Raw genomic sequence first — 44,930 nt, 5'->3', positions numbered from 1 at the left:
TGGACTCTTTGACGTCTACTTCTGCCATCACTTCCTAAGAACGTTCGACGTGAGCAAACCTGACTATGGTTCATAATGTGTCCACCATGTCCCCGCACATGTGTCCACCATGTGTCCGGTCCATACAAGGCGTTTGTCAAAAGTGACCCGCCGTAAGGGCGGAACCATAAGCCGCCGTGACCAAAGAAACGGATATGTACACCGAAAAAAGTTAAAGCATCAGAGCGCCGGCGCCACACCCTCGACAATGATGACCTCAGCCAACGCCACCCCCTCCCGATACCCCCTGGCCTCCTGATACAACGCCGAGTGATAACACCCCAGCGCCAGCTCATACGAATCAAACTCGATCACCACACTGCGCTGCGGCGTCGCCCGCCCCTCCAGCGCCTCACTGCGCCCACCGCGAGCGAGAATCCGCGCGCCATAGGCCGCAAACGCCTTGGGCGCACGCTCAGTGTATTGGCGGTATTGATCAGGATCAGTGATGTCCACGTGAGCAATCCAGTACGCCTTCATATTGACCTCTCGGTTTGTTTTGTATCATGGTATACCATAATACTATTATTCCAGACACTGAGATTCCAGCATGGCCTTCAACAACATCGAAGACATCATCGAAGATTATCGCCTCGGCAAAATGGTCCTGCTGGTCGACGACGAGGACCGCGAAAACGAAGGCGACCTGCTGCTGGCCGCCGACTGCTGCACACCCGAGGCGATCAGCTTCATGGCCCGTGAGGCGCGCGGGCTGATCTGCCTGACCCTGACCGACGAGCACTGCAAACGCCTGGGACTGGAACAAATGGTGCCGAGCAACGGCAGTGTGTTCAGCACCGCGTTCACCGTGTCTATCGAAGCCGCGGTCGGCGTCACCACCGGCATCTCCGCCGCGGACCGCGCCTGCACCGTGGCCGCCGCCGTCGCCGCCAACGCCGGGCCGGCCGACATCGTGCAACCGGGACACATCTTCCCGTTGCGCGCCCGTGAAGGTGGCGTGCTGACCCGCGCCGGCCACACCGAAGCCGGTTGCGACCTGGCACGCCTGGCCGGGCACACCCCTGCCTCGGTGATCGTCGAGGTGATGAACGACGACGGCACCATGGCCCGTCGTCCGGACCTCGAAGTGTTTGCGCGCAAGCACGGGATCAAGATCGGCACCATCGCCGACCTGATTCACTATCGCCTGAGCACCGAGCACACCGTGGTACGAATCGGTGAACGTGAATTGCCGACCGTGCACGGCACCTTTCGTCTGATCACCTTTGAGGACCGCATCGAAGGCGGTGTCCACATGGCCATGGTCATGGGTGATTTGCGCCGCGAGGAACCGACCCTGGTGCGTGTGCATGCCATCGATCCATTGCGTGACCTGGTGGGCGCCGAATACAGCGGGCCGAGCAACTGGACCCTGTGGGCCGCCTTGCAGCGCGTGGCCGAGGAAGGTCACGGCGTGGTGGTGGTATTGGCCAATCACGAGTCTTCGCAGGCCTTGCTGGAGCGGGTACCGCAACTGACCCAGGCGCCACGGCAGTTCAACCGTTCGCAATCGAAGATCTATTCGGAGGTGGGCACCGGCGCGCAGATCCTGCAGAACCTCGGCGTGGGCAAGCTGCGCCACCTCGGGCCGCCGTTGAAATATGCGGGGTTGACCGGGTATGACCTGGAGGTGGTGGAGAGTATTCCGTTTACTGCTTGACCCATTTTATCCATTTACGAAGTTGGTTTTTGTGGCGAGGGAGCTTGCTCCCGCTGGGTCGCGAAGCGGCCCCTCTTTTGAGTGAAGACAATGGGACTGCTGCGCAGTCCAGCGGGAGCAAGCTCCCTCGCCACAGGTATTCACTGAACGATAAAACTCGCATTCGGCTGATAGCCGGTACGGCAAAATGCTTGCACAAAGTTTGGAATACCATAATATGATATTCCATAGACCGAGCAGTCGAAAACGACTCGCCGGACCTACTGCTCCCCACTCGGCGGGCACTTGAAGCCCCGCTCATAAACACAACAATGAGGGCGTGAAAATGGTGTTGAACAAAGGTGCAACCGCGGTAATTTTTGCGGGACTGCTGAGCCTGACCAGCCAGGCGCTGCTGGCGGCTGAAAGCGTCAACTTCGTCAGTTGGGGCGGCAGCACCCAGGATGCGCAAAAGCAGGCCTGGGCCGATCCGTTCAGCAAGGCCAGTGGCATCACCGTGGTCCAGGATGGCCCGACCGACTACGGCAAGCTCAAGGCCATGGTCGAAAGCGGCAACGTGCAGTGGGACGTGGTCGACGTCGAAGCCGACTTCGCCTTGCGCGCCGCCTCCGAAGGCCTGCTCGAACCCCTCGATTTCAATGTGATCCAGCGCGACAAGATCGACCCGCGCTTCGTTTCCGATCACGGCGTCGGCTCGTTCTTCTTCTCCTTCGTCCTCGGTTACAACGAAGGCAAGCTCGGCGCCAACAAGCCGCAGGACTGGTCGGCGCTGTTCGACACCAAGACCTACCCCGGCAAACGCGCCCTGTACAAATGGCCAAGCCCCGGCGTGCTCGAACTGGCGCTGCTGGCCGACGGCGTCCCCGCCGACAAGCTCTACCCGCTGGACCTGGATCGCGCCTTCAAGAAACTCGACACCATCAAGAAAGACATCGTCTGGTGGGGCGGCGGCGCGCAGTCGCAACAGCTGCTGGCTTCCGGTGAAGCGAGCATGGGCCAGTTCTGGAACGGTCGCATTCACGCCCTGCAGGAAGACGGCGCCCCGGTGGGCGTAAGCTGGAAGCAGAACCTGGTCATGGCCGACATCCTCGTCATTCCCAAGGGTTCGAAAAACAAGGACGCGGCGATGAAGTTCCTGGCCAACGCCAGCAGTGCCAAAGGCCAGGCCGACTTCTCCAACCTGACCGCCTACGCCCCGGTCAACGTCGACAGCGTCGCGCGCCTGGACTCAGTACTGGCGCCCAACCTGCCGACCGCTTACGCAAAGGATCAGATCACTCTTGATTTCGCGTACTGGGCCAAGAACGGTCCGGCCATCGCGACACGGTGGAACGAATGGCTGGTCAAATGAAAATGACGGCAACTGCTTCTCGTCCATCCACTGCCACCGGGAGCGCCACGGGCGCTGCCGGTTCGGCCCCGGCCAAGGCAGCTGTGGTGATGCAATCTCCTTCCCTGGCACAGCGCTGGCGCGGTGCGGGCAACCTGTTGCCGGCGCTGTTGTTCCTCGGCCTGTTCTTTCTCGCGCCGCTGATCGGCCTGTTGCTGCGTGGTGTGCTTGAACCGGAACCGGGGCTGGGCAACTACCAGCAGCTGTTTGCCAACTCGGCTTATGCACGGGTCCTGCTCAACACCTTCTCGGTGGCCGGTCTGGTGACGCTGTTCAGCCTGTTGCTGGGCTTTCCGCTGGCCTGGGCGATTACCCTGGTGCCCCGTGGCTGGGGGCGCTGGATCCTCAACATCGTGCTGCTGTCGATGTGGACCAGCCTGCTCGCCCGCACCTACTCCTGGCTGGTGCTGTTGCAGGCATCCGGGGTGATCAACAAGGCGCTGATGGCCATGGGCATCATCGATCAACCCCTGGAGATGGTGCACAACCTCACCGGCGTAGTGATCGGCATGAGCTACATCATGATCCCGTTCATCGTGCTGCCGTTGCAGGCGACCATGCAGGCCATCGACCCGATGATCCTGCAGGCCGGTTCCATCTGCGGCGCCAGCCCCTGGACCAACTTCTTCCGGGTGTTCCTGCCGCTGTGCCGGCCGGGGCTGTTCTCCGGCGGCCTGATGGTGTTCGTGATGTCCCTCGGGTACTACGTGACCCCGGCGCTGCTCGGCGGCGCGCAGAACATGATGTTGCCCGAGTTCATCATTCAGCAGGTGCAGTCGTTCCTCAACTGGGGCCTGGCCAGTGCCGGCGCCGCGTTGCTGATCGTGATCACCCTGGTGTTGTTCTACTTCTACCTGAAGCTTCAACCGGAATCCCCGGTTGGAGCCAGCAACGCGAGGTAAGCCGTCATGCTCCTGACTCCCAATGCCATGAGCCGGCGCATGCGCTTCGGCCTCTATGCCACCACCGGCTTGATCGGCCTGTTCCTGCTGCTGCCGATCGTGTTCATCGTACTGTTGTCGTTCGGTTCGTCGCAATGGCTGGTGTTCCCGCCACCGGGCTGGACGCTGAAGTGGTACGGCCAGTTCTTCTCCAACGCCGACTGGATGAACGCGGCAATGGCCAGCCTCAAGGTCGCGGTACTGACGACGTTCTTCGCCGTGGCGCTGGGCTTGCCGACCGCATTCGCCCTGGTGCGTGGCCGCTTCCCCGGCCGGGAAATGCTCTACGGCCTGTTCACCCTGCCGATGATCGTGCCCCTGGTGATCATTGCCGTGGCGGTGTACGCGCTGTTCCTCAAGCTGGGCTACACCGGGACGATGTTTGCCTTCGTGGTCAGCCACGTGATCGTCGCGTTGCCGTTCACCATCATCTCGATCATCAACTCGCTGAAGCTGTTCGATCAGTCGATTGAAGACGCGGCGGTGATCTGCGGCGCCTCGCGCCTGCAAGCGGTGTTCAAGGTGACGTTCCCGGCGATCCGTCCGGGCATGGTCGCCGGCGCCCTCTTCGCCTTCCTCGTCTCCTGGGACGAAGTGGTGCTGAGCGTGATGATGGCAAGCCCGACCCTGCAAACCCTTCCCGTGAAAATGTGGACCACCCTGCGCCAGGACCTGACGCCTGTGATCGCCGTCGCTTCGACGCTGCTGATCGGCCTCTCGGTATTGGTCATGGTGATCGCCGCCGCTTTGCGTCGGCGCAACGAAATCAGCGCTTGAGCGCCAGGAGTACGACATGAGTGCAGTGATCAAAGATTCCGCGCAGCAAAATGACAAACCCCTGGTCAGCCTGCGTAACCTGAACAAGCACTACGGCGACTTTGCCGCCGTGGACAACATCTCGCTGGACATCAAGGACGGCGAATTCCTCACCTTCCTCGGCTCCAGTGGCTCGGGCAAAAGCACCACCCTGTCGATGCTCGCCGGCTTCGAGACGCCGAGCAGCGGCGAGATCCTGGTCAATGGCCAGTCACTGGTCAACGTGCCGCCGCACAAACGCGACATCGGCATGGTGTTCCAGCGCTACTCGCTGTTCCCGCACCTCTCGGTGCGCGACAACATCGCCTTCCCGCTGGCCATTCGCAAACTGGCCGCTGCCGAACGTGACAAGCGCGTCGACGCGATGCTCAAACTGGTGCAGCTCGAACAGTTTGCCCATCGCCGCCCTTCGCAACTGTCCGGTGGTCAGCAACAGCGTGTCGCCATCGCCCGCGCCCTGGTCTACGAACCACGCATCCTGTTGATGGACGAACCGCTGGGGGCGCTGGACAAAAAACTGCGCGAAGACTTGCAGGACGAACTGCGTCAGCTGCACCGGCGCCTGGGCATCACCATCGTCTACGTGACCCACGATCAGGAAGAAGCCATGCGCCTGTCCCAGCGCATCGCGATTTTCAGCCACGGCAAGATCGTCGGCCTGGGCAGCGGCTATGACCTGTACCAGAACCCACCGAATGCCTTCGTCGCCTCGTTCCTCGGCAACTCGAACTTCCTCAAGCTCAAGGCCCAGGGCAACGCGGTGGCCAGTTTCGAAGGCCAGCCACTGTCGATTCGTCTGACCGCCGGCCTGCACACCGATCAGGACGTGCTGTTGATGGTGCGCCCGGAAAAAGCCCTGGCCCTGAGCAACCAGCAGGCCAGCGACGAACCGCTCGCCGCAGGCTGGAACGAAGTCTCGGCCAAGGTCGTGGAAGTGCTGTTTCTCGGCGAGAGCCAGACCTGCAGCGTGATCACCGCAGGCGGCACCTCGATGACGGTCAAGGCGCTGTCCGCCGCGGGCATGCCGCTCAAGGCCGGCGATCCAGTGCGCGTGCGCTGGGCCACGGCGGATGCCTGCGTCTACACCGAATGGGCCGAAAGCGACCTGAACAAAGCGGCCGGCGCGCATTGATCCCATGGCCCACCACGGTGGGCCACTGCTAAAGTGTCACCCTCGGGCCACCACAACGTCGGGTTGTGGTGGCCTTTTTTCTGTCGCCTGTAAGATAAATTGGACAACGGATTCCTATAATCCCGGTTTAATGCTAAATAGTGCTCAGTATTTTTAACACCCGACCCTGTCGTGCCACACAGCGCAACGAGAATAACGATATGAAAGTCCATTTCGAGAAAAGTGAAGTGTTTGGGACCCTCCACCTGCAATCGGCGGTGGCAGCATGATCGAAGTTACCGAAGTTTCCATTGCCGAGCTGCGCGCCGCCCTCGAATCCGGCCAGACCACCTCGGTTGAACTGGTTCAGGCTTACTTCGCCCGCATCGACGCCTATGACGGCCCGCAAACGCCGACCGCCCTCAACGCGGTGGTGGTGCGCAATCCCGAGGCACTGGCCGAAGCGCAGGCCAGTGACGCCCGCCGCGCCAAGGGCGAGACGCTGGGCCCGCTCGATGGCATTCCCTACACCGCCAAGGACAGCTACCTGGTCAAGGGCCTGACCGCGGCTTCCGGCAGCCCGGCCTTCAAGGACCTGGTGGCCTATCGTGACGCCTTCACCGTCGAGCGTCTGCGCGCCGGCGGCGCCATCTGCCTGGGCAAGACCAACATGCCACCGATGGCCAACGGCGGCATGCAGCGCGGCGTCTACGGTCGCGCCGAAAGCCCGTACAACGCCGACTACCTCACCGCGCCTTTCGCCTCCGGCTCCTCGAACGGTGCCGGCACTGCGACGGCCGCCAGCTTCTCCGCGTTCGGTCTGGCCGAAGAAACCTGGTCGAGCGGTCGTGGCCCGGCATCGAACAACGGCCTGTGCGCCTACACGCCGTCGCGCGGGGTGATCTCGGTGCGTGGCAACTGGCCGTTGACGCCGACCATGGACGTGGTGGTGCCGTTCGCCCGGACCATGGCCGACCTGTTCGAAGTGCTCGACGTGGTGGTCGCCGATGACCCGGACACCCGTGGCGATCTGTGGCGCTTGCAGCCCTGGGTGCCGATCCCGAAATCCTCCGAAGTGCGTCCTGAATCCTATGCTGCGCTGGCGGCCAACAGCGACGCGCTCAAGGGCAAGAAATTCGGCGTGCCACGCATGTACATCAATGCCGACCCTGAAGCCGGCACATCCGAAGCACCGGGCATCGGTGGCCCGACCGGCCAGCGCATCCACACCCGCCCTTCGGTGATCGGTCTGTGGGAGCAGGCGCGCAAGGCCCTCGAAGCCGCCGGCGCCGAAGTGCACGAAGTGGATTTCCCGCTGGTGTCCAACTGCGAAGGCGATCGCCCTGGCGCGCCGACCGTGTTCAATCGCGGCATCGTCTCCAAGGAGTTCCTCCACCACGAACTGTGGGACCTGACCGCCTGGGCCTTCGATGACTTCCTGCAAGCCAACGGCGACCCGAAACTCAACCGTCTGGTGGATGTCGACGGCCCGCAGATCTTCCCTCACGACCCGGGCACCCTGCCCAACCGTGAAGGCGACCTGGCCGCCGGCATGGACGAATACGTACGCATGGCCGAACGCGGCATCACCCCGTGGGACCAGATCAGCACGGTGCCGGATGGTCTGCGCGGCCTGGAGAAGACCCGCAAGATCGACCTCGAAGACTGGATGGATCGCCTCGGGCTCGATGCCGTGCTGTTCCCGACCGTGGCCGATGTCGGCCCGGCGAACGCCGACGTTGACCCGCAGTCGGCCGACATCGCCTGGAGCAACGGTGTATGGGTCGCCAACGGCAACCTCGCTATCCGTCACCTCGGCGTGCCGACGGTCACCGTGCCAATGGGTGTAATGCCGGACATCGGCATGCCGGTGGGCCTGACCTTTGCCGGTCGCGCCTACGATGACTCGGCGCTGCTGCACCTGGCGTCGGCGTTCGAAGCGACCGGCTCCAAGCGCATGATCCCGCCGCGTACTCCGCCACTGGTGAACACCAAGGCGTAAGCAGGCCCCGGACTGGCGTGATTCATCGCGCCAGTCCACTGCCTCACCCTCCGCCGGTTTTCCCCCAACTGGCTCCCAATGACACACCGCTCATGCCATAAGTCCCGCCAGCGCCAGCAGCCACGCAGTGGCGATCTATACTCAAGCACCTCGGTTTTTCCGTTTCAGCCAACCAGTCGACACCCGTGCGCACTGATCGCGCGCCCGTGCCTAACGCTAACCTGACCCGTCCCGAGTCCATGAGTCGTATCGCCAGCAATCGATCGGCGGCTGCACTCACTCACTGCATGGCTGACGGGGCGTGGAGAAGATCATGAAATCCAGACTTTTATCAGGCGCCGTCATTGCACTGGCCGCGACCGTGTTGATTCCCGCTGCCTGGGCTGGCAATCCGCAGGCCGTGGCTTCCGATGGGGCGGATCATGTGGGGGCTAATGGCATGGCTTCCGATGGTGCTGATCACGTCGGCGCTAATGGCATGGCATCGGATGGCGCCGATCACGTTGGTGCCACGGGCATGGCGTCAGATGGTGCTGATCACGTTGGTGCAACGGGCATGGCGTCCGACGGCGCTGATCATGTCGGTGCTAACGGCATGGCCTCCGATGGCGCTGATCACGTCGGTGCCAAGGACCTCGCTTCCGATGGCGCCGATCATGTCGGTGCTAACGGCATGGCCTCCGATGGCGCTGATCACGTCGGTGCCAAGGGCCTCGCTTCCGATGGCGCCGATCATGTCGGTGCTAACGGCATGGCCTCCGATGGCGCTGATCATGTCGGTGCCAAGGGCCTCGCTTCCGATGGCGCCGATCATGTCGGTGCTAACGGCATGGCCTCCGATGGCGCTGATCATGTCGGTGCTAACGGCATGGCCTCCGATGGCACTGATCACGTCGGTGCCAAGGGCCTCGCTTCCGATGGTGCCGATCACGTCAATGCCGCCCGGCTGGCATCTGACGGTTCGGACCATCTCAATGCCAACCGCCTGGCTTCGCGGGTGGGCGTAGGTTCGGACCGCGTCGCTTCCGAGCTCATGACCAGCAGCTACTCCGACCAGTTCAACACCCCGGTCGCTCGTTAGTCATACACCCACAAAAAAGTGGCGGCCGTTGAGGCCGCCGCTGGATCAAGGATCAACCTGAGCCATCAACTCGGGAATCGACTCCGGCCGTTTCGCGTAACGCTGCGCCAGCACCGCACAGACCATCAGCTGAATCTGATGGAACAGCATCAACGGCAGGATCAACACGCCGATGGTGCTGCCGGCAAACAGCACCTGGGCCATGGGCACGCCGGTCGCCAGGCTTTTCTTCGAGCCGCAAAACAGAATGGTGATGCGATCTTCCTGATTGAAACCAAACGCCTTGCCCAGCACGGTCGACGCCACCAGCACCAGCCCCAGCAACACACAGCAGGCCACCACCAGGCCGGCCAGTTCCCACACAGGGATCTGGTGCCAGAGCCCCTCATTGACCGCTTCGCTGAATGCCCCGTAAACCACCAGCAGGATCGAGCCCTGGTCGACGAACTTCAGCCAACTCTTGTTGCGCCCTACCCACTCGCCGATCCAGCGCCGGGCGATCTGTCCGGCAATGAACGGCAGCAGCAACTGCACGCTGATCTTGAGGATCGCATCGACCGTCGAGCTGCCTTCGCCATGCACGTTGAGCAGCAGGGTCACCAGCAACGGCGTGAGGAAAATCCCGAACAGGCTGGACGCCGCCGCGCTGCAAATGGCCGCCGGAATGTTGCCCCGGGCCAGCGAGGTGAAGGCGATCGCCGACTGCACGGTGGCGGGCAGCGCACACAGGTAGAGCATGCCCATGTACAGGTCTTTGCCGATCAACGGCGACAATACCGGTTTGAGCGCAAGGCCGAGCAGCGGGAACAGCAGGAACGTCAGGCTGAACACCAGCAGGTGCAGGCGCCAGTGGCCGGCGCCGGCAATGATCGACTCACGGGAAAGCTTGGCGCCATGCAGGAAAAACAGCAGGGCAATGGCGATGTTGGTCAGCCAGCTGAAACCGACCGCGACCTGACCGCTGGCCGGCAACAGGCTGGCCAGGGTGACGACGCCGATCAGGGTCAGGGTGAAGTTGTCAGGCAAGAAACGAGGGCGAGTCATGGGTGGGTTCATCCGGGGGTTGCCAGTACGTGAAAGCGACTCTAACGTGACTGGCAATTACCGACTAACGCCGATGAGCCAGCAGATGCCGCCTAAAGGACATGACAAAAGCGTTCGACGCAGCATTCCCGGGCTATCCAGCCTGCCGCGTCCGTTGTACGGTCGCACCGAATCGCTGCCCAATCGCGCCCTGACCCGCCGCCACAGTCACCCGTGGGTGCAGTTGTCCTACGCGATTCAAGGTGTGCTGGAAATACAGACCGGCGTCGGCCGCTTCGTCGCCCCTCCGGAACGCGCGGTGTGGATTCCCGCAGGCATGCCCCATCGCGTGTTCAGCTCGCCACGCACCGAGATGCGCAGCCTGTACATCGACTGCAGCGTGTCGCAATGGGCGCCATCCGGTTGCCATGTGCTGGGTGTCAGCGACCTGCTGCGTGAGTTGATACGAGCCTTCAGTCAGTTTCCGGTGGAATACGATCAGAGCGGTCCGCACGGCCGGCTGGCCCAGGTGATTCTCGATCAGTTGGCCGAGGCGCCGCAGATTGACTTGATGCTACCGCTGCCCCAGGACAGCCGCTTGCGCCAGATCGCACAAAGCCTCGAATCACACCCTGAGCAACAGACCACGCTCAGTCATTGGAGCGACAAGTTCGGCGTCACCGAAAAAACCCTCAGCCGCCTGTTCCTGCGCGATACCGGCCTGAGCTTCCGCGCCTGGCGCCAGCGCTTGCGCCTGCTGGGTGCCCTGACCCCGCTGGAACAGGGCGAGCGCGTGACCGATGTGGCGCTGGCCTGCGGCTACGACTCGACGTCGGCGTTCATTGCCGCGTTTCGCCAGCAGTTCGGCGAAACACCGGGGGAGTTCTTCCGCTAGGCGCTACGCAACAAACCGTAGGAGCGAGCATGCTCCGGGCGGCGTTTCGACGAAGGCGTGGTGTCAGTCAATGTATGTGTCGACTGATCCACTGCCATCGCGAGCAAGCTCGCTCCCACAGGGATTTTGCGTTACTGATCAGACTTGATGCTGGTCCACACCCGCGTGCGCACCCGCTCAAGCTTCTGCGGCAACGGCTGCACGACGTACAAGGTTGCCAACGCCTGGCTGGTCGGTGTCAGGTCGGCGTTGCCGGTGATCTCTTTGTTGATCAGCGGCAGCGAATCCTTGTTGGCATTCGGATAGCCGAGGAAGTCGCTGATCGGCGCGATCACTTTCGGGTCCAGCAGGTTGTTGAGGAATTCGTGGGCCTCAGCGACGTTCTTCGCGCTTTTCGGAATGGCAAAGGTGTCGAACCAGATCGGCGCGCCTTCCTTCGGCAGGCGCCAGTCGACCACCACGCCGTTGCCCGCCTCCTTCGCCCGGTTGCCGAACTGATAGAAGCTGCCGGAGTAACCGATGGCGACGCAGATATCGCCGTTGGCGATGTCGGTCATGTACTTGGCCGAGTTGAAGTAGGTGACGTAAGGGCGAACCTTCATCAACAACGCCTTGGCTTTTTCGTAGTCATCCGGGTTCTGGCTGTTCGGGTCGAGGCCCAGGTACTGCAAGGCAATCGGCAGGATTTCCGAAGGCGAATCGAGCATCGCCACGCCGCAGGACTTGAGCTTCTCCATGTTCTCCGGCTTGAACACCAGGTCCCAACTGTTGACCGGTGCGTTGTCGCCCAGCGCCGCCTTGACCTTGGCCGGGTTGAAGCCGATCAGCACGGTGCCGTACATGTAGGGCACGCCGTACTGGTTACCGGGGTCGTTCTTGTCCAGCAGCTTGAGCAGCGCCGGGTCCTGGTGCGACCAGTTCGGCAATTTGGATTTGTCGAGTTTCTGGAACACGCCAGCCTTGATCTGGGTCTCGATGAACTGGTTCGACGGCACCACCAGGTCGTAACCCGAGTTGCCGGTCAGCAGCTTGGCTTCCAGGGACTCGTTGGTGTCGAAAGTGTCCCAGGTGACCTTGATGCCGGTGTCCTTGGCAAAGTCCTTGGGCACGGACGGCAGGATGTAGTCCGCCCAGTTATACACCCGCAGTTCGCGCTGTTCGGCGTGCACGGCACAGGCCAGCAGCGACAACCCGCAAACAGTAGCGCCGAGTATGCGTTTCATTGAGTCCATGGATCGTTTCCCCAAGTGTGGCGTGAGTTCGATGGTTTTTATGTTCTGTACACGGCAGCAGCTTTGAAAATAGCCAAGGGCAAAGTCGTGGAGTTTCTCGTTATGGTTTTGAGGATCGTTGCAGTAACAGCAATCGGAGCCTGATTCTTGCCGACCCGGTGCGCAGCGCACAGCGTGAGGTTGGCCAAAAGGGGATCGTAATGGCCATTATCGGTGTCCGGAAGAATCGCCCGCACCGCCCTCATCGCCGTGGCTAGTCCAATCAGCCGATGCCCTCGCGACTGGACTGCTGCTTATTGCGCCATGCATTCCAATAACAAGATCGCGAGGTTTCGATGCGTGCTCCACTCCTGCTTGCCCTGCCCCTGCTCGGTCTGCTCAGTGCCTGTTCCGAACCCCATGACCCGACGCCGCTGGCCAGTGCCGGCAATGCCACGCCCTTGATCGGCAGTGCCACGATCGCGCAACCGCTGGCGGGCTTGGTCCCCGCCAACCCGTACATGGCCGCCAACGGCAGCAGCTACATGCACGGCGACGGCTACAGTTCCGATACCCATCCCGGCCCAGGTCCGCTGGGCCGCGACATGCAGGTCAACAGCCGCGACGGCAGCCGCAAACCGGGCGGTATGTGCCCGATTCACACCTTCGATCAACAGGGTCGCCTGGTGGTGCTGTGCGCCAACCTGATGCAATTCGAACTGCAACTGCTCGAACCACGCACCCTCAAGTTGCTGGCGCGCTATCCCCTGCCGCCGCGTCCGTCGACCTTCCATGCGCTGATCACCCTGGATCCGGACAAGATCATGGCCGACACCTCTGGCGCCTACTTCTATGTCGACGAGCAGAACCGCGTGGTGATTGCCGATGCCGAGCAGCACATCCAGCGCGTCGTGCATCGTCAGGACGCGTCGGGGGAATGGGTATTTGAAAAGGTCGACGACTGGGACCTGAGCAAAGAGGTCCCGCACGATTGCGTACGCCCTACGTCCTGGTTTCCCAAGGGTGAGTGCGACCCCGTGACCGGGGTCATGCCCGACCACCAGGGCTTGATCTGGTGGATCACCCGCCGTGGCCGGATCGGCACGCTGAACCCGCAAACCGGCAAGGTTCAGGGCGTGCAATTGATCAACGAAGAGATTCAGAACGGCCTGTCGGTCGCCGCCGACGGCGTGTACCTGGTGTCCGATCACGCCATGTACCGGTTTTCCGCCGATGCCCAGGGCAAACCCGTGCAAGGCTGGCGCGAGGTCTATGACCGTGGCACCGCACGCAAGGTCGGGGCGATCAACCAGGGCAGCGGCACCACGCCAACCCTGCTCGGCGAGCGTTATGTGACCATCACCGACAACAGCGACGGGCGCATCAACCTGCTGGTCTATCGTCGTGAGCAGGACTTCAGCGGTCAGCGCCTGATCTGCAAACTGCCGGTGTTCGACAACAACGCCTCGGCCACCGACAACTCGGCCATCGGCTGGGGCCGTTCGATCATCCTCGAGAACAACGCCGGCTACACCAGTGCCTTCGCACAGAAAGACTGGCAAGCGGTGCACGGCGGCATCAGTCGCATCGATATTCGCGCCGACGAATCGGGCTGCGATCGAGTCTGGGAATCGCCGGAACGTTCGCCGTCGGTAGTGCCCAAACTCTCGGTGGGCAATGGCCTGCTGTATTTCTACACCTTCGAGCCGCAGCCCAATGGCGAGAATGCCTGGTACCTGATGGCCCTGGACTTCGACAGCGGCAAGACCCGCTTCAAGGCGTTGAGCGGCGTCGGCCAGGCGTTCGACAACAACTGGTCGCCGATTACATTGGCCCCCGACGGCACCGCTTACGTCGGTACGTTTGGCGGGCTGGTGGCGCTATGGGACAACGCCGTGAACGTCACTGATCAGCCAGCGCAACTGAGCAAGCAATAGCGGCAGTGCGTGCGCGAATAAGCCTGATGACCTAACGTTAACCCGGTGGGGAATGCCCTTTGGCTCAGCAGCCAAGGGGCACCGCGTCTGCAGGTTTTTCTGGGAGTCACGGGCGATGAGCGATGCACTGGAGCTATACGGCGCGAACACCGGTAACAGCCTGCGGGCGGCCATTGCCCTGGAGGAAGCTGCCATTGCCTATACGGCCCGCCGTCTCGACCTGCGGGCACGCGAGCACGATGATCCGGTTTATCTGGCGCTGAACCCGACCGGCAAAGTACCGACCCTGGTCGATCATGCCTATGACCCGGCGCAGGTCATCAACCAGTCCAATGCAATCATCCAGTACGCCGACGCCAGGGCTCCCGGGCGACTGTCACCGGCAACACCGGGTCCTGAGCGCATGCAAGTGTTCGACCGCTATTTCTTTTTCGTGACTGACGTCATCGCCCCCAGCCACGCAGCGTTTTTCCTGCGTCAGTCGGGACTGGACAAGGCCGCCGATGCCATGGATGAGCGGGTGATCAATCACATGCTGTTCGCCGAAAGCTTCCTGACCGAAACCTTCATGGCCGGCGCGCAGTTCTCCATGGCGGACATCTCCGCCTTCACCATCATCACCGCGTTTCGCGATCGACTGGACTGGAAGCAACTGCCGCGGCTGTCACGCTGGTATCACAGCGTGGAAGCCAGACCGGCCGTGCAACGCGGCTTGAACGCGTTTCGCGAAACCTGAGCCGTGCACCAAGCAAAAATGCCCGGCGCAGTGCCGGGCATTTCCCATGAACCAGACGGTTTCCTTCTTAGTCGGTATAACCCAGTCGCGTTGCCCGGTTTTCCTGCGCCTGGTTCCGCGTGGCCAGGCAGTAGTACAACGGACAGGTCACCACCAGGCCAACCAGCCAGGACAGATCGGCACCTTCGACCAGGTTGGCATAAGGGCCGACGTAGAGCGACGTATTGGCAAACGGCAGTTGCACGATGATGCCGATGAAGTAGGCGATGATCGCGTGCAGGTTGAAGCGGCCATAGATGCCACCGTCGGCGCGGAAGATCGAGGCGATGTCATAGCGGCGCTGCTTGATCAGGTAGAAGTCGATCAGGTTGATCGACGCCCATGGCACCAGTACCAGCAACAGCGCCAGAATCAGACCGATGAACTGCGAAATGAAGTTCGCCGAGGCACCCAGCGCAACCACGCAGCAACCCGCCAGGACGATGCTCGACAACAACACACGCACCTTGATGCTCGGCGTCCACTGGCTGGCGAAGGTCTGGATCGAGGTGATGATCGACAGCACCGCGCCGTATAGATTCAGGGCGTTGTGGCTGATGATGTTGAGCAGGAACAGCACCATCAGGATCGGCCCCAGCCAACCGGTGGACTGCTTGACTGCCGCCATCGCCTCGGTGCCTTCCGGGGTCGCCAGTACCGCCACGGCGCCGAAGCTGAACGAGAGGATGGTGCCCAGCGTTGCACCCAGGTAGGTGGCGAAGAACGGCCGGGTGATACCGATGTCGGCCGGCAGGTAACGCGAGTAGTCCGAGACATAGGGTGAAAAGCTGATCTGCCAGATGATCCCCAGCGACACCGTCGCCAACCAGCCGGACAGGTTGAAACCGCCACGGGTAAAGAAATCCGCTGGCAGGTCATGGGCGAAGATGTAGAGGAAACCGGCGAGCAGCGCGCTGCCCATTACCCAGGTGCCGATGCGATTAAGGGTGTGAATGAAACGGTAACCGATCACGCCGATGGCGGTGGCACTGAGCGCTCCGATCAGGATGCTCGCCGGCACCGGGACAGAAGGTGCAATGCCGACAATCGACTTGCCCGCCAGGACGATGTTGGAAATGAAGAAGCCGATGTAGATCAGTGCGGCAAAGAACACGATCAGCAGCGCCCCGTAGCGGCCGAACTGTCCGCGACTCTGGACCATCTGCGGAATGCCCATGCACGGCCCCTGGGCCGAAGCGAGGGCAATCACCACGCCGCCGATCATGTGCCCCAGGGCAATCGCCAGCAGACCCCAGAACAGATTGAGGTGGAACACCTGGACCACCATGGCGCCGGTGACAATCGGCAGTGGCGCAATGTTGGTGCTGAACCACAGGGTGAAAAGATCGCGGGCCTTCCCATGGCGCTCTGCGAGAGGAACGTAGTCGACCGTGTGATTCTCGATCAACGGGTCTTGCCGGGACATCTGGGACATGTGCATGAACTCGAGTTGGTCTGTTCTTATCTTTGTATGAAGCCAAACCGGGGGGACTCTATGGCCGCCCCTCAGATGCCGACCATATTATGGTATTCCAAACTTTTAACAAGACTGATCCGGTCTTTGCGCCGCCATCTGAGCCGCTATCCTGCCCGATCAGCAGCGCTCTTTACCAGCTGAAAGCCCCGTAAATATTGCCTTTCCGACGAAAGCCGCACGTTTATCGGATCAGCCAAAAAGACCTTGCAATCGATGTATTACGGTATACCATCAGACCTACAAATTCATAAAAACGCTGTACAGCAGCCGAGGACCGCACAATGATCGATGCCGCCATTTACAAACAAGTCATGGGCTCGTTCCCGTCCGGCGTAACCGTCATCACCACGCTGGATGACGACGGACAAATCGTCGGCCTGACTGCCAGTGCGTTCAGCTCGTTGTCGATGGACCCGGCGCTGGTGCTGTTCTGCCCCAACTACAGCTCCGATTCCTATCCGGTGCTGATCAGGAACAAACGCTTCGCCATTCACGTCCTGTCCGGCGGACAACAGAGCGAAGCCTATGCCTTCGCCCGCAAAGGCAAGGACAAGGCACAGGGCATCGAGTGGACGTTGAGCGAATTGGGCAACCCGATTCTGGCCAATGCCACGGCGGTCATCGAGTGCGAACTGTGGCGAGAATATGAAGGTGGCGACCATGCGATCATGGTCGGCGCGGTGAAAAACCTGATCGTCCCGCAGCACAACCACGGGCCGCTGGTGTACTGCCACGGCAAGATGGGCGCCCTGCCCGTTCTGGCCTGACTCCCCCCAGCCGGGAAATCAAAGTGGGAACGCCGCCTGGAGCAGGCTCGTTCCCACAGGGAATTTCGCAGGTCCGGGAATTACTGCGACATGGCGTCCTTCTTCATCGCATCCTTGCTCATGCCGTCTTTGGACATGGCATCACCTTTTTTCATGGCGTCCTTGGACATCGCGTCACCCTTCTTCATCGCATCCTTGGACATGGCATCGCCTTTTTTCATGCTGTCCTTGGACATCGCATCGCCTTTCTTCATGGCGTCCTTGGACATCGAATCCTTGCTCATGCTGTCGTTGCTCATAGTGTCAGCAGCGAACACAGAGGCAGCACCAACGGCCAGGCACATGGACAGGACAACGGTAGTCAGCTTTTTCATGATGAAACTCCTTGAAGCATGGATTGCGGTTGGGTGAAGGTGTTTGGCGGTTCGTCAGCTGCCACCGAACCAGTTGTAGCCCTGGTCTTCCCAGTAGCCACCGCTGTAGGTGTTGCTGACGAAAATCGCCTGAATGTGTTTGGGGTTCTTGTAGCCGAGCTTGGTGGGCATGCGCAGCTTCATCGGGAAGCCGTATTCACGTGGCAATACCGCGCCGTCGTAGGTCAGCGTCAACAAGGTTTGCGCATGCAGTGCAGTGGCCATGTCGATGCTGGTGTAGTAGTCGTCGGCACATTTGAAACCGACGTATTTGGCATCGGTGTCGGCGCCGATGCGCTTGAGGAAATCGCTGAAGCGCACGCCGCCCCAGCGGCCGATGGCGCTCCAGCCCTCGACGCAGATGTGCCGGGTGATCTGGTCGGTCTGCGCCATGGCGCGCAGTTCTTCCAGGCGCCAGCTGCGTTTGTCGGCGACCAGGCCGCTGACTTCCAGGCGATAGCTCTCCTCATCCACCGTGGGCGCCTCGTCGATACCGTAGAAGGCATTGAACGGAAACGGCCGGGTGATCATCGACTCCGGATAAGTCGGCGCCATGGCGTTGGGGTTGAACAGCCAGCCCTGCACCCGGTCATTGAGGCGCGACATCGAGGACAGCGCGGTGTCGACGCTTTCGTTATCGGTGATGTTGCAACCGGACAGCATCGCCACGCCGCCAAGGGTCAGGCCGCGCAGCAGGAAGGAACGGCGTGAACGGTCTTCGATCTGCGGGGCGAGGATCTTGCGGGCGTCGGTCAGGATCGACGACTCGTCCAGCCCGGGAATCTGAATGCGCTTTTTCATACGTGCTCCTTGCGACCGACGATCATGGCTACCAGGGTTTTCGGGACCAGCGCTACCATCACCAGGTGCACCGCGACAAACGCCACCAGCAAGGCCATGGCGAAGAAGTGCACACGTCGTGCGCCCTCGTAACCGAACATCAACTCACGCAGCAGCGGGAACTGCACCGACTTCCACAACACCAGCCCGGACATCACCAGCACGATGATGTCGAGCATCACGAACAGGTAGGCAACGCGTTGCACCTGGTTGTAATGACTGAGGTCGGCATGCCCCAGCTTCCCCCGCAGCGCAGCCCACAGGTCGTGCAACACACCTTTGGGCGAGACCGGGAAAAACCGCCGTTGCAGACGACCGCTGAACAGGTTGATCAGCAGATAGACGAGGCCGTTGATCGCCAGAAACCACATCGCCGCGAAGTGCCATTGCAAGGCTCCGCCGAGCCAGCCGCCGAGGGTGATCGACTTGGGAAAGCTGAAATCGAAAATCGGCGAGGCGTTGTAGATGCGCCAGCCGCTGGTGACCATTACCAGCACCGCCAGAGCGTTAAGCCAGTGGGTCAGGCGGAGCCAGCGTGGGTGAAGCTGAACCGTCGATTGCGAGGTCACGTTGTCATCTCCTGAGCGGCGGCAAACATCGAATGGGCTGCCCTGTACGTCCGGGCAGCGCGCTGCATAATCGACGGTGGCCAGGCTTTGATCTGTAGGAAACGTCCGATAATGTTTTTGGGTCGCTCGATCACTTGGTGCCGAGTATGGGCGGCGCGAGATCGCCAAATCCTCACGTAAAGTTAAATTAATCGTGATAACTCACATGCAAACCTGTAGGAGCGAGCTTGCTCGCTCCTACAGGTTTAAGGGCCCGTCTGTTCGGCAGATATGGTTAAATGCCGCCCCTTTCCACGCTGCCGAACCGACCCCGATGAACACCGATGCCCTCGCCATTCTTCACGACCATTTGCTGGCAGCGCTGACCACGCCTCCCGCCGAAACCCGCCGCCTGTTCCACGGCCGCGGGCGCTGCTGGCCGGGGCTGGAGCAAGTCACCGTCGACTGGTTGCAGGGCGTGGTACTGGTGGCGCTGTTCAAGGAACCGGAAGCGGCGCAACTGGATGCCTTGAAAGCGCTGCTGATGGACATCACGCAATCCCCACAATGGGCGCAATCCGGTGCCCACACGCTGTTGCTGCAGCATCGCTACCTGCTGCAAAGCACCACCGAATGGCTGTTCGGTGACGTCATCGAAGAAATGACCATCAGCGAAGGCGGCCTGAAGTACCGGGTGGATCTGGGTCGCAAGCAGAACACCGGGCTGTTCCTCGACATGCGCTATGGCCGCGACTGGGTGCGCGCCAATGCCCAGGGCAAGCGCGTGCTGAACCTGTTCGCCTACACCTGTGGCTTCTCGGTGGCGGCCATCGAAGGCGGCGCCACCCATGTGGTCAACCTGGACATGTCGAGCCCGGCCCTGAGCCGTGGTCGCGACAATCATCGGCTCAATGGCCACGACCTGAGCCAGGTGACCTTCCTCGGCCATGACCTGTTCAAGTCCTGGGGCAAGGTGATCGGCAAAGGCCCCTATGACCTGGTGATCATCGACCCGCCGTCGTTCCAGAAAGGCAGCTTCCTGCTGACCAAGGACTACCAGCGCGTGCTGCGCCGCTTGCCGGAACTGCTCACGCCGCAAGGCACCGTTTTGGCCTGTATGAACGACCCGGCGTTCGGTGCCGATTTCCTCATCGACGGGGTGACTCGCGAGGCGCCGAGCCTGCGCTTCGAGCAGCGCCTGGACAACCCGCCGGAGTTTCCGGATGCGGATGTGGAGTGTGGGTTGAAAGCGTTGGTGTTTTCGCTCAATAGCTGAAAGGTCGAGCGTTATCGCGGGTTCAACACCCGTGCAAACAGCTCACCGTGACCGTTGACGTTGAGCTTGTGATAGAGGTTGCGCCGATGCACTTTCACCGTCTCCGGCGAGATGCCCATCTGCTGGGCAATGGCCTTGCTGGAAAAGCCCTGGAGGATCAGGCGCGCGGTTTCGATTTCCCGCACTGACAGACGTGCGTCGAAGCGGTCCAGCAACGTCGCCAGGTCACTGGCTACAGGTTCGGCCACCGCGCGCTCCGGCGGCAGCAACTGCTGGTGCCGGCGCATCGCCGCGAGCACCCAGTCACGCACGCACAGCAGCAAACCCTGCTCTTCGAGGCTGAACCTTGTCGAGCGTCCAAGTGACAGGCCGAGCACGGCGCCCTCGACATTGACCATGAATTGCAACTCGTCAGCGCCGACGACTGCGCTGAAGTAACTCAGGTAGTACTCGCTGTGCTGGAACTGGTCAGGCGCTACCGATTCGAGGCTGTGCAAACCGTCGGCGATGCCGGCGCAGGCCGCCTGATAAAACGGATCGAGCAGGTACATGCCGGCGCTGTAATCGGCCAGTTCTTCCGGTTCCTCCGCATGTCCCTTGGCATCGAAATCGATCAGCAGGCGTGGCACATGCCCGGGTCGCATCAGCGCCACCAACGCATTGTCCAGCGGCACCAGCAAACGCAAGGTATCGACCAGGGCCCGCCAGAAACCGTCTTGGCCCACGGCGGTGAAAATTCTCGCCACGCCCTGGTGCACGGGCAACTCTTTCAACAATGCGTCCACGCACTACCCCTTTTGAGTAACCCATGATGGGAATGGGTGAAGGCCATCCGGGTCGATAGGCTGCAAACTCCTGACTACCACCGGCCGCAGCAGGCCAGGAGTGCCGCATCATGAGTCGTCACCGCTTGTATTTCAATCTGGGCGCGGGGGCCTGCCTTGCAGCCTCGCTGTCGGTACTTGCCGACGAAGGCCCGACCGTACATGTGTACAACTGGTACGACTACATCGGCCCCACGACCCTGCAGGATTTCAAGCGTGACACCGGGATCGTGCCGGTCTACGACACCTTCGACAGCGCCGAAGTGCTGGAAGGCAAACTGCTCACCAGCCGCAGCGGTTACGACGTGGTGGTCGCAAGCAACTACAGCCTGCCGACCCTGATCAAGGCCGGTGCCCTGGCGCCATTGCCGCGTGAACAGATGCCGGGGTTCAAGGACATGGACACTGATCTGCTGGCGAAACTGGCCAACAACGATCCGGGCAACCAGTACGCGGTGCCGTACCTGTGGGGCACCAACGGCATTGGCTACAACATCGACAAAGTGCGTGCAGTGCTGGGCGACAAGGCGCCAGTGGACTCCTGGGACCTGGTGTTCAAGGAAGAGAACCTGGCCAGGCTCGGTGAATGCGGCGTGGCGATGCTCGACTCGCCCTCGGAAATGCTCCCGGTTGCCCTGCACTACCTGGGCCTGCCGCCCAACAGCACCGATCCCGAGGACTACAAGAAAGCTGAAGCGCTGCTGCTCAAGCTGCGCCCGCACATTGCCTACTTCAATTCGTCGAAGTTCATCAGCGACCTGTCCAACGGCAACATCTGCGTGGCGGTCGGCTGGTCCGGCGCCATGCTCGAAGCCAAGACCACCGCCGAACAGGCCGGCAACGGCGTAAAAATCGCCTACAGCCTGCCCAAGGAAGGCGCGCCGGTGTGGTTCGACACCCTGGTGCTGCTCAAGGACGCACCGCATCCGCAACAGGGCATGGCCTTCATCGATTACCTGATGCGCCCGCAGGTTATCGCACCGGTCAGCGACCACCTCAACTACCCCAACGGCAACCGCAGCGCGACCTCGCTGGTGGCTGAAGCGACTCGCAACAACCCGGCCGTCTACCCGCCTGCCGCCGCCATGGCCACCCTCTTCACCCTCCAGCCCCTGCCGCCTTCGACCGAGCGTGTGCGCACGCGAGTGTGGAGCAAGGTCAAGAACGGGCAATAGCCGGAATACACAAAACCCTGTGGGAGCGCGGCGTTCCGACGATGGTGCCGCCACCTTAAACATGAATGGAGCCTGCCCGACCGCTATCGCGAGCAAGCTCGCTCCCACAGATAACAATGCTTTTTCCTGCCACGATTCGAAGACGAGACAAGCCATGAAACCACGTGCCCGTGACCTGAACATTCAGTTCGGCCAACTTCAACCCGGCCCCCTCAACGCCATCACCGACGTACCCGGCGTGCGGATCGGCCACAGCAATGTGCGAGGACGCAGCGCCAACGGCCGCGACGTGCTCACCGGCGTCACGGTCATCGAACCGCGAGCCAGCTCCACCAGCCAGCAGCCGTGCTTTGCCGGTGTCCATGTGCTGAACGGTAATGGCGATGCCACCGGCCTTGAGTGGATCCGTGAGGCGGGTTTGCTCACCAGCCCGATTGCCTTCACCAACACCCACAGCCTGGGCGTGGTACGCGATGCGCTGATCGTGATCGACCGCGAGCAGCAGCCAGAGGACGGGCGTCTCTACTGGAACATGCCGGTGGTGCTGGAAACCTTTGACGGCTTGCTCAACGACATCAACGGTTTTCACGTCAAGCCCGAGCACGTCGCCGAAGCGGTGCGCAATGCCCAGGGCGGCCCGGTGACGGAGGGCAACGTCGGTGGCGGCAGCGGTATGATCTGCCATGAATTCAAGGGAGGTATCGGCACCGCCTCGCGACGCCTGAATAGTGCCCAGGGTGGCTGGACAGTGGGCGCGATCGTCCAGGCCAACCACGGCATCCGCCATGAATTGCGCGTCGACGGCTACCCGGTCGGCCGCTACCTGGAACAGCGCGATTCGCCGTTCCTCAAAGCGGCGCTGCCCCACCCCGGCATGGGCTCGATAGTGGTCTGCCTGGCCACCGATGCGCCATTGCTGCCACACCAGTGCACCCGCCTGGCCCAGCGCGCCAGCCTCGGCCTGGCCCGCACCGGCGGCGGCAACGAAGACCACAGCGGCGACATTTTCATCGCCTTCGCCACCGGTAACGAACACATCCCCGCGGCGGCGTATGAAAGCAAAAAATCGCCCACCACCGACCACCTGCGAATGGTCAACAACGACCACATCAGCGAGCTGTTCCTCGCTGCCACCGAAGCCGTGGAGGAAGCCATCATCAATGCCTTGCTGAGCGCCGACAGCGCTGAAGGCAACGGGCATGCCGTGCCGGGGCTGGATGCAGACACCTTGCTCAAGGCCATGCGCCAGGCCGGTTGGCCGGGCGAACCGGGGTAACCCGTTCATGCCGGTCGTCGATGGATGAGAAGCGCAGCAGACAACCGGCGCAATTGCGCCGAGGCAGACGACTAGTGGTACTTGAGTGAAACACTTGGTCTTTCTAGGATGAACTTACGCAGCCGCTTGCGGATGCAAGCCGTTGCGTAAGCGGTGGGTGCACTGAACCCCTATCAAGCCCGCCGCTTGTTGCATGCGCATCTTGAGCCTCAAGGCTCTACTTCTCCCCATCAAAGAGCATTTGAGGCTCTTTTTTACCCGTTCGAACCTTCCCCCAAATCGACTTCAAACCCCTGCGGGAGCAGGTGTGCGCCGCAAGGACGCTCATGCTCGATCGGTCGGTGCCAGCGAACGCCATGCCGCACTCGCCAACTGATCCCGATAGATCCTGGGGCTGCTCTTCACCCGCCCCGAAAGCCACGCACGGCAGTAGCTTTCAGCCTGGCCGATGATCAGTGAAAGGATCAGCTCATTCGGCATGCCACCGAGTTCCTCACCCCGATTCGAGGCCCCCAACCACGTCAGCAATTGCTTGTTGCGGGCCTTGTTGCGAGTGACGAGCTCATCCTTGAACGGTCCCTTGGTCACGGCAAATCGTGCGTGGTACTGGAACCTCGCCCACTCCGGCTGGCTGTCCACCCAATCGACATAGCTGTGCACCAACGCATAGACCCCGGCCTCGGTGGTTTCGGCTTGTGCGAGGTAGCTGTCACGCAATTGCGCCTGGTCATCAAGCGCGGTGAAAAACAGTGCCGCGACCAGCCCTTCCTTGTTGCCAAAATGATGATAGATCGCGCCGACGCTGGTCGCGCATTCGGCACGAATCATGTCGATGGTCGTGGCCTCGATCCCCTGTTCGTTGAACAGCGTGAGGGCTTTTCTGAAGATGTCGCGCTTGAGTTCGGCACGTCGGCCGGGATAGCAGCGCTCAAGTAGATCGGCGGTTTCCATGTGCACACAGTCCGGAAAAATCAAAGATCGCGTCGGGCGACTGCCAAGGGACGCGTGGCGACAAACGTGCCTCGACAAGGTTGACAGATTTCTCTTCGACAGAATAGTGTTCCGTAACAGAACAATATTCTGTTTAAGAACACTATTCTGCCAACAACCTGTTCAAGAGGCTTTCAAATGAGTCAGTTCCTCAGCATGTTCAACAGCGCCGGCTCCCAGGCTTTCAGCAAAATGGCCTGCCAGGTGGCGCCGTACTTCAGCACCATCACCCCCTTGGTGAGCGACCTGCGCAAAGGCTCGGCCACCGTGCAGGTGCCATTCGCCAAGGAAATCACCAACCACCTGGGTACCGTTCACGCGATTGCGATGTGTAACGCCGCCGAGTTGGCGGCCGGGATGATGACGGACGTGAGCATTCCCGCCGGTGCGCGCTGGATTCCCAAGGGCATGAGCGTGGAATACCTGGCCAAGGCCAAGACCGATGTGACGGCAGTGGCCGACGGAGCAGCCGTGGAATGGACCACGGAAGGCGACAAGATCGTGCCGGTGGACATTCATGACGCCGAGGGCAAGAAGGTGTTCACGGCGCGGATCACCATGAATGTGAAGCTGGTGTAAGCGGCGAACCGGACCAGGATCTGCGGGAGCTGGCTTGCCAGCTCTCGCACTGATGAGTCAAACCAATCGCAAGCGCGGCCTTGGGGTTGGCACGGCATCGTCCCCCAGCCGCTCGCGCACGAACTCGGCGGCCTTGCGGGTCAGTTGGTCCAGATGACGGTCACGCTGTTTCTCGGCATCGGTCATCGCCCGTTTGCCGTGTTTTTGCAACAGGTAGGTATGAATCTGCCGCACCTCCAGCGAATTGTAGATCGGCGCCACATCCAGCAAGGCCATCAAGCCGTCGCTGCCGTGGTCGCGGGTGTTCATCAGCACCTGGGTGGCACGTACGCCCGTCACCTGGAAACCCATCGCTTCGAAATACGGCACCTTGCTCACCGCGCAGGTCAGTTCGGCGTGGGGATACCGCGCGACCATCTCGCGCAGCATGCGCCGGGCAACGCCCTGGCGGCGGTGTTCGGCGTGCACGGCCATGTAGGCTACGCCACAGGCGTCGGGATCATCCTTGAACGGCAGGTACAACACGAAGCCGATCACGCGCTGCGGATCGTCCGGATCAGTGGCGACGATCAGCTCCACGTCAACGCCCTTCGCTCCGTTCAGCGCTTCCAGGTACAGGTGCACTTCAAAGCCGATCGCGTACTGATAGACGTTGTACAACAGGTTGCTCGCCGGGATGGCGACCATGCTGATGTCGGTCAGGTTGTCGACCACCATCTGCAGGATCTGGCTGTTGATGTGCTCGGGGCACGGCGTCTTGAAATGGCTGATCTGGGGCATTGCGCTGGCGCACTCCGGGGGCGGTCTTAATCGTTATCGCAGGGCTGACTATACTAACGCGCCGGGCATTTTTATTCGCGATACACCTTGTCGCCTGGCGCGCGCGCCTCCTCTCCCGGCCCAACCGAGCGCCACCCATGAGCCCTGCGCATGGCTCCTGGCCTGAAAACGAAAAAAAACTTTTCGCCCTGCGCACGAGTCAATCAAGCAATGAGGGCTTTTCAGCGCCCTGCGCCCTGCTGCATTCGCGATGACGCCAGAGGATCGAACCGATGGATACGCCTGACCTGTTGCCGATGTCCCGACGCCACCTGTTGATCCTAGGCGTGGTGACTGCCGCAACCGCTGTACTGCCACCGTTCATCAGTGCGCGCGCCAGCGCAGTCAATTCGTCACGACCGATCACCACCAGCCTGTCGCTGTGGGTCAATGATCAACAATACGAACTGGACCTTGATACCCGCACGACCCTGCTCGATGCCCTGCGCGAACACCTGCACCTGACCGGCAGCAAAAAAGGCTGCGACCACGGCCAGTGCGGTGCTTGCACCGTGATCGCCAATGGTCGGCGGATCAATTCGTGCTTGACCCTGGCAGTGATGCATCAGGGCTCGAAGATCACCACCATCGAAGGCCTTGGCACACCGGATCAATTGCATCCGATGCAAGCCGCCTTCATCAGGCACGACGGCTATCAGTGCGGCTATTGCACGCCCGGGCAGATCTGCTCGGCGGTGGCGGTGCTGGGAGAAATTCGCCAGGGCATCCCCAGCCACGCCAGCCCCAGCCTCACCGAACCGCCGCAATTGATCGCCGGGGAAATCCAGGAGCGCATGAGCGGCAACATCTGCCGGTGCGGAGCCTACTCCAACATCATCGAGGCGATCAGCGAAGTCGCGGGGGTGAATGCATGAGACCGTTCACTTATCTACGCGCCCAATCCCCCGCCGAAGCCGCCACGCTGGCGGCTCAAGTCAGTGGCGCAAGGTTCATTGCCGGCGGCAGCAACCTGCTCGACCTGATGAAGCTGGAGATCGAGACACCGGCCTATCTGATCGACGTCAACGATGTAGGGCTTGACCGGATCGAGGCTGCACAGGACGGTGGCGTACGCATTGGCGCCTTGGTGCGCAACACTGACCTTGCCGCTCATCCGCGCATTCGCAAGGATTACGCATTGCTGGCCCGGGCCCTGCTCGCCGGCGCTTCCGGGCAATTGCGCAATGTCGCCACCACCGCCGGCAACCTGCTGCAGCGTACGCGTTGCCCGTATTTCTACGACCCCAACCAGGCCTGCAACAAGCGTCAGCCCGGCAGTGGCTGCGCGGCGATTGCCGGCTTCAGTCGACAACTGGGCCTGATCGGCGTCAGCGACGCCTGCATCGCCACCCATCCCAGCGACATGGCCGTGGCGATGCGCGCTCTGGATGCCCAGGTCGAAACCATCAAGCCCGATGGTTCGACGCGCACCTTCCCGCTGTCTGAACTGCATCGCCTGCCCGGCAATTCACCGAACATCGAAAACAGCCTGGCGCCCAACGAATTGATCACCGCGGTGACCTTGCCGCGACCGCTGGGCGGCACGCATATCTACCAGAAAGTTCGCGACCGCTCGTCCTACGCTTTCGCGCTGGTCTCGGTGGCGGCCATCGTGCAAAAGGACGGTCGTGGCTGCATCGCCCTCGGCGGCATCGCGCCCAAACCCTGGCGCGTGGAACGTGCCGAGACCGAGATGCCCAACGGCGCAAAGGCCGTCGTCGGACAGTTGCTTGACGGCGCAACACCGACCCATGACAACGCCTTCAAACTGCTACTGGTCGAGCGCACCCTGGCGGCGGTATTGGCCCAAGCGAGGGAACAGGCATGAAATTCGACACCCCTGCACAAACCAATCCCATCGATCAGTTGAAGGTCATCGGCAAGGCCACCACGCGCATCGAAGGGCCGCTGAAAACCACCGGGCAAGCGCCCTACGCCTACGAACATCACGACGCCGTGGCCAACCAGGCGTATGGCGTGGTGGTCGGCGCCGCCATTGCCAAGGGCCGAATTACCTCGATGAAGCTTGAACAGGCACAGGCCGCGCCGGGGGTGCTGGCCATCGTCACGGCGGCTAACGCCGGCAAACTCGGCAAAGGCAAATACAACACGGCAAAACTGCTTGGCGGGCCGGAGATCCAGCATTACCACCAGGCCGTGGCGCTGGTGGTGGCAGAGACCTTCGAACAGGCGCAGGCCGCTGCAAGCTTGATCGACGTTCAGTATCAACGCAGCGACGGTGCCTTCGATCTGCGCAGCGTGCAAGCGTCCGGCGTCGAAGAAAAAGAGCAAATGGCCGACACCCTGCACGGTGATTTCGACGGCGCCTTTGCCGCAGCACCGGTGCAACTGGACGCCACCTACAGCACACCCGATCAAGCCCACGCGATGATGGAACCCATGGCCTCGATGGCCGCCTGGGATGGCGACAAACTGACCCTGTGGACCTCCAATCAGATGATCGCCTGGTCGGTGGACGACCTCGCCACTACCCTCGGCATTCCCAAGGAAAACGTGCGCCTGATCTCGCCGTACATCGGCGGTGGTTTTGGCGGCAAGCTGTTCATCCGTGCGGATACGGTACTTGCCGCCCTCGGCGCGCGCCTGGCGAAACGCCCGGTGAAAGTCGCCTTGACCCGGCCGTTGATCTTCAACAATTGCACGCACCGCCCGGCGACGATCCAGCGCATCCGCATCGGCGCCACGGCGGACGGCAAGATCACCGCCATGGCCCATGAAGGCTGGTCCGGTGACTTGCCGGGCGGCAAGGTCGAACTGGCGGCGCAACCGAGCAAGTTGCTTTACGCCGCCGAAAATCGCCGGGTGACCATGCGCCTGTCGACCCTCGATCTGCCCGAAGGCAATGCCATGCGTGCACCTGGTGAAGCACCGGGGATGATGGCGCTGGAAATCGCCATGGACGAGATGGCGCACAAACTGAACATCGATCCGGTGCAGTTCCGCATTCTCAATGACACCCAGGTCGATCCGGTGAAACCCGAACGCCCCTTCTCCCAACGCCATCTGATTGAATGCCTGCGCACCGGCGCCGAGCGTTTCGGCTGGGATCGTCGTCATGCGCAGCCCGGCAACCAACGCGAAGGTCGCTGGTTGATCGGCATGGGCGTCGGGGTGGCCTTTCGCAACAACCTGACGGTTAAATCCGGCGCGCGGGTCAGGCTCAACGACCGGGGTATCGTGACCGTGGAAACCGACATGACCGACATCGGTACCGGCAGCTACACCATCATCGCCCAGACGGCAGCCGAGATGCTCGGTGTCGGCCTGGATCAGGTCGTGGTGCGTTTGGGGGATTCGAGTTTCCCGGCATCATCGGGTTCGGGGGGCCAGTTCGGCGGTAACTGTTCGACAGCGGGTGTGTATGCGGCCTGCGTCAAGTTGCGTGAGGCAGTTGCGCAGCGGCTGGGGGTATCAGTGGAAGACGCCGAGTTCGTCGATGGGCACGTGCGTGTCGGCGAGCAAAACCTGCCGCTGCGCGATGCCGCGAGGAACGGTGAGCTGGTTGCCGAAGACGCCATCGAGTTCGCCGAGCTGAGCAAGAAGTTCCAGCAATCAACTTTTGGTGCGCACTTTGTTGAAGTGGCCGTCGACAGCGCCACGGGGGAAACCCGCGTGCGGCGAATGCTTGCGGTGTGCGCCGCCGGTCGCATCCTCAATCCAACCTCGGCGCGCAGCCAGGTGATCGGCGCCATGACCATGGGCGTCGGCGCTGCGTTGATGGAAGAGTTGGCGGTGGACAGGCAACTGGGCTTTTTCGTCAATCACGACCTGGCCGGCTACGAGGTGCCGGTGCATGCGGACATTCCGCACCAGGAGGTGATCTTCCTTGACGAAACCGACCCGGTTTCTTCGCCGATGAAGGCCAAGGGGGTCGGTGAGTTGGGCCTGTGCGGGGTCAGTGCGGCGATTGCCAATGCGGTTTACAACGCTACCGGTATTCGGGTTCGTGAGTACCCTATTACGCTGGACAAGCTGCTCGACAAATTGCCGCCGATGAGTTGAATGGACTCGCGATGAGGCCGGAACATCCAGCCTCAGCAATGCTGACACAGCGCCATGGCGTCGCCGTTTACCAGTCGTAGGTCATCTCAACCGAAGCCACCCGCTCCTGCCCGTAGTAGCAACCAAACGCATAGTTGCAGTCCGACACGTACTCGCGGTCGAAGATGTTCTGTACGTTCAGCCGCGTTTGCAGGCCACGCAGGCTCGGGTCCAGCTTGCCCATGTCGTAACTGACGGTGGCGTCGTAGACGACCCAGGCCGGTACGTCGAAGCTGTTGGCCTGGTCACCTGGTTTGCGTCCGGTGTAGCGCGCCCCCGCGCCGAAGGTCAGCCCGTTGAGGTTGGCCTGGGTGAAGTGATAGTCGATCCAGGCCGACGCCGACACCGGTGCCTGCGCTTCATTGCGGTTGTCCTGCGCGCCCCAGGAGTCCTTGGTGTAGAACGAATCCATGTAACTGGCCGCCGCCATGACGTCGATGTTCTGCAGGCTCGACTTGACCTCCAGTTCGATACCGCGCGAGCGTATTTCACCGCTCTGGGCCATGTACTCGGTGTACACCGTGTCGCCGGTCAGCACGTTCTTCTGCTTGACCTCATAGATGGATGCGGTGATCAGCGTCTTCTCGAACGGCTGATACTTCACCCCCACTTCGTACTGCTCGCCCTTGGTCGGCTCGAAAGCTTTGCCGCCGCGCTCAGGCGCCGCCGTGCCGAGGGTCGGCAGGAAGGATTCGGAGTAGCTGACATAAGGCGCCAGACCGAAATCGGTGACGTAGGTCAGGCCCACGCGGCCGGTGAACTGGCTGTCACGTTTCTCTTCGATGCTGGACGCCAGCAGGTCCTTGTTGTCGATTTCCGCCCAGTCCTGGCGCCCGCCGATGGTCAGGATCCACTTGTCCAGTTTGATCTGGTCCTGCAGGTACACACCGGTCTGGCGCAATGTGTTGTCCCACTTCGTGGTCAGGGTCGGCATCACGCTGCTGGTGTCGTAGTTGTTCTTGCCGTACAGGTCCACCGGCAACACGTTGCTGGCGTTGTAGCCGTCATATTTGCGAGTGAAGTGGCGATAGTCCACGCCCATCAGCGTCGTGTGTTCCAGGGCGCCGGTGTTAAAGCGGTATTCCAGGTTGTTGTCCACCGTCCAGGCGATGTTGTGCTGGCGCCAATCGACCTTGGCACGGTTGGCGTGGGTGTAATCGGTCACGCCGTCGGCATCGGTGACAAAACTGCGCAGGTAGAAACCCTTGTACTGGTCGCGCACGTCGGTGTAGCGCGCCGAGGAGCGGTATTTCAGGTCTTCGCTGAAATCGTGGGTGAAGTCATAGCCAAAAACGTACTGATCGCGTTTGTAATCGTTGAAATCACTGTCGCCAGAGAAGAAGTGCCGATTGATGCGCTCGCCGTTTGGGCCGCGATCCAGGGAACCGATCCGCGGCAGCGACTGGTAGTCCGGCACGCCGTCGTCGCGCTGCACCTGCGCCAGCAGGGTCAGGGCGGAGTCGTCGTTGATGTTCCAGGTCAGGCTGGGTGCGAGCAGCTTGCGTTGGCTGTTGTTGTGATCGACCTGTTCGTTGCCCTTGTCCGCCACGCCGACGATGCGATAGAGAAATTGCTTCTGCTCATCGATCGGGCCGCTGCTGTCGAAGGCACCGTTGACCCGGTTGTAACTGCCCGCGCCCAGTTTGACCTGGCTGCGCTGTTCGCTGGTGGGACGCTTGGAGACCATGTTGATCAGGCCGCCGGGCTGGTTCTGACCGTAGAGCACCGACGACGGTCCCTTGAGCACTTCGATGCGCTCCAGGGTGTACGGGTCGATTTGCGGCGCGCCGCCCAGACTGCCCGCGTAAGGGATGTAGGCGCCATCGAGGTACAACGGCGTCGGCGCGAAACCACGGCTGGTGATCTCGTCGGCGATCGAGTTGCGATCCGTGTAACCGCCGGTATTCACCCCCGGCGTGTAGCGCAGCGCCTGGGTCAGGTTACGTGCACCCTGGGTTTCCACCTGGGCGGCGGTGACGACGTTGATGGTCTGCGGGATTTCCAGGATCGGTGTGTCGGTCTTGGTGCCCGTGGCACTGCGCGTGGCGACGTAGCCGTCCACCGGCCCGTAGGCCGACTCGATCTGCGCGCCGGAAATGCTGGTGGCGCCCAACTGGAGCGCCGCACCGCTGGCGACGATCGGCAGCAGCGAATAACTGCCATTGTCGTGGCGCACCGCCTCCAGCTTGCTCCCGGCCAGCAACTGGCGCAGACCGGCATCAGGGCTGTAGCGCCCCTGTAGGCCGGCCGTGCGCTGGCCGTTGGCGTGGGCCGGATCGAAAGACACCGTCACACCGGCGGTGGCCGCGAACTGGGTCAGTGCCGCAGCCAATGGGCCTGGCGCAATGTTGAATTGTGCTTCGCCAGCGGTTTGCGCCCAGGCAGGTTGCGCCACCAGCGCCATCCCCAAGGGAGCGGCCAGCGCCACGCCCAACAGCGCAGCATGCACGGCATGGCTCAAGGGTTTGACACGAGAGTGGGTAGAAGCAATGCGGTGTTGGGGGTTGCGAGGGGTCATGCAGTTTCCTTTCGCCCGTTGGCAGTGATGGCTGGCGTCTGTTGCGCCCGTATCTACCAAGTCGAACGAGAATCAGAATCAACAACACCTTTCGCAATTTTTTTTAAACGACTGAATTCAAACCGGCTCCACCGACGCCCAGAAACGACTGAAGCGACGGATGCGCACCGGCAGCGTGGCCGTCAGGTTGTCCAGCACCGTGTCGGTATTGCCCAGATGGAAGGCCCCGGAAATCCGCAGCCCGGCAACCGCCGGATCACAACCCAGATGACCCGGGCGATAGCGTTGCAACTCCTCAATGAAATCGCCCAGGCGCCAGTCGTTGGCCACGAGCATGTCCTGGGTCCAGGCGTCGGCTTGAGGGGTGGCCGGTTGCAGCGCTTCGAGGGTATTTTCGCGGAAACTCAATTGCTGCCCGGCTTCGACGCGCACCGCCGTACCGGCAAAGCTGGTGTTGCGCACCTCCACCGCGTGTTCCTGGACGCTGACCTGACTGCACCCCGCTTCGCTGCGCACCACAAAGCGCGTACCCAGGGCACGGATGCTGCCCTCCGGGGTGTGCACGACAAACGGCCGCGCCAGTGCATCCCGCGCTGTCACGATCTGGATTTCACCTCGCAGCAGACGCACTTCGCGCAGACCGTTGCTATAGCGCACGTCCACTGCTGTCGCCGTGTTGAGTTGCAGTTGCGTGCCGTCGTCCAGCCGCAAACGACGGCGCTCGCCGGTGCCGGTACGAAGATCGGCCATCAGGCTCGGCAATGGCGTGGTGGTCCACGCCAGCGTGCCCGCCCCGCCTGCCATCAACAGAATCGACAAGATCTTGAGCACCTCACGGCGCTTGGCCCGGGCACCGGCCAGGGTCGGACGGCCGACGGCGGGATTGATCTGGCCGAGCTTGTCGTGCAATCGCGCCAGCCGCTCCCACGCTTGTACATGCCGCGCATCACGCTCCAGCCAGCGCCGGTGCGCTTCGCGAACAGCTTCGTCCGGCGCGGCTTCGCGTAAATCAACGTACCAGCGTGCGGCCGCTTCGAGGGTCGCATAATCCAGCGGTTGCGGGTTTGGCACGCCTCAGTCCTCGATCAGCAACAGGCAGTGGGTCAAGGCGCGCACTGCGTGTTTCTTCACGGTGTTGACCGACACGTTCATGCGCCGGCCAATCTCGACGTAACTCAAGCCGTCGAGTTGGGCCAACAGGAAAATCTCCCGAGTGCGCTCCCCCAGGCCATCGAGCAGACGGTCGATTTCCATCAGGGTTTCTATGATCAGTTCACGGGTTTCCGGCGACAACCCCAGCGGCTCGGGCATCGCCGCCAGGGTTTCCAGATACGCCTGTTCCAGCGCACGACGGCGGAACATATCGATCATCAGGCTGCGGGCGATGGTGCTCAGGTACGCCCGTGGCTCGCGCAATGGCTCGGTCTTGCGCTGGGTGAGCACACGCATGAAGGTGTCCTGCGCCAGGTCCGCCGCATGCTCGACACAACCCAGACGCTTGCGCAGCCAGCCACACAGCCAGCCGTGATGCTCCTCGTACAGCGAATGCACGGCGTGTTGAAGCGAGAGATCAACAGAGGACATGGAAAACCCGGAACAGTACTTATTTGATAATGACTCTCATTTTCTACAAGCTGACATGATTTGGCAAGGCTGGATCTATCGGGTGAAAAATGGGTAAGTGAGAACGGTTTTCTCCCCCGACTTTGCGCAAAATCCCCCACTGTTCAATGGCTTAATGGATCCAACAATTTGAAACAAAACGGTTTTTCGAGTTGGCTCGGCTTTTGCGAAGCGTGCTTTGCATGCGCCCGTCACCAAGGCGCGCCCCCGAGAGAACCAAGATGAAAAGCACCCCTGATCACAAGTCGCTGAGCTTTTTCAGGAACCCGGGCATCACCGCCGTGATGCTGATCAACCTCAGCCTGAGCACCGCCAACGCCGTCCCACTGGACGATGTCAGCCAACCGCCACCCACAGACCCTTCGGCCTACAGCAACCCACCGGCCGACCCGAAAGCCGCGCTCGACGTCTTGCCGACACTGCCCGAAGCCAACCAGGGCGCCATTGCCCTGCCCAATGGCGTCTTCGGTGATCGCAACACCCCGCGAGCTGACAACGTGCTGCAACCCAGCGCACAAACCTCATTCAACTTCCCCACCAACGGCAAACCCAGCCCGTTGTTCGGGGCCCAGCCGTTCACCCAGCAGCTGCTGCTGTTCGAAGAGTTCGGCACGGAAAAACTCGACCCGACGCTGCCAGCGCCACCGCTGACCTTCCCGGTGCCGACCCTCGGCCCGATGCCCCAGCAGGACCCGAACAACGTCGCCCGCAGCAGCCCGGCGCCCGCAGCGCTGGAAGCCTTCATGCGCCAGCCGGGGATCTATCCGTTTCCTTCACAGTTCTCCAACGTGCTGGACCGCAATCCGTGGCAGGCGCAGATCGAAGCCTTCCTCAACCGACATCCGGTGGGTTCGCCGGCTGAAGGTCGCCCACCAGGAAAAGGCTGGTCCCATCAGCGCTGGAACGAGTTTTTCCCGCAGGTCGCATTCAAGACCGTGCAGGCGGGAGCCAAGCTCAACGGCGGTATGCGCGACCGTCGTCAATTGCACAACTATGCCGTCGGTGAATTCGGCCCCGGCGGGCTCTATTACCAGACCTCGGACATCCCGACCACAACCGGCACCACCAAGGGTATCGACACCCGGTTCCACCCCAACTTCCCCCTGCAAAACCATAATTCGCTGTGGACCTTCGACGGCACCTTTCCGCCCAAGCTGTTGATGGTGCGCTACGGTCAACCCACCCTGATGCGTCACTACAACGCCCTGCCGATCGACCCGGCCGCCAACGCCGGTTTCGGTCTGCACACCATCAGCACCCACGAACACAACGGTCACTCCCCGGCGGAAAGCGACGGTTATGCCAACGCGTTCTTCTTTCCAGGGCAGTACTACGACTATCGCTGGCCGATCCAGCTGGCCGGCTACGACTCCATCAACACCACCGCCACCGACCCGCGCGCGGCGTTCCCCTGCGCGCCCGGCGAAACCCTGTTCGTCAACGATGCCAGCCCGGGCCTGAAAACATGCGACAACGGCAGCATCAAGATTCGCGGTGACTGGCGCGAGACCATGAGCACCCACTGGTTCCACGACCACATGCTCGATTTCACCGCGCAGAACGTCTACAAGGGCAACGCGGTGATGATGAACTACTATAGCGCCCTGGACCGCGGCAACGAAGCGCTGGAGGACGGCGTCAACCTGCGCCTGCCCAGCGGCTCGGCCCTGCCCTGGGGCAACCGCGACTACGACGTCAACCTGGTGATCGCCGACAAGGCCTGGGATGAAAACGGCCAGTTGTGGTTCAACCCGTTCAACACCGACGGCTTCCTCGGCGACCAGATCCTGGTCAACTGGCAGTACCAGCCGCGCCTGAAAGTGCGCGCGCGCAGCTACCGCTTCCGCATCCTCAATGGTTCGGTGTCACGCTACTTCAAGTTTGCCGTGGTGCGTGAAATTGCCGGCACCAGCGGTGAATTCCAGGGCCCACCGGGCTCAGGCGTGTCGTACAACCGCGTGCCGTTCCACATGGTCGGCAACGACGGCAACCTGATGGAACATGCCGTGCCTTTCGACGGCAGCATGGACCTGGACGGCGACGGCGACCTACAGGATCACAACGCCATCCTGCCGACCCAAGGCATTGCCGAACGCTACGACATCATCGTCAACTTCGCGAAAAACGGCATCAGCCCCGGCGACAAGCTGTACTTCGTCAACCTGCTGGAACACAAGACCGGCAAGGGCCCGGAAAAAAACGAGCTGAGCCTGGCCGACGTACTCTCGGAAAAATACAAAGCGGTGATCAAGCAAGGCAGCAAAGGGCCGGAATGGGACAAGGGCGATCCGACCGTGGGCAAGTTCATGCAGCTTGTGGTTCAGCCTTATTCCGGTCAGGACCTGAGCATGAACCCGGCGGACTACGAACCGGCAAAACCGGGTAAAGCCGCGGGCAAGGTGATGATCCCGCTGACCCTGAATCGAGACGACCCGGCCGTGCAGGCCAAGCTCAAGGTGGCACGCCATCGCGAGTTCACCTTCGGTCGCTCCGACGGTACCGACGAAGCACCCTGGACGGTCAAGACCGACGGCGGCTTCGGCTACAACATGGACCCACGCCGCCTCAGCGCCGCGCCGCAACTGGCCACCGGCCCGACCGATGCCGGCTTCTCCGGCGACGGCACCCTGGAGGTGTGGAAAATCAAGAACGGCGGCAACGGCTGGAACCATCCGGTGCACGTGCACTTCGAGGAAGGCATCATCCTCAGCCGCGACGGCAAGGCGCCGCCGGAATGGGAAAAATGGGCACGCAAGGACGTCTACCGCATCGGCGAAGGCATCGACAGTTCGGTGGACGTGGAAATGGCCATTCACTTCCGTGAATTCGCCGGGACCTACATGGAGCACTGCCACAACACCCAGCACGAAGACAATTCGATGCTGCTGCGTTGGGACGTGGAACATCCGGGTCAGTTCCAGCTGATGCCGACACCGTTGCCGGGTTGGGATGGTGTCACCTACGTCAACTCCGCCGCCCTGCCAACCTTCCGCACCGGTGGCACGGGCGACGACAACCAGGGCGACAACAAGAAACCGGTGGCCAACCCCGACAGCGCCACCAGCAACAACGGGCAACCGGTGACCATCAACGTGCTGGCCAACGACACCGACCCGGACGGAAACCTGCCGCTCAAAGTGGTCGGCCTGGAACAACCGGACTCGGGCAAGGGCACCGTCACCACCGATGGCGTGCGCGTGTTCTATACCCCACCGGCCACGGTTCCCGCGCCATTCACCGCGACCTTCACCTACCAGGCCAGTGACGCCAAGGATGCGGTGTCGGCACCGGCGACTGTTTCGGTGGCCGTCTCGGCACCGGCGGCAGTCAACGAGGACCTGATCGTCACCAGCGCCTCGGTCACCAGTCGCAGCAACAGCCGCTACACCTGGGACCTGGCGGGCACCACCTCGCGCGGCACAGGCAACACCCTCACGGTGTTCGCCTCGACCACCGCCGGCCCGCTGAACCTGGGCACCGCCATCCTCACGCCAACCGGTACCGGAGCGCGCTGGCGGGTATCGGTGACGACCACGGGTGCCGGTCCGACCACGAACCCGACCGTGACCATCACCTCGGCCTTCGGCAAGTCGGTGACAGCGCCTATCGCCGCGCACTAGGGCGGCACGATGAACGCTCGGTCCATGCAAGGTGGACCGGGCGTTTTTCATTTGTGGGCCAACAGGTGATGCTGCCCTGGATCCGCGCGCGTTCGGGCGGCATTGGCAACAGCACGCCGATGGACAGGCATTGAGTGATGGCCAAAACAAACGCACCGAGGGCCACGAAAAAAACCGACCGCCAGTCAGGCCAGGAGAACGCTCGAGCTTGAAACCAGGCCCACTTCATCTACCGTTTTGTGACATGCCCATACCGGTGCCTGTACCGGCCTTGGCCGCCCCCAAATCCGCAACTGCCCGAGTTTCCAAGGAGCCACGATGGCCACCTCTCCTCGCAAGGCCGCGCCTGCGACCGCCAGCAAAACCAGAACCACGACCCGCAAAAAAGCCACAACAGCGATCAGCGAAAACACCCTGCTGCGCCGCCTCCCGGTATGCCCGGACCAGCTGGATTTACGTGACCGGCTCTATCAGCCACCGGTCGGACTGCAACCGGCCAAGGCGTTGATGCCGACCCTGTGGATGGCCATCAAAAACCAGCTGCAGACCAATGCCTGCACCGGTTTTGCCCTGTCGACGGTGATCGAATACCTGCTGAGCAAAGGCAAGCGCGAAAACAAACCGGCCATCTCGCCGTTCATGCTCTACAGCATGGCCCGTCGTTACGATGAAATTCCCGAAGCGCCCAATGCTCACCCTGAACCGGACCAGGCCGCCAAACTTGACGACAGCGGCTCAACCCTGCGCGGCGCGCTCAAAGGCTGGTACAAGCAAGGTGCCTGCGCGTCATACCTGTGGCCGAACCTGGACATGCCCGCCTCGACCAACCGGCCCGACACCGACTGGTGGATCGACTCGGTGCAACGCCCGCTCGGGGCCTATTATCGGGTCGATCCGTTGTCGATCAGCGACATGCACGTGGCCCTCAATGACCTCGGTGTGCTGTACGCCAGTGCGGCCTGCCATTCGGGCTGGAGCGTCGCCGCCGGCGAGGCCGCGCAACTGGCCACGCCACCGACCAGTTGGGACGATTACTGGCGTATTCCCAGCCAGAAAGCCGGGCTCGATGACGGCGGTCATGCCTTTGTGATTGTCGGCTACAACGAGGACGGTTTCCTGATCCAGAACTCGTGGGGCACCGGTTGGGGCAGCGCCGGTTACGCGATCCTCACCTACTCCGACTGGCAGCTCAACGCCATGGACTGCTGGGCGCCGCAACTGGGTGTGGTGACCGCCGAGCACCGGGCGATTTCCGAAGCCACGACCCTGCGGGAAACCTCGGCGGGCAATGTCATCGTCGCCACCTCCGACGTGCTGGCCAATCGGGAAATCAATCCGTTCATCATCGACCTGGGCAACAACGGCGAGTTGAGCCAGACCGGTGACTTCCGCACCCGCCCCGAAGACGTCGAGGACCTGGTCGACTTCCACCTGGGCGAGGCTCGCAAGCGTTGGGGCTTGTCGGCCAGCGACCCGATCGACATCGCGATCTATGCCCACGGTGGCCTCAACGACGAGAAGGCCGCCGCCGAAGCCGCCAAAGAGTGGGTGCCGTTGCTGTACGACGCAAAAATTTTCCCGATCTTCCTGATGTGGGAAACCGGGGTCATGGAGACCGTGATCGACCTGATCATGGACGCCTACAACCAGGTACCGCGCAGTACCGGCGGGATGTTTTCCGAGCTCGGTGACGCGGTCAAACAGTTCTACGACAAGCGTCTGGAGCGCGCCCTTTCTGCCCCTGGTACGAAGATGTGGGGCGAGATGAAACAGAACGCCGACGCCTTGAGCGGCAATCCGAAGAGCGGGCTGCAGATCCTGCACCAGGCCTTCCTGTCGTCGAACAAGATCGGCCAGTTCCGCCTGCACCTGATCGGCCATTCCGCGGGTGCCATCGTCCACAGCTTCATCGTTGATCGGCTCGCCGCCACCGGGCTGCGTTTTGCCTCGTTGAACCTGATGGCGCCAGCCGTGCGCGTCGACACCTTCGAACGCCTGGTGCTGCCGCACCTGATGAGTAAAACGGTGGCCAATTACCTGCAGTTTTCCCTGACCGACCTGGCGGAAAATCAGGACCCCACCTGCCGCCCTTACCTGCGTTCGTTGCTCTACCTGGTGTCCGAGTCGTTCGAGGCCGGCGTGCGCACGCCGATTCTGGGCATGGACAAGTACGTCAAGGCCTCGCCCGTGTTCAATCTGCCGAACTTCACCTACGTCACCACACCGTCCAATGACTCGGTCAATGCCTCCCATGGCGGTTTCGATAACGATGTGCCGACGCAAAAAAGCATCGTCGCGCAAGTGAAGAAAAGCACGTCGAACATCATTGGCGGGGCGACACCGGCCAAACCGGCGGCGGTCGGCGCCAAGGCCCCGACGCGGAGCAAGGCGCCAGCCGCCAAGGCGAAAAAACCGGCGGCATCGAGGGCCAAAAAAGCCTGAGTGATTGGGAGAAAAACACCCACAGTTTTTGTGTCGAGCACAGATTTTGTGTAAGCCAAATGCCCCTGGGGGTCAACGCTGTGGCGCGACCATCCTGAACTGGATATTGATGTCGTTGGACACCACACTGGCGGCCCACTCACCATCGCCCATCTTGAAGTCGTCACGCTTGAGGGTCAGCTCGCCGACGAAAATGCCGATGGCGTTTTCCGACTTGAGCAGCACCGGCACACTCACTTCGCGGGTTTGCCCACGCAGGGAAAGATTGCCGGTGAAGGTGTAGCGGCTATTGCCAAGGGCCTTGACCGACGTCGATTCGAACTTCGCCTCCGGGTACTCGGCGGTGTTGAACCAGGCGGCTTTTTGCAGCTCGGTATTGGCGTCCTCGCTGCCGGCGTCGATGCTGTTCAGATCGATGCTGAGCGTGGCGTGGGCCGCAGAGGGATTGTCGGTATCGAAATCCAGCGTTGCCGCGAACTTGCCGAAGGTGCCGTAATTTCTCGACCCCATCTGCTGAAAGGTAAAGCTGATGGTGCTGGCCGTGTTGTTCACCGCGTTGTAGACAACGGCCTGCGCCGCCGGCACAAAAGCGAATGCCCCAGCGCCGGCCAATGCAATGAAACGCAGGAGTCGAAGGTTCATCGGATTCTCCGGGCGGGGGTCCCGTGTTGGCAGCGAGCTCAGTCCCTGATGGACTAAAGCAAACAACTGGGGTTTATTCCACCTCCTGCGCTCAATGGCGCTTGGGCATGCCCCGTGGGTTGTCAGCCCTTGAATTTGCGGTAAGCCGCTTCAAGCTTGTCGTCATAGGCATTGGCGCGATAACCGGCACCATTGTAGGCGTAGGCAAAATCCGCCCATTCAAGGTTCCGCAACAGATCCACCAGAGGCTTTTTGCGCAAGGTCCTGGTCTTGATGAACTGCCCGAAGGCCCTGAGGTGCTCACGCTCATGCTGCTTCATCAGCGCCACGAACGCATCGATGCCGCTGTAGCCCAGATCGCTCCAGTGATAGCCCATGATCTGAAAAAGGCCCCAGGAGGCCGACTCCAGCGCCGCCGCCGAATGAATCGCCTGGGCCCGGGCCAGGCGATCACGCTCCTTGACCGCATTGCCGTAAAAATCACGGGTCCAGCGCGGGTAGAGAATGTCCCGGTTGCCCGGCGCCAGGCGCAGCGGATCGATGCCGTACTTTTGCAGGCGCGCCCAGAATACATGGCCCTCGAACAGGGATTTGGGGAAGCCGTCGACAAAGCCTCGCCCGTTTGACTCCACTTTGTAGACGGCGCGCACGATGTCCTGATCCAGCGCCCACTGCGTCGCCGCATCGGCGATGTCGGCATCGGCAAGCCACAGTGAATTGGCGGGGTTTGGCGAGTCGGCAGGATTGGCGATAGCGGCGTCCAGGGTGTTCCAGGTCTTGGGCCCGACGATGCCGTCGACGATCAGGTCGTTATCCTTCTGGAACTTGACCACGGCGGCTTCGGTTTTGGCGTCGTACTCACCACTCTGGCTGTCGATGAGTTGCAGCTTCTGCAGCTTCTGCAGCTTCTCCTGCAGGCGCAGTATCAGCGTGCGATCCTGGCAGCCGCGGCGCAAATTGACCAGGGTGCCCGCCTCGGCCCGTTGAATGACCGCCGAGGGTCGGTCCTCGCTGGAAACCGCCATGACCTCGACATCCGCCAGCGCCGGCTCCAGATCCGAGACCGTGCGGGTCGGCCATGCCCCGAGGTTTCTTTCAAAATGGGCAATATCGATGTCCGGGGTTGCATGGCCGCCCCAGCCATTACGTCCGTCGAGCGCCTCCCAGAACTGACCGAGCGCCTCCAGCTCAAAGTTTGATGAAACCCACTGGATGTCATCGCCCTGCTGTTTGAAGAAGTTCAGGTCCAGGGCGCATTTACGCAAGTGCATGCTGTCCATGGTCCGGGCCCGACCGTCACGCAAATAGAGTTCCTGCATCTCGGGTTTGCGTTCCAGTTCGCCGCCGACTGCCAGCAAACCATTGCTCTCCGCAAATTCCAGCAGCCGACGTATATCTTGAAGAAACTTGATCTGCTCAAAAACCAGGCTCATGATTTCTGGTCATCTTTGCTGACTTGTGATTGAAGCGCCTGACTGATTTGTGCCGATTTTGCTGCACTACCTTGGGAACTTCCAAAATAGAAGCCCAACACTTGTGTCAACGCCGCAGACAAAACACCGAGTATATAAATCAATACTTCTTTTTTCGCCTGATCGGGGGGATTGGTGTCGCCTACTATGGAAACAAAGTAAGCAAAAAGAACAAAGGTCACCAACACCACCGCGACCGCCAACCCGGGCTGAATAGCCTTGGCGTACCAGGGCACGTTAGGGTTGGTCAGGATGTTGCTCATATTTGCCCGGGCGTCGGCGATATCCGCCAGCTGGGCCTTGTAGCGCTCCAGCTCAAGCTTCGATTCCTCAAGGCCTATCTTGTTGTTTTCCAGCTGGATTTTCAGTAGATCCTCTTCGTAGTCCATCTGAAACTTCTGCAGCTTTTGCACATCGTCCGGGCTTAGTTTGGTTTGGCTGTCGTCCAGTTTGACGCCACTTTTCTCTTCGATGAAGGCATTGCCTTTAACCAATGCCGCGTTGGCAACCAAGCGCAAACCGGCACTGACCAGCGCTGCAATAATGGGAGCCATCATGCCTCCTGAAGGATAGTTTCGTGGTAATCAAGCGACTCACTTCCGGATACTTTCTCAAGTTTGAAACACTTAGCAATTAAACACTTAAAAAGAGTATTAGAGAGCTTATCGCAAGGGCGAAAATCGTCCGCCCACATTTGAGCCACTTGTCGGAAACACACCCAACAGCCCCAACGACAATATTTCTTTTTGTTATAGGCTTTGTTTCCACTGGTTAGATACAAAACCCGGACAAATGATTGCCTCGACTGGCAACTAATAAAAGGCAGACAAACCAAGTAAGGCGTTAATTTCACACAGGCTGTTCAGCCCCCCATAGGCGTTGCAACAGGTCGACCACCTCGTGATCCGACGTCTGGGCAAAGTCCACGTACCAGTGACCAATCGAGGTAAACCACTCCGGCATCAACGGGCAGACGCATTCATCCACCTCGGCGCGCAGGGCCTCGATCGTTTCGATGGGCGCTACGGGCACGGCCACCACGATGCGCGCCGGTGCTTGCCTGCGCACGGCCTGGATGGCCGCTCTCATCGAAGCGCCGGTGGCCAGGCCATCGTCGATCAGGATCACCACCCGATCCTTGAGCTGCACCGGCGCCCGCGCGCCACGGTAGACCTGTTCACGGCGCAACAACTCACGGGTTTCGCCAGCGACCACCGCATCGAATGCCACCGGTGAGAGGGGATGCGCACGCAGCGCCTGCTCATTGCGAATCAGGATACCGCCACTGGCAATGGCGCCCATGGCGTACTCCGGGCGAGACGGCACGCCGAGTTTGCGCACCAGCATCAGGTCGAGGCGCACACCCAACGCCCTGGCCACTTCATAGGCCACCGGCACGCCGCCACGGGGCAAGGCCAGGATGATCACGTCAGGGCGATTGGCGTAGTGCTGCAAGGGCTCGATCAACCGCCGCCCCGCCGCTGCTCGATCCTGCAAAATGGAATCGGACAAGGGGCTCATTGCACACCTCCCCAAGTGAATTGCCTGGATTCAGGCCCGCCACCCAAGTGCGGCGAGTGATCGCAATTATCCCACTCGCCGGGCCGTGCTACACCAACCGCTCGATTTTCTGATGCTGCCACACCAGTTTGTAATACAGGGTCTGCAACGCCAGCATGCCCAGGTACGCCACCGGGAACGCCATCCACACCCCTTGCAGGCCGAACTTCGCGTCCAGCAGATAGGCCGCCGGCAACTGCACACAGAGCACGCAGAAAATCGAAATCGCCACCGGCACCATCACCGTGCCACTGGCGCGCATGATGCCGCCGATGATGGCCTGGAAGCCGAACACCAACAGGCTCCAGAGCATGATGTGCAGCAGGTGTTCGGCCAGTGTCCGCGTTGCCTCTTCGGTGAGGAACGAACCCAGCAGCCAGTGCGAGAGCAGATAACCCAGCACCACCAGGCTGCCGGTCAGGCACACGTTGATCAACAAGCCGGTTTTCAGGATCGGTCCCATGCGCTCCAGACGCCCCGCGCCGATCGCCTGGGCGCCGAGGATGGACGCGGTAATCGCAATCGACAGCGCCGGGAACTGCACATAGTTGACGATTTGCGTGACCGCGCCATAGGCCGCCGTCGCTTGTGAGCCGTGCTGGTTCACCAGCGCCAGAATCACCAGCTCCGACAGCGACAGCACCACCATCTGCAACCCCGTCGGCAAACCGATGCGCAACACCTTGCCGAGGATCGCCATGTCCAGCTTCATCGCCGCAAAAAACTCGCGATCCGGCGCCAGCGGGTGGCCCTTATTGAGCAACCGCCACGCCAGAAGACCCATCGCCAGCAGGTTACCCGCCAGCCCGGCCCAGGCCGCGCTCTGGATACCCATCGGCGGCAACCACAGCCAACCGCGAATCAACGCAGGCGTCAGCGCCAGCCCGACACCGGTCGAGACGATCAGCGCCAGCAACGGCGACAAGGTGTCACTGACCCCGCGCAGCAACTGGGTGAACAGCACAAACACCAACAGCGACGGCATGATCCACAGCATCACATGGGCATAGGCCACCGCGTCATCCAGCACATCCGCCGGCGTACCCAGGCCCACCAGTGCCGAACGCGCAAACACACTGCCCAACACCGCCGCCGTCAAGCCGATCAAACCCCCCAGCAACAAGGT

At 61.5% G+C, this 44,930-nt stretch carries 37 protein-coding genes and 1 pseudogene (1 of these 38 only partly in view); 20 read left to right on the top strand and 18 right to left on the bottom strand.

Going from position 1 to position 44,930, the window contains the following annotated elements:
- Positions 1-219: 219 nt before the first annotated feature.
- Entirely contained in the window at positions 220-519 is a 300-nt protein-coding gene (locus EIY72_RS11520; protein ID WP_093223433.1) for a DUF1330 domain-containing protein, read from the bottom strand.
- A 70-nt stretch (positions 520-589) separates the two neighbouring features.
- Here EIY72_RS11520 and ribBA point away from each other — a divergent pair, with 70 nt between their 5' ends.
- From ribBA to EIY72_RS30325, 7 genes and pseudogenes are all read left to right on the top strand, one after another.
- The gene (ribBA, locus tag EIY72_RS11515; RefSeq protein WP_093223435.1) at positions 590-1,699 is read left to right on the top strand and encodes a bifunctional 3,4-dihydroxy-2-butanone-4-phosphate synthase/GTP cyclohydrolase II; all 1,110 of its coding nucleotides are present in this window, start codon (positions 590-592) and stop codon (positions 1,697-1,699) included.
- Between the two features lie 325 nt (positions 1,700-2,024).
- Entirely contained in the window at positions 2,025-3,050 is a 1,026-nt protein-coding gene (locus EIY72_RS11505) for an ABC transporter substrate-binding protein (protein ID WP_093223442.1), read from the top strand.
- Entirely contained in the window at positions 3,047-3,991 is a 945-nt protein-coding gene (locus EIY72_RS11500) for an ABC transporter permease (RefSeq protein WP_162276460.1), read from the top strand. Before EIY72_RS11505 ends, EIY72_RS11500 begins: the two co-directional genes overlap by 4 nt.
- Before the next feature lie 6 nt (positions 3,992-3,997).
- Positions 3,998-4,807 carry an ABC transporter permease gene (locus EIY72_RS11495; protein ID WP_007976227.1) on the top strand — a complete coding sequence of 270 codons (810 nt, stop codon included), beginning with the start codon at positions 3,998-4,000 and terminating at the stop codon, positions 4,805-4,807.
- A gap of 16 nt (positions 4,808-4,823) precedes the next feature.
- Positions 4,824-5,978 carry an ABC transporter ATP-binding protein gene (locus tag EIY72_RS11490; protein ID WP_093223448.1) on the top strand — a complete coding sequence of 385 codons (1,155 nt, stop codon included), beginning with the start codon at positions 4,824-4,826 and terminating at the stop codon, positions 5,976-5,978.
- 265 nt (positions 5,979-6,243) lie between these two features.
- Positions 6,244-7,959 carry an amidase gene (locus EIY72_RS11485; protein WP_093223451.1) on the top strand — a complete coding sequence of 572 codons (1,716 nt, stop codon included), beginning with the start codon at positions 6,244-6,246 and terminating at the stop codon, positions 7,957-7,959.
- Positions 7,960-8,272: 313 nt separating this feature from the next.
- A pseudogene (locus tag EIY72_RS30325) lies at positions 8,273-8,551 on the top strand (hypothetical protein); the annotation flags it as partial.
- Positions 8,552-9,085: 534 nt separating this feature from the next.
- Here EIY72_RS30325 and EIY72_RS11475 read toward each other — a convergent pair.
- Positions 9,086-10,084 (bottom strand): bile acid:sodium symporter family protein, encoded by a 999-nt coding sequence (locus EIY72_RS11475; protein WP_093223454.1) that lies wholly within the window; start codon positions 10,082-10,084, stop codon positions 9,086-9,088.
- An 85-nt stretch (positions 10,085-10,169) separates the two neighbouring features.
- On the opposite strand from EIY72_RS11475, the gene EIY72_RS11470 reads away from it, so the two are divergent.
- Positions 10,170-10,958, top strand: coding sequence for an AraC family transcriptional regulator (locus EIY72_RS11470; RefSeq protein ID WP_093223457.1), 789 nt, complete (start codon positions 10,170-10,172; stop codon positions 10,956-10,958).
- A gap of 131 nt (positions 10,959-11,089) precedes the next feature.
- Here the strand turns inward: EIY72_RS11470 and EIY72_RS11465 are convergent, their stop codons facing one another.
- A complete protein-coding gene (locus EIY72_RS11465; protein ID WP_093223460.1) occupies positions 11,090-12,190 on the bottom strand; it encodes a polyamine ABC transporter substrate-binding protein in 1,101 nt (366 codons plus the stop codon).
- 335 nt (positions 12,191-12,525) lie between these two features.
- Here EIY72_RS11465 and EIY72_RS11460 point away from each other — a divergent pair, with 335 nt between their 5' ends.
- Positions 12,526-14,106: a PQQ-binding-like beta-propeller repeat protein gene (locus EIY72_RS11460; protein ID WP_093223463.1), complete on the top strand. Its 1,581-nt coding sequence runs from the start codon at positions 12,526-12,528 to the stop codon at positions 14,104-14,106.
- 115 nt (positions 14,107-14,221) lie between these two features.
- Positions 14,222-14,842: a glutathione S-transferase family protein gene (locus EIY72_RS11455; RefSeq protein ID WP_093223466.1), complete on the top strand. Its 621-nt coding sequence runs from the start codon at positions 14,222-14,224 to the stop codon at positions 14,840-14,842.
- Between the two features lie 67 nt (positions 14,843-14,909).
- Here EIY72_RS11455 and EIY72_RS11450 read toward each other — a convergent pair whose 3' ends face one another.
- Positions 14,910-16,316, bottom strand: a complete 1,407-nt coding sequence (locus tag EIY72_RS11450; protein WP_093223468.1) for a purine-cytosine permease family protein — start codon at positions 16,314-16,316, stop codon at positions 14,910-14,912.
- A 323-nt stretch (positions 16,317-16,639) separates the two neighbouring features.
- Between EIY72_RS11450 and EIY72_RS11445 the strand changes: the two genes are divergently transcribed.
- Positions 16,640-17,125, top strand: a complete 486-nt coding sequence (locus tag EIY72_RS11445; protein WP_093223471.1) for a flavin reductase family protein — start codon at positions 16,640-16,642, stop codon at positions 17,123-17,125.
- Between the two features lie 80 nt (positions 17,126-17,205).
- Here EIY72_RS11445 and EIY72_RS11440 read toward each other — a convergent pair whose 3' ends face one another.
- From EIY72_RS11440 to EIY72_RS11430, 3 genes are read right to left on the bottom strand one after another with little or no spacing between them, the layout of a single operon-like run.
- Positions 17,206-17,499, bottom strand: coding sequence for a pentapeptide MXKDX repeat protein (locus EIY72_RS11440; RefSeq protein ID WP_093223474.1), 294 nt, complete (start codon positions 17,497-17,499; stop codon positions 17,206-17,208).
- A 54-nt stretch (positions 17,500-17,553) separates the two neighbouring features.
- Positions 17,554-18,339: a molybdopterin-dependent oxidoreductase gene (locus EIY72_RS11435; RefSeq protein WP_093223478.1), complete on the bottom strand. Its 786-nt coding sequence runs from the start codon at positions 18,337-18,339 to the stop codon at positions 17,554-17,556.
- Positions 18,336-18,947, bottom strand: coding sequence for a cytochrome b/b6 domain-containing protein (locus tag EIY72_RS11430; protein WP_093223481.1), 612 nt, complete (start codon positions 18,945-18,947; stop codon positions 18,336-18,338). The genes EIY72_RS11435 and EIY72_RS11430 overlap by 4 nt, the downstream gene beginning before the upstream one ends.
- 313 nt (positions 18,948-19,260) lie before the next feature.
- Here EIY72_RS11430 and EIY72_RS11425 point away from each other — a divergent pair, with 313 nt between their 5' ends.
- On the top strand, positions 19,261-20,202 hold the full coding sequence (locus tag EIY72_RS11425) for a class I SAM-dependent methyltransferase (protein WP_093223484.1): 942 nt from the start codon (positions 19,261-19,263) through the stop codon (positions 20,200-20,202).
- An 11-nt stretch (positions 20,203-20,213) separates the two neighbouring features.
- On the opposite strand, the gene EIY72_RS11420 is transcribed toward EIY72_RS11425, so the two are convergent.
- Positions 20,214-20,987, bottom strand: coding sequence for a helix-turn-helix transcriptional regulator (locus tag EIY72_RS11420; RefSeq protein WP_093223487.1), 774 nt, complete (start codon positions 20,985-20,987; stop codon positions 20,214-20,216).
- A 110-nt stretch (positions 20,988-21,097) separates the two neighbouring features.
- On the opposite strand from EIY72_RS11420, the gene EIY72_RS11415 reads away from it, so the two are divergent.
- Together EIY72_RS11415 and EIY72_RS11410 are read left to right on the top strand one after the other, a co-directional pair.
- Positions 21,098-22,201, top strand: a complete 1,104-nt coding sequence (locus tag EIY72_RS11415; RefSeq protein WP_093223490.1) for an extracellular solute-binding protein — start codon at positions 21,098-21,100, stop codon at positions 22,199-22,201.
- Positions 22,202-22,355: 154 nt separating this feature from the next.
- Positions 22,356-23,477 carry a DmpA family aminopeptidase gene (locus tag EIY72_RS11410; RefSeq protein ID WP_093223493.1) on the top strand — a complete coding sequence of 374 codons (1,122 nt, stop codon included), beginning with the start codon at positions 22,356-22,358 and terminating at the stop codon, positions 23,475-23,477.
- A 324-nt stretch (positions 23,478-23,801) separates the two neighbouring features.
- Here EIY72_RS11410 and EIY72_RS11405 read toward each other — a convergent pair whose 3' ends face one another.
- Positions 23,802-24,428, bottom strand: coding sequence for a TetR/AcrR family transcriptional regulator (locus EIY72_RS11405; RefSeq protein WP_093223496.1), 627 nt, complete (start codon positions 24,426-24,428; stop codon positions 23,802-23,804).
- A gap of 177 nt (positions 24,429-24,605) precedes the next feature.
- Here EIY72_RS11405 and EIY72_RS11400 point away from each other — a divergent pair, with 177 nt between their 5' ends.
- Complete coding sequence (locus EIY72_RS11400) at positions 24,606-25,046, top strand: hotdog fold domain-containing protein (protein ID WP_093223499.1); 441 nt, start codon at positions 24,606-24,608, stop codon at positions 25,044-25,046.
- A 57-nt stretch (positions 25,047-25,103) separates the two neighbouring features.
- Here EIY72_RS11400 and EIY72_RS11395 read toward each other — a convergent pair whose 3' ends face one another.
- Positions 25,104-25,826 carry a GNAT family N-acetyltransferase gene (locus EIY72_RS11395; RefSeq protein ID WP_093223502.1) on the bottom strand — a complete coding sequence of 241 codons (723 nt, stop codon included), beginning with the start codon at positions 25,824-25,826 and terminating at the stop codon, positions 25,104-25,106.
- Positions 25,827-26,098: 272 nt separating this feature from the next.
- Here EIY72_RS11395 and paoA point away from each other — a divergent pair, with 272 nt between their 5' ends.
- From paoA to paoC, 3 genes are read left to right on the top strand one after another with little or no spacing between them, the layout of a single operon-like run.
- Entirely contained in the window at positions 26,099-26,740 is a 642-nt protein-coding gene (paoA, locus tag EIY72_RS11390; protein WP_093223505.1) for an aldehyde dehydrogenase iron-sulfur subunit PaoA, read from the top strand.
- Positions 26,737-27,693 (top strand): FAD binding domain-containing protein, encoded by a 957-nt coding sequence (locus tag EIY72_RS11385; RefSeq protein WP_093223508.1) that lies wholly within the window; start codon positions 26,737-26,739, stop codon positions 27,691-27,693. The genes paoA and EIY72_RS11385 overlap by 4 nt, the downstream gene beginning before the upstream one ends.
- Entirely contained in the window at positions 27,690-29,888 is a 2,199-nt protein-coding gene (paoC, locus tag EIY72_RS11380) for an aldehyde oxidoreductase molybdenum-binding subunit PaoC (protein WP_093223511.1), read from the top strand. Before EIY72_RS11385 ends, paoC begins: the two co-directional genes overlap by 4 nt.
- 67 nt (positions 29,889-29,955) lie before the next feature.
- Here the strand turns inward: paoC and EIY72_RS11375 are convergent, their stop codons facing one another.
- The 3 genes from EIY72_RS11375 to EIY72_RS11365 all read right to left on the bottom strand — a co-directional run bounded on the left by EIY72_RS11375 (position 29,956) and on the right by EIY72_RS11365 (position 34,029).
- Positions 29,956-32,445 (bottom strand): TonB-dependent siderophore receptor, encoded by a 2,490-nt coding sequence (locus tag EIY72_RS11375; protein ID WP_093223515.1) that lies wholly within the window; start codon positions 32,443-32,445, stop codon positions 29,956-29,958.
- Positions 32,446-32,562: 117 nt separating this feature from the next.
- A complete protein-coding gene (locus EIY72_RS11370; protein WP_093223518.1) occupies positions 32,563-33,516 on the bottom strand; it encodes a FecR domain-containing protein in 954 nt (317 codons plus the stop codon).
- Between the two features lie 3 nt (positions 33,517-33,519).
- Positions 33,520-34,029 (bottom strand): sigma-70 family RNA polymerase sigma factor, encoded by a 510-nt coding sequence (locus EIY72_RS11365; protein ID WP_093223521.1) that lies wholly within the window; start codon positions 34,027-34,029, stop codon positions 33,520-33,522.
- Positions 34,030-34,289: 260 nt separating this feature from the next.
- Here EIY72_RS11365 and EIY72_RS11360 point away from each other — a divergent pair, with 260 nt between their 5' ends.
- Both EIY72_RS11360 and EIY72_RS11355 read left to right on the top strand, forming a co-directional pair.
- Positions 34,290-37,688, top strand: a complete 3,399-nt coding sequence (locus EIY72_RS11360; protein WP_093223524.1) for an Ig-like domain-containing protein — start codon at positions 34,290-34,292, stop codon at positions 37,686-37,688.
- 318 nt (positions 37,689-38,006) lie between these two features.
- Positions 38,007-40,130 carry a C1 family peptidase gene (locus EIY72_RS11355; RefSeq protein ID WP_093223527.1) on the top strand — a complete coding sequence of 708 codons (2,124 nt, stop codon included), beginning with the start codon at positions 38,007-38,009 and terminating at the stop codon, positions 40,128-40,130.
- A gap of 72 nt (positions 40,131-40,202) precedes the next feature.
- Here the strand turns inward: EIY72_RS11355 and EIY72_RS11350 are convergent, their stop codons facing one another.
- From EIY72_RS11350 to EIY72_RS11330, 5 genes are all read right to left on the bottom strand, one after another.
- Positions 40,203-40,772, bottom strand: coding sequence for a YceI family protein (locus EIY72_RS11350; protein ID WP_093223530.1), 570 nt, complete (start codon positions 40,770-40,772; stop codon positions 40,203-40,205).
- A 122-nt stretch (positions 40,773-40,894) separates the two neighbouring features.
- Positions 40,895-42,205 carry an N-acetylmuramidase domain-containing protein gene (locus EIY72_RS11345; protein ID WP_093223533.1) on the bottom strand — a complete coding sequence of 437 codons (1,311 nt, stop codon included), beginning with the start codon at positions 42,203-42,205 and terminating at the stop codon, positions 40,895-40,897.
- Positions 42,202-42,798 (bottom strand): hypothetical protein, encoded by a 597-nt coding sequence (locus tag EIY72_RS11340; protein WP_093223536.1) that lies wholly within the window; start codon positions 42,796-42,798, stop codon positions 42,202-42,204. The genes EIY72_RS11345 and EIY72_RS11340 overlap by 4 nt, the downstream gene beginning before the upstream one ends.
- Positions 42,799-43,093: 295 nt before the next feature.
- Complete coding sequence (locus EIY72_RS11335) at positions 43,094-43,765, bottom strand: phosphoribosyltransferase (RefSeq protein WP_093223539.1); 672 nt, start codon at positions 43,763-43,765, stop codon at positions 43,094-43,096.
- An 88-nt stretch (positions 43,766-43,853) separates the two neighbouring features.
- Positions 43,854-44,930: the 3' portion of an MATE family efflux transporter gene (locus tag EIY72_RS11330; RefSeq protein ID WP_093223542.1), read on the bottom strand. It continues 282 nt past the right edge of the window; only the last 1,077 of its 1,359 coding nucleotides appear in the window; its start codon lies beyond the right edge, outside the window; its stop codon occupies positions 43,854-43,856.

Source organism: Pseudomonas vancouverensis, assembly GCF_004348895.1.
GTDB lineage: Bacteria > Pseudomonadota > Gammaproteobacteria > Pseudomonadales > Pseudomonadaceae > Aquipseudomonas > Aquipseudomonas vancouverensis.
Note: the sequence above shows the minus strand (reverse complement) of the source record. Positions and strands in the feature narration are given on the sequence as shown.

What these genes read in the sequence shown, in the direction of transcription:
- EIY72_RS11520 (WP_093223433.1), bottom strand. Translation starts at nt 519, where the DNA reads ATGAAGGCGTACTGGATTGCTCACGTGGACATCACTGATCCTGATCAA.
- ribBA (WP_093223435.1), top strand. Translation starts at nt 590, where the DNA reads ATGGCCTTCAACAACATCGAAGACATCATCGAAGATTATCGCCTCGGC.
- EIY72_RS11505 (WP_093223442.1), top strand. Translation starts at nt 2,025, where the DNA reads ATGGTGTTGAACAAAGGTGCAACCGCGGTAATTTTTGCGGGACTGCTG.
- EIY72_RS11500 (WP_162276460.1), top strand. Translation starts at nt 3,047, where the DNA reads ATGAAAATGACGGCAACTGCTTCTCGTCCATCCACTGCCACCGGGAGC.
- EIY72_RS11495 (WP_007976227.1), top strand. Translation starts at nt 3,998, where the DNA reads ATGCTCCTGACTCCCAATGCCATGAGCCGGCGCATGCGCTTCGGCCTC.
- EIY72_RS11490 (WP_093223448.1), top strand. Translation starts at nt 4,824, where the DNA reads ATGAGTGCAGTGATCAAAGATTCCGCGCAGCAAAATGACAAACCCCTG.
- EIY72_RS11485 (WP_093223451.1), top strand. Translation starts at nt 6,244, where the DNA reads ATGATCGAAGTTACCGAAGTTTCCATTGCCGAGCTGCGCGCCGCCCTC.
- EIY72_RS11475 (WP_093223454.1), bottom strand. Translation starts at nt 10,084, where the DNA reads ATGACTCGCCCTCGTTTCTTGCCTGACAACTTCACCCTGACCCTGATC.
- EIY72_RS11470 (WP_093223457.1), top strand. Translation starts at nt 10,170, where the DNA reads ATGCCGCCTAAAGGACATGACAAAAGCGTTCGACGCAGCATTCCCGGG.
- EIY72_RS11465 (WP_093223460.1), bottom strand. Translation starts at nt 12,190, where the DNA reads ATGGACTCAATGAAACGCATACTCGGCGCTACTGTTTGCGGGTTGTCG.
- EIY72_RS11460 (WP_093223463.1), top strand. Translation starts at nt 12,526, where the DNA reads ATGCGTGCTCCACTCCTGCTTGCCCTGCCCCTGCTCGGTCTGCTCAGT.
- EIY72_RS11455 (WP_093223466.1), top strand. Translation starts at nt 14,222, where the DNA reads ATGAGCGATGCACTGGAGCTATACGGCGCGAACACCGGTAACAGCCTG.
- EIY72_RS11450 (WP_093223468.1), bottom strand. Translation starts at nt 16,316, where the DNA reads ATGTCCCAGATGTCCCGGCAAGACCCGTTGATCGAGAATCACACGGTC.
- EIY72_RS11445 (WP_093223471.1), top strand. Translation starts at nt 16,640, where the DNA reads ATGATCGATGCCGCCATTTACAAACAAGTCATGGGCTCGTTCCCGTCC.
- EIY72_RS11440 (WP_093223474.1), bottom strand. Translation starts at nt 17,499, where the DNA reads ATGAAAAAGCTGACTACCGTTGTCCTGTCCATGTGCCTGGCCGTTGGT.
- EIY72_RS11435 (WP_093223478.1), bottom strand. Translation starts at nt 18,339, where the DNA reads ATGAAAAAGCGCATTCAGATTCCCGGGCTGGACGAGTCGTCGATCCTG.
- EIY72_RS11425 (WP_093223484.1), top strand. Translation starts at nt 19,261, where the DNA reads ATGAACACCGATGCCCTCGCCATTCTTCACGACCATTTGCTGGCAGCG.
- EIY72_RS11415 (WP_093223490.1), top strand. Translation starts at nt 21,098, where the DNA reads ATGAGTCGTCACCGCTTGTATTTCAATCTGGGCGCGGGGGCCTGCCTT.
- EIY72_RS11410 (WP_093223493.1), top strand. Translation starts at nt 22,356, where the DNA reads ATGAAACCACGTGCCCGTGACCTGAACATTCAGTTCGGCCAACTTCAA.
- EIY72_RS11405 (WP_093223496.1), bottom strand. Translation starts at nt 24,428, where the DNA reads ATGGAAACCGCCGATCTACTTGAGCGCTGCTATCCCGGCCGACGTGCC.
- EIY72_RS11400 (WP_093223499.1), top strand. Translation starts at nt 24,606, where the DNA reads ATGAGTCAGTTCCTCAGCATGTTCAACAGCGCCGGCTCCCAGGCTTTC.
- EIY72_RS11395 (WP_093223502.1), bottom strand. Translation starts at nt 25,826, where the DNA reads ATGCCCCAGATCAGCCATTTCAAGACGCCGTGCCCCGAGCACATCAAC.
- paoA (WP_093223505.1), top strand. Translation starts at nt 26,099, where the DNA reads ATGGATACGCCTGACCTGTTGCCGATGTCCCGACGCCACCTGTTGATC.
- EIY72_RS11385 (WP_093223508.1), top strand. Translation starts at nt 26,737, where the DNA reads ATGAGACCGTTCACTTATCTACGCGCCCAATCCCCCGCCGAAGCCGCC.
- paoC (WP_093223511.1), top strand. Translation starts at nt 27,690, where the DNA reads ATGAAATTCGACACCCCTGCACAAACCAATCCCATCGATCAGTTGAAG.
- EIY72_RS11375 (WP_093223515.1), bottom strand. Translation starts at nt 32,445, where the DNA reads ATGACCCCTCGCAACCCCCAACACCGCATTGCTTCTACCCACTCTCGT.
- EIY72_RS11365 (WP_093223521.1), bottom strand. Translation starts at nt 34,029, where the DNA reads ATGTCCTCTGTTGATCTCTCGCTTCAACACGCCGTGCATTCGCTGTAC.
- EIY72_RS11360 (WP_093223524.1), top strand. Translation starts at nt 34,290, where the DNA reads ATGAAAAGCACCCCTGATCACAAGTCGCTGAGCTTTTTCAGGAACCCG.
- EIY72_RS11355 (WP_093223527.1), top strand. Translation starts at nt 38,007, where the DNA reads ATGGCCACCTCTCCTCGCAAGGCCGCGCCTGCGACCGCCAGCAAAACC.
- EIY72_RS11350 (WP_093223530.1), bottom strand. Translation starts at nt 40,772, where the DNA reads ATGAACCTTCGACTCCTGCGTTTCATTGCATTGGCCGGCGCTGGGGCA.
- EIY72_RS11345 (WP_093223533.1), bottom strand. Translation starts at nt 42,205, where the DNA reads ATGAGCCTGGTTTTTGAGCAGATCAAGTTTCTTCAAGATATACGTCGG.
- EIY72_RS11340 (WP_093223536.1), bottom strand. Translation starts at nt 42,798, where the DNA reads ATGGCTCCCATTATTGCAGCGCTGGTCAGTGCCGGTTTGCGCTTGGTT.
- EIY72_RS11335 (WP_093223539.1), bottom strand. Translation starts at nt 43,765, where the DNA reads ATGAGCCCCTTGTCCGATTCCATTTTGCAGGATCGAGCAGCGGCGGGG.